Origin of the sequence: Tepidimicrobium xylanilyticum (genome assembly GCF_900106765.1) — a bacterium.
Lineage (GTDB): Bacteria > Bacillota > Clostridia > Tissierellales > Tepidimicrobiaceae > Tepidimicrobium > Tepidimicrobium xylanilyticum.
The window spans coordinates 1-57671 of the sequence record NZ_FNNG01000004.1 but is presented as its reverse complement, the minus strand read 5'-3'; the positions used below and the strand labels follow the sequence as shown (position 1 = coordinate 57671).

The 57671-nt window shown below is 35.0% G+C and carries 45 protein-coding genes (1 of these 45 running past the window's edge); 39 read left to right on the top strand and 6 right to left on the bottom strand.

Translation table 11 applies throughout. The features are described from left to right. Both BLV68_RS05895 and BLV68_RS05890 read right to left on the bottom strand, forming a co-directional pair. Window positions 1-294: the 5' portion of a dicarboxylate/amino acid:cation symporter gene (locus BLV68_RS05895; RefSeq protein ID WP_093751817.1), read on the bottom strand. It extends 876 nt beyond the left edge of the window; 294 of the gene's 1170 nt are visible here — the first part of the coding sequence; the start codon lies at window positions 292-294; the stop codon falls past the left edge of the window. Window positions 295-406: 112 nt separating this feature from the next. Continuing rightward, entirely contained in the window at window positions 407-913 is a 507-nt protein-coding gene (locus BLV68_RS05890; protein WP_093751815.1) for an ECF transporter S component, read from the bottom strand. Window positions 914-1379: 466 nt separating this feature from the next. On the opposite strand from BLV68_RS05890, the gene BLV68_RS05885 reads away from it, so the two are divergent. The 4 genes from BLV68_RS05885 (at window position 1380) to BLV68_RS05870 (ending at window position 6881) form a co-directional block, all read left to right on the top strand. After that, window positions 1380-3515: a sulfatase-like hydrolase/transferase gene (locus BLV68_RS05885; protein ID WP_159428628.1), complete on the top strand. Its 2136-nt coding sequence runs from the start codon at window positions 1380-1382 to the stop codon at window positions 3513-3515. 15 nt (window positions 3516-3530) lie between these two features. Then, window positions 3531-5327, top strand: a complete 1797-nt coding sequence (locus BLV68_RS05880) for an LTA synthase family protein (protein ID WP_093751811.1) — start codon at window positions 3531-3533, stop codon at window positions 5325-5327. A 368-nt stretch (window positions 5328-5695) separates the two neighbouring features. Beyond that, a complete protein-coding gene (locus tag BLV68_RS05875) occupies window positions 5696-6412 on the top strand; it encodes a radical SAM protein (RefSeq protein ID WP_407702346.1) in 717 nt (238 codons plus the stop codon). Continuing rightward, window positions 6402-6881, top strand: coding sequence for a QueT transporter family protein (locus tag BLV68_RS05870; protein WP_093751807.1), 480 nt, complete (start codon window positions 6402-6404; stop codon window positions 6879-6881). The genes BLV68_RS05875 and BLV68_RS05870 overlap by 11 nt, the downstream gene beginning before the upstream one ends. Before the next feature lie 35 nt (window positions 6882-6916). Here BLV68_RS05870 and BLV68_RS05865 read toward each other — a convergent pair whose 3' ends face one another. Both BLV68_RS05865 and BLV68_RS05860 read right to left on the bottom strand, forming a co-directional pair. Then, window positions 6917-7405 (bottom strand): S-layer homology domain-containing protein, encoded by a 489-nt coding sequence (locus BLV68_RS05865; RefSeq protein ID WP_093751805.1) that lies wholly within the window; start codon window positions 7403-7405, stop codon window positions 6917-6919. A 28-nt stretch (window positions 7406-7433) separates the two neighbouring features. After that, window positions 7434-9377: a chitobiase/beta-hexosaminidase C-terminal domain-containing protein gene (locus BLV68_RS05860; protein WP_159428627.1), complete on the bottom strand. Its 1944-nt coding sequence runs from the start codon at window positions 9375-9377 to the stop codon at window positions 7434-7436. Between the two features lie 253 nt (window positions 9378-9630). On the opposite strand from BLV68_RS05860, the gene BLV68_RS05855 reads away from it, so the two are divergent. The 5 genes from BLV68_RS05855 to BLV68_RS05835 all read left to right on the top strand — a co-directional run bounded on the left by BLV68_RS05855 (window position 9631) and on the right by BLV68_RS05835 (window position 24852). Further along, entirely contained in the window at window positions 9631-16023 is a 6393-nt protein-coding gene (locus BLV68_RS05855) for an IPT/TIG domain-containing protein (protein WP_093751801.1), read from the top strand. Between the two features lie 137 nt (window positions 16024-16160). Continuing rightward, window positions 16161-18644: an S-layer homology domain-containing protein gene (locus tag BLV68_RS05850; RefSeq protein WP_093751799.1), complete on the top strand. Its 2484-nt coding sequence runs from the start codon at window positions 16161-16163 to the stop codon at window positions 18642-18644. Between the two features lie 134 nt (window positions 18645-18778). Continuing rightward, window positions 18779-20248 (top strand): S-layer homology domain-containing protein, encoded by a 1470-nt coding sequence (locus tag BLV68_RS05845; protein ID WP_093751797.1) that lies wholly within the window; start codon window positions 18779-18781, stop codon window positions 20246-20248. A gap of 18 nt (window positions 20249-20266) precedes the next feature. Continuing rightward, window positions 20267-21379, top strand: coding sequence for a S41 family peptidase (locus tag BLV68_RS05840; protein ID WP_093751795.1), 1113 nt, complete (start codon window positions 20267-20269; stop codon window positions 21377-21379). A 380-nt stretch (window positions 21380-21759) separates the two neighbouring features. Beyond that, entirely contained in the window at window positions 21760-24852 is a 3093-nt protein-coding gene (locus BLV68_RS05835; protein WP_093751793.1) for an S-layer homology domain-containing protein, read from the top strand. An 801-nt stretch (window positions 24853-25653) separates the two neighbouring features. Here the strand turns inward: BLV68_RS05835 and BLV68_RS05830 are convergent. Further along, window positions 25654-25893, bottom strand: a complete 240-nt coding sequence (locus tag BLV68_RS05830; protein WP_093751791.1) for a hypothetical protein — start codon at window positions 25891-25893, stop codon at window positions 25654-25656. Between the two features lie 298 nt (window positions 25894-26191). Between BLV68_RS05830 and BLV68_RS05825 the strand changes: the two genes are divergently transcribed. From BLV68_RS05825 to BLV68_RS05770, 12 genes are all read left to right on the top strand, one after another. After that, window positions 26192-27268 (top strand): copper amine oxidase N-terminal domain-containing protein, encoded by a 1077-nt coding sequence (locus BLV68_RS05825; protein WP_093751789.1) that lies wholly within the window; start codon window positions 26192-26194, stop codon window positions 27266-27268. Window positions 27269-27471: 203 nt separating this feature from the next. Then, complete coding sequence (locus tag BLV68_RS05820; protein ID WP_093751787.1) at window positions 27472-27657, top strand: hypothetical protein; 186 nt, start codon at window positions 27472-27474, stop codon at window positions 27655-27657. A 201-nt stretch (window positions 27658-27858) separates the two neighbouring features. Further along, window positions 27859-30030, top strand: coding sequence for a BglG family transcription antiterminator (locus BLV68_RS05815; RefSeq protein ID WP_093751785.1), 2172 nt, complete (start codon window positions 27859-27861; stop codon window positions 30028-30030). A 21-nt stretch (window positions 30031-30051) separates the two neighbouring features. Then, entirely contained in the window at window positions 30052-30333 is a 282-nt protein-coding gene (locus BLV68_RS05810) for a PTS sugar transporter subunit IIB (protein ID WP_093751783.1), read from the top strand. Window positions 30334-30350: 17 nt separating this feature from the next. Next, window positions 30351-31724 (top strand): PTS ascorbate transporter subunit IIC, encoded by a 1374-nt coding sequence (locus BLV68_RS05805; protein WP_093751781.1) that lies wholly within the window; start codon window positions 30351-30353, stop codon window positions 31722-31724. Between the two features lie 59 nt (window positions 31725-31783). Continuing rightward, window positions 31784-32710 (top strand): carbohydrate kinase family protein, encoded by a 927-nt coding sequence (locus BLV68_RS05800; protein WP_093751779.1) that lies wholly within the window; start codon window positions 31784-31786, stop codon window positions 32708-32710. A 175-nt stretch (window positions 32711-32885) separates the two neighbouring features. After that, a complete protein-coding gene (locus tag BLV68_RS05795) occupies window positions 32886-34043 on the top strand; it encodes an ABC transporter substrate-binding protein (protein WP_093751777.1) in 1158 nt (385 codons plus the stop codon). A 38-nt stretch (window positions 34044-34081) separates the two neighbouring features. Further along, a complete protein-coding gene (locus tag BLV68_RS05790; RefSeq protein ID WP_234949846.1) occupies window positions 34082-34981 on the top strand; it encodes a branched-chain amino acid ABC transporter permease in 900 nt (299 codons plus the stop codon). Window positions 34982-34984: 3 nt separating this feature from the next. Then, window positions 34985-35998 (top strand): branched-chain amino acid ABC transporter permease, encoded by a 1014-nt coding sequence (locus tag BLV68_RS05785; RefSeq protein ID WP_093751775.1) that lies wholly within the window; start codon window positions 34985-34987, stop codon window positions 35996-35998. Window positions 35999-36016: 18 nt separating this feature from the next. Continuing rightward, window positions 36017-36784, top strand: a complete 768-nt coding sequence (locus tag BLV68_RS05780) for an ABC transporter ATP-binding protein (protein ID WP_093751773.1) — start codon at window positions 36017-36019, stop codon at window positions 36782-36784. After that, the gene (locus BLV68_RS05775; RefSeq protein WP_093751771.1) at window positions 36785-37495 is read left to right on the top strand and encodes an ABC transporter ATP-binding protein; all 711 of its coding nucleotides are present in this window, start codon (window positions 36785-36787) and stop codon (window positions 37493-37495) included. A gap of 374 nt (window positions 37496-37869) precedes the next feature. Beyond that, a complete protein-coding gene (locus tag BLV68_RS05770; protein WP_093751769.1) occupies window positions 37870-39063 on the top strand; it encodes a M20 metallopeptidase family protein in 1194 nt (397 codons plus the stop codon). A 67-nt stretch (window positions 39064-39130) separates the two neighbouring features. Here BLV68_RS05770 and BLV68_RS05765 read toward each other — a convergent pair whose 3' ends face one another. Then, window positions 39131-39790, bottom strand: coding sequence for a TetR/AcrR family transcriptional regulator (locus BLV68_RS05765; protein WP_159428626.1), 660 nt, complete (start codon window positions 39788-39790; stop codon window positions 39131-39133). Between the two features lie 229 nt (window positions 39791-40019). Here BLV68_RS05765 and grdA point away from each other — a divergent pair, with 229 nt between their 5' ends. The 18 genes from grdA to BLV68_RS05680 all read left to right on the top strand — a co-directional run. Beyond that, entirely contained in the window at window positions 40020-40499 is a 480-nt protein-coding gene (gene grdA, locus BLV68_RS05760) for a glycine/sarcosine/betaine reductase complex selenoprotein A (RefSeq protein ID WP_093751765.1), read from the top strand. A gap of 24 nt (window positions 40500-40523) precedes the next feature. Continuing rightward, window positions 40524-41849 carry a glycine/sarcosine/betaine reductase component B subunit gene (locus BLV68_RS05755; RefSeq protein WP_093751763.1) on the top strand — a complete coding sequence of 442 codons (1326 nt, stop codon included), beginning with the start codon at window positions 40524-40526 and terminating at the stop codon, window positions 41847-41849. A 12-nt stretch (window positions 41850-41861) separates the two neighbouring features. After that, entirely contained in the window at window positions 41862-43178 is a 1317-nt protein-coding gene (grdH, locus tag BLV68_RS05750) for a betaine reductase selenoprotein B (RefSeq protein WP_093751761.1), read from the top strand. Between the two features lie 93 nt (window positions 43179-43271). After that, entirely contained in the window at window positions 43272-44762 is a 1491-nt protein-coding gene (locus tag BLV68_RS05745; RefSeq protein ID WP_093751759.1) for a glycine betaine uptake BCCT transporter, read from the top strand. Window positions 44763-44966: 204 nt separating this feature from the next. Beyond that, the gene (locus tag BLV68_RS05740) at window positions 44967-45941 is read left to right on the top strand and encodes a dipeptidase (protein WP_093751757.1); all 975 of its coding nucleotides are present in this window, start codon (window positions 44967-44969) and stop codon (window positions 45939-45941) included. 38 nt (window positions 45942-45979) lie between these two features. Then, window positions 45980-47164, top strand: a complete 1185-nt coding sequence (iadA, locus tag BLV68_RS05735) for a beta-aspartyl-peptidase (protein ID WP_093752072.1) — start codon at window positions 45980-45982, stop codon at window positions 47162-47164. A gap of 183 nt (window positions 47165-47347) precedes the next feature. Further along, complete coding sequence (locus tag BLV68_RS05730) at window positions 47348-48523, top strand: iron-containing alcohol dehydrogenase (protein WP_093751755.1); 1176 nt, start codon at window positions 47348-47350, stop codon at window positions 48521-48523. A 247-nt stretch (window positions 48524-48770) separates the two neighbouring features. Beyond that, the gene (locus tag BLV68_RS05725) at window positions 48771-51437 is read left to right on the top strand and encodes a sigma 54-interacting transcriptional regulator (protein ID WP_093751753.1); all 2667 of its coding nucleotides are present in this window, start codon (window positions 48771-48773) and stop codon (window positions 51435-51437) included. A gap of 282 nt (window positions 51438-51719) precedes the next feature. Next, a complete protein-coding gene (locus tag BLV68_RS05720) occupies window positions 51720-52514 on the top strand; it encodes a class I fructose-bisphosphate aldolase (RefSeq protein WP_159428625.1) in 795 nt (264 codons plus the stop codon). Window positions 52515-52528: 14 nt separating this feature from the next. Then, entirely contained in the window at window positions 52529-53569 is a 1041-nt protein-coding gene (locus tag BLV68_RS05715; RefSeq protein WP_093751749.1) for a zinc-dependent dehydrogenase, read from the top strand. A gap of 69 nt (window positions 53570-53638) precedes the next feature. Beyond that, window positions 53639-54211: a PTS glucitol/sorbitol transporter subunit IIC gene (gene srlA, locus BLV68_RS05710; RefSeq protein ID WP_093751747.1), complete on the top strand. Its 573-nt coding sequence runs from the start codon at window positions 53639-53641 to the stop codon at window positions 54209-54211. Window positions 54212-54213: 2 nt separating this feature from the next. Beyond that, entirely contained in the window at window positions 54214-54585 is a 372-nt protein-coding gene (locus BLV68_RS15950; RefSeq protein ID WP_234949845.1) for a PTS sorbose transporter subunit IIB, read from the top strand. Window positions 54586-54610: 25 nt separating this feature from the next. Next, window positions 54611-55150, top strand: a complete 540-nt coding sequence (locus BLV68_RS15945) for a hypothetical protein (RefSeq protein WP_234949844.1) — start codon at window positions 54611-54613, stop codon at window positions 55148-55150. Window positions 55151-55176: 26 nt separating this feature from the next. Then, a complete protein-coding gene (locus tag BLV68_RS05700) occupies window positions 55177-55548 on the top strand; it encodes a PTS glucitol/sorbitol transporter subunit IIA (RefSeq protein ID WP_159428624.1) in 372 nt (123 codons plus the stop codon). Beyond that, on the top strand, window positions 55545-55943 hold the full coding sequence (locus tag BLV68_RS05695; protein WP_093751743.1) for a transcriptional regulator GutM: 399 nt from the start codon (window positions 55545-55547) through the stop codon (window positions 55941-55943). The genes BLV68_RS05700 and BLV68_RS05695 overlap by 4 nt, the downstream gene beginning before the upstream one ends. A 151-nt stretch (window positions 55944-56094) precedes the next feature. Next, window positions 56095-56475, top strand: coding sequence for a PTS glucitol/sorbitol transporter subunit IIA (locus tag BLV68_RS05690; protein WP_093751741.1), 381 nt, complete (start codon window positions 56095-56097; stop codon window positions 56473-56475). A gap of 74 nt (window positions 56476-56549) precedes the next feature. Next, on the top strand, window positions 56550-57302 hold the full coding sequence (gene nagB, locus BLV68_RS05685) for a glucosamine-6-phosphate deaminase (RefSeq protein WP_093751739.1): 753 nt from the start codon (window positions 56550-56552) through the stop codon (window positions 57300-57302). 16 nt (window positions 57303-57318) lie between these two features. After that, a partial coding sequence (locus tag BLV68_RS05680) for an aldehyde ferredoxin oxidoreductase N-terminal domain-containing protein (protein WP_327192042.1) occupies window positions 57319-57671 on the top strand: 353 nt, incomplete at its 3' end.

The window sequence follows — 57671 nt, the reverse complement described above, 5'->3', positions numbered from 1 at the left end:
CATAGGTAGTACTAGGGAGGATATGAAATAAGCAAAGGATCCAGAAAAAATGGTAGACCCATAAGCAAGAACTGTAGTTATTGCCAACAGTTTACCAGCTTCTGCTCCTAAATCACCAATACCAGGAGCTATAAAACCTATAATAATAAGGGGTATGGCAAATCCTAAGAAATTGCCAAATAGGCCATTAAAGGTAGCTAATATCCTAATAATCCAAGCAGGAGCAATATTCCCGATAATTATTCCCAATATGATGGCAATGATTAGCTTTGGCAATAACCCTATTTTTCTCATAAGTGGTTCCTCCTTTCATACCTATATTATATGTTAATTCTATAAAATAATACAAAAAAAATAAAATAAGTTCTTTTATCGGTGCCTGACACCAATAAAAGAACTTATTGGTTTATCGATTCCTTTCATAAGCCTTCACTATTGGCGGTATTAGTAGAATTTGGATTATAATACCGGGTAAAGCTGTAATAGTAATTCCTTTAATATATATATCTAAAGGAGGCATTGGAAGGGAAAAAGCACTTCCCAAAACTAAAACTGTTAGTGCTGCAGCAATTCGACCTAGAACCATGCTAGAGATTAAAGCAGGTAGTAAGGCCATTTTAATTCTCCTATAAAGATAGCCAGATATTAGGCCATAAACTGCTAGTTCTACCAACATAATCCAAAGAGTTGGAATTGGTGGCATACCAGTTAGAGTATGATTAAGTATAGGCGATATAATTCCTACAATAAGTCCTAATGAAGAACCTAATATTAGTCCGGATACTAATACTGGTATATGCATGGGGAGAAATACAGCTCCATTAATACCAGATATATGTATTACCATAGGAAGTATAATGCCAATTGCTAGTAGCACAGCAGCTGTCACTAAATCATTAGTTCTGAATCTCATAGTTCATCTCCTTTCCATAAAAGATATATAATTGTTTTATTTATACATTATACAATTTTTTTAGGCTTTTTCCAACAATTTATCCATATCCTACTTATAAACTTGCAAGTTATACCATATTGGTGTAAATTAGTATTGTATGAAAAATTAAGCCATTATAGGAGGAACAGAAATGATCTTTGCAATATTGCTCCTGTGGAAAATGCTGCCGTTTATGGATATAATCAAAGTTGAACACAATCAATCAATAATATTATTTATTAGTATGCTTATAATTTTTTTTATGTTTACTTTAGTCCATTTTAGTAACCTAAAAAGGAAAAGAAGCCTAGCATTTATCATATATAGCATAATATGCTCTGTTATGTTTATCGACGTGGTGTATTTCAGCTATTTTAATTCTTTCCCCTCAATCAGGATGATTAAACAGTTCCATCAATTAGGGGCTGTTAAGGATAGCATCAAAATGTTACTTGGCTTTAAAAACCTATTATTTATATTGGACCTGCCATTACATATAATATACCATAGAAAGAAACCAATTATGAATGAGAATAAATCCTATAGCAAATATATAAGATTTGGCATACCTGCTGGTATAGGTTTTATCCTTATATTAACCCTATCTATTGTAGATGCCAAAGGTTTGATGGTGCCCGTAATGAATCAAGAACCTTTTACTTACCATATTATGGATATTAAAGAGGTGTTTGCAGTAGAAAAAGGAAAAGATGAGGAAATCATCGAGGAAAGAGGAGGCCTATTTAGCCAAGAGGACTTGGAAGAACTTTTACAGCGGACTCAACTTGAGGAAGGGAAGCATACGGGAATTGGAAAGGGGAAAAATTTAATAGTAATACAGGTAGAGGCTTTACAAAACTTTGTTATAGACCTTTTTTATGATGGACAGGAGATAACTCCCAATCTAAACAGATTAATAAAGGAAAAGGGCAGCCTTTATTTTGACAACTATTATCAACAGTTGGGAAGAGGCAATACTTCTGATGCAGAATTCGTCACCAATAATTCCCTATACCCATCTATGGAAGACCCTACCTATGTTCAATATGAGCAAAATACTTTCTATGGGCTGCCGTGGATATTAAGGGATAATGGTTATACTGCTTGGGTATTTCATGGGTATGAAAAGGATTTTTGGAATAGGGATAAGGCCTATACAAATCAAGGATTCCAAAGATTCATTTCCCAAGACGATTTTAAACTGGTAGAGACTATAGGCTTTGGAATTACCGATAGGGAATTCTTTAAGCAATCTATAGAATATCTAAAGGAATTGGACAGCATAGATGACAAGCCCTTCTACGCATTTATGATTACATTAACTAGCCATACTCCTTTTAAGATGCCAGAAAAATATCATTATTTAAATATTAGAGAAGAACATGAAGGCACTATATTAGGGGATTATCTTCAATCCATCCATTATGTGGACAAGGCATTAGGAGAATTTTTGGAGGATTTAAAGAAAGCAGGATTATATGATAATTCAGTAATAGCAATTTATGGGGATCACTTTGCCATAACTGGATACAATCCCCAGGGAGTAGAATTGATGTCGGAATTTTTAAATATGGAATATGATATAAATGAAATGTTTAGAGTTCCATTGATTATCCACGTGCCAGATGTGGAAATTAACGAAACCATATCTAGAATAGGCAGCCAACTAGACTTTTTACCTACCATATTGAATATTATGGGTTATAAAAACGAAAAGGGAATAATGTTTGGTCGGGATTTGCTAAATTACCAAGGGAAGAATTTTGTAGCTGCTCAAATCTATGTATTTAAAGGTACCTTTATAGATGATGATACCTTATTCAATATGTCTAGCGATGGACTCTTTGAAAATAGCCAAGCTTATAATAGGAAAACAAGGGAACCCATAGAATTAGAGAAAGTTAAGGCAAGATATGAATACATAGTATCCGAAATAAACAAATCAAATTATGTATTAAAAAAGGATTTAATCAAACTATTGATGGAAAATCAAGGCTCAGTTGATCTAGAGGACTTAAAGGGGAAAAATATACCGGATGATAAGTACATAATTAGATGTTATAATAATCCTTTGGAAGAATTGAGCAAAAACTATGAAGAAGGCCACAGATTGATGGCTGTAAAACTTAAGTTTATAGTCGAGGAAGAAGTAGTATTGGAAGGTGGTTATGAAATAAAGGATTTGGCTCATTGGATGGAGAATCATGAAGACGCATATCTATTATTAAAAACTGATGAGTGGAATAAGGGTATATTTTTAAAAGTCAAGGATGAGTATCCTGATATAAAGGATAGGCTTATAGTAGAGCAGACCAAATTTGACCAGTACTATAGGCTCTCCAACAAAGCCTTTAAGAATATATTCTTCAATGCAACAAAGGGGAATTATACTAATGAAGAGATTTTAGACTTTCTAAAGAGGAATCCTTTAGCTGGAGTTATACTAAATGAGGAATATTTAGATAACTCTTTCGTAAAGGAATTAAAAGATCTGGAAATATCCATCTACTTAGATGGAGTAGATGAAAATGTAGACATAGACCAATATGAAAATCTAGATGGGTTTTTGCTGAAACAATAGATATGGAGGATATATATGTTATCGCTATTGTTAGCTCTGAAGATATTATTATTCATGAACATAACCAGGGTAAAACACAATAGAGCTTTAGTCTTCTTAATCAGCCTATTGGTAATTCTATTTTGTTATTCCTTCATCTATTTGAGGAACAACAGGAATAAATACAGATTAGGGTTCCTATTCTATACAATAGTATCCTTAATCATGTTTGTGGATGTGGTATACTATAGCTATTTCAATACTTTGCCCTCAATCAAGATGCTTAAGCAGGTAGGTCAGGTTCCAGCAGTAGGAGATAGCGTTAAAACCTTGTTATCCTTTAGGAACATACTTTTTTTATTAGATTTACCCCTAGTTTACTTCTATTCACGAAGGAAAAGGAATAGCAGAAGATTTAATAGATATATAAGCTGGGGAATTCCTGGAGGAATAGCTCTAGTTCTAATCCTTTTGCTAACCATATTAAGCAAGATAGGCCTATTCGGGCCTGTAACCAACCAAGAATTATTCACCTACCATGCTAAGGATATTAAGAAGACTATAATGAAGGAAGATATAACCAATATAGAGACTTTGACTATAACGGATATAGCTGAACTTAAAAAGCGATCGGAATTTGTGGAAGGAAAGTACACAGGTTTAGGGAAAGGGAAAAATTTAATAGTAATCCAAGTTGAATCCTTGCAGAATTTTGTAATAGACCATTTCCATGAAGGGCAGGAAGTAACCCCCAACCTAAATAGGCTTATTAGAGAAGAGGGAAGCCTCTACTTTAATAACTATTATCAGCAATTGGGAAGGGGGAATACTTCCGATGCAGAATTCGTAACCCATAATTCCCTATATCCATCTATGGAGGAACCTACCTATACCCAATATGTGGACAATACCTTTTATGGACTTCCCTGGATTCTAAGGGATAATGGATATATTGCTTGGGCATTTCATGGATATAAAAAGGATTTCTGGAATCGGGACAAGGCCTATCTAAATCAAGGTTTCCAAAGGTTCGTATCTGAAGAGGACTATGATTTAACGGAAACCATTGGCTTTGGACTCACTGATGTTGAGTTTTTTAAACAATCTATGGGTTATTTAAAGGAATTAGATGGATTAGATGATAAGCCCTTCTATGCTTTTATGATCACATTAACTAGCCACAATCCCTTTAAAATGCCTGAAAAGTATAAGTACCTGAATATCAAAGCTGAATATGAGGACACCTTACTAGGGAATTACCTTCAAGCTATCCACTATACCGATAAGGCCATAGGTCAGTTTATCGAGGATTTAAAAAGAGAAGGGCTGTATGATAATTCGATATTGGTCATATACGGAGATCATTTTGCTATAAATAGCCTTAACAAAGATGACCAAAAGCTGATGACCGATTATCTAGGTTACCCTTACGATTTGGATGAAATGTTAAAGATCCCTTTGATAATCCATATACCAAGTCTTGAAGCTAATGAAACCATAACTAGAATAGGCAGTGCATTAGACTTTCTGCCTACTATGTTAAATATTATGGGCTATAAAAACGAAAAAGGTCTAATGTTTGGTGTAGATTTAATCAATTATGAGGGGGAAAACTTTGTAGCTCCCCAAACCTATGCCTTAAAAGGCTCTATAATAACTGATGAAATATTGCTAGAGATGTCAAGAGACGGTATATTCGAAAACAGTCGAGTATATAACATAAAAACAAGAGAACTCCTTAACCCACTAGACTTCATAGAAAAGCATAAAATGGTAATAGAAGAAATAAACAAATCTGAGTATATACTAAAAGCAGATTTTTTTGCACAATAAAGGGATATGAGGACATTGGATGGTATCCTGTGTTCCAAACTTATTGAGTATTTGACATAACTTAATGCTCTATGTATAATAATACCAATAGAATGCTATCAAAAAAGAGAAGGTCCCATACCTTAAGTTGGGACTTGGAAAAGATGATGGGGGTGCAAGAATTACCCCATCTATTTTTATGAGAGAAAAGATGAAAGAAATAAAATTAGATAAAGTAAGATTTTATAGGATAGGCTTGGGTTATGTAAAATATCAAAAATTATTAAGAGTCAGTTTATTTTTTGGGTAAAATAAAAATTGCATTATGAATCAAGCACGTAATACATAGAACAAAGTGTTACCTTGATAACCACTATAAAAACAAGGGAGTGATAACATTGATTAGGTACAGTAAAATATTAGAGAAGAATCCAAGGGAGATTGTGCTTTTAAAATCACATCCTTGCCATTGGGGACGATGTTTGTTTTGCGACTATATTCACGACAATGAGAAAGATGATTATTATATAAATGAAATCAATAAAGAAGTATTGAAGAACATAACAGGGGAGTTTAAGCAATTAGAGGTCATAAATTCCGCTTCTGTATTTCAACTGCCAAAGGAAACCCTTGAAGAAATAAAAAACATTGTCAATTCGAAAGGAATAGAAAGGCTGTATTTTGAGAGCCATTACCACTATAGACATAGGCTTAATGAAATAAGGGATTACTTTAAAGGGATAGATATTGTATTTAAATGTGGAATTGAAACCTTTGATGATGTTTTTAGAAACAACTATCTAAACAAAGGAGTATATTTTAAAGATTATAAGGAAGTAGCAAAGTATTTTGAATCCATATGCTTATTGGTGGGAATAAAGGGACAAACCAAGGAGATGATTAAGAGGGATATAGACATATTAAAAGAACATTTTAAATATGGTTGTATAAATATTTATATTGAAAATACTACTCCTGTAAAAGGGGACCAAGAGTTAATTCAGTGGTTTAAAGAAAACTACTCATACCTAGAGGAATATGACAATATAGAAATTCTATGGAACAATACTGATTTTGGGGTAGGAGGCAATGAAGATGAAAAATAAAACGTACAAATTAGTAAAAGCAGGTATTATTGCAGCATTATATGTAATTCTAACCTATGCTTTGCCCTCTTTGGCTTATGGACCAATTCAATTTAGGATTTCTGAAATACTAACCCTATTAGCGTATATGGATCCATTTTACATAGGTCCCTTGACTTTAGGATGTGCCATAGCTAATATAGGAAGCCCTTTTGGACTAATAGATATTATATTTGGGACATTGGCTAGCTTTTTAGCCCTTAACTGTATGAGTAGAACAAAAAATATATTCCTAGCCAGTCTCTGGCCATCTATATTCAGCTTTATAGTAGGTTTAGAAATTTGGTTTTTATCAGATACTCCTGTAAACTTTTTTTTAGTTACAGGCCAGATAATGCTTTCTCAATTTATAGTAGTATCTGTAATAGGAGTACCAATATTTAAACTTATAGAAAGAAATCACTATCTTACCAATATGATAAAAGAATAGTATGAGGGACACGGAGGCAATTCCGTGTCCCAATTCTAATGTTTAGTAAGCAATTCAGTAATTATATCATAAGCAAATCCTCTGGTTATAGTTTGATCATATGGAATATACATATTTGCCAGTCCAAGCTCCAAAGCCTTATTATAATAATCCTCAGGGTATTTAACAAAGTCGATTCCATCTACATAGCCCATTACCCGCATTATTACGGTTAAAAATTCTATATAGGTTACATTGGCATCGGGTTCAAATTTATCATTAGTAGTGCCCTTCATAATATCGAAACTATATGCCAAATTAATGTAAGGAGTGGCCCAGCCTTTAACATCGGGGAAGATATTTTTATCCTCATAAAATTGAACTAAATTTTCCAAGTCCTTTAACCGCACTCCTATAGTGGCTAATTCCTTTCTTGTCATTTTCTCATTTAAATCCTTATTTTCCATTACATGCTGATTAGCAGCTATGCTGACATTCGGAAATATAATTAAACCAATTAATATGAAAACCAAAACTTTCTTCATGAAAACCTCCTATTATGGGCATATAATTTTATTTTTCCACTACCTTATAGTTAAAGGTGGAAATAGGGCTATCGTTCATGCCTTCTTTTGTAGCATAGGCTCGGATTATGGTATCCTCATTTATCACAATAGGATCAATATAGAGAATCCTATTCGATGGAGATGGTGCAGAACCATCTAAGGTATAGTATATATTAGCTCCTAGGGTATTGGTAGACAATCTTACGGTAGAACCTTTTACAACTTCTCCAGGAAAGGGGTCTGCATTAACCATTTGGACCACATCTTGAGATATTACTATTTCCTTTACAATATACTGATTCTTGTCATAAGCTTGAAGAAATACATTTGCATCCCATAGGGCAATCACTTCAGCTATGACATCATGTAAAAATATGTCCAATGCCCTGTCTACAGATTCGTTCCATCTTTCATCATTTATATTAAAGTCCATATATACTAGCAGTTTATAATCATTTAAGTTAGTTTGGTGTAACTTATATTCCATTGGGATTCTGAAACTTCCAGATGTAAATGATCCATATCTTTTTTTCAAAAATTCCTCAGTTTTCCTTTCTAAATATGGAGAACGGATCTTACCTTCATGGATTAAAAACTCAATGCTATCTCTACCAGGATATTCAATAACTCCATTTATCCTTAATTGTGGATAGTATTCCCTTATGATACTATCTATCCTTTCTAAGAAACTAACTTTACTATTAAGACTCCAATTATGCATAAAGCTTCTAGTATCAGGATAGACTATAAGTTCTAAATCATAGCCAGATATTCTAGCAGAATAATCGAAGTATACTCGATTATATCTATCCAATCTTTTTGCTAATAAATCTTCTATAAATTGAGGGTCTACCTTTTCCGTCATATCTAACCTGCTATCTATAAACTTAAATACTATGTTTTTCATCTGGGTATTAAATTCCACATAATTATATCTAGAACTGTAAGGGTTCTCTATGTGACCTTGAATCTTTGCTTCCTCATCATATAAACTGGTAATGGCAACGAATATATCCCATATATAGGCTTCTACATCCCGCCTTGTTAATTCTCGCCATCTGAAATTATACCCAGTTTCAAACTCTATGTCTACATAGTACCAAGAATCGCTTTCTTTTCTAAGGTGAATTTTTACAGGGAGCTCTCCTATATATCCTAAATGTCTATTCAGATATATTTCCATATCATCTAAGCGATCTATTTTTTCATAAGGTATTTTTACATCCATGATTATTTTTCTCTTTTTCTCTAATTCTGTTAATTCCTTCTCTAGCTTTAAGCTAAGGGAATTTCTGCCATTGATCAACTTTTCAATACTGCCATATTCCGGTTTGTTAACCAAAATCCCATTACCGTCTATATTTACTACATTATCAACAAACTCTGGGGTAATGTAGAGTACTGGAGAAAGAGATACTAATGAAACATATATATCATCCTTATATAATAAGGGTTTCCTATCCAAGTATATTTTCTTACCATCTAGGAATATATTTATATCAGAAAATCCCACCTTAATGTTTCGGATTTCTCCTTCCCATTTACTGGAACTATCAGTTTTTCTGCCTTGAAACTCCCTTATCTTCTTATTCAAATCCTCTATTCTTCTGTACATGGCTTGAATTTCATATCCTTTTTGATAAACACTAGGTTTTATAGAAGTGGCATTTATATTAAGCTTTCCATGGGAATCTAGTTTTAAAGTCCTATTTCTAGAATTATAACTATACCCCATACCCAAGGCTTGGGCCACTTCCTTCATAGGTACCCAAAGCTCTCCATCATATATGAATATTTCCTTATGGGGGAAATACCAGCCTTCAACCTGAAGTTTAAAATCCCCAAATAAAGCATCAATCTCCATCACCTGACCTTTTCCATAGCTAGGCTTAGGAAGGCATGGAAGTAAAATCAGTATAATCATTATAGAAATAATAGCTCTATTTTTCAAAACCATTCCCCCTTGTTCTTTACTACTATAGTAACTCTCTCCCATATTATCGGCATTCAGGTGAAAAAATTTAGCTTATAATATATAATAAACTTAAGAACTTGCTATGTTTGCCGATAATATACTTAGATTATTGTCAATTGGGAAACTGTTATTCCGAGGCACATCCGAGGAATTTCAGACCTAAAAGCTAGACTTAAATAATTGTGCATTGTGGATAGTGCATTGAATAAGGGGAAAGGAGATTGGGGCAATGGTTAAGGTAAAATCGAAAATAGGAAAAAAGCTATTATCCATATTATTAATAATATCCTTCATAATACCAGTAATAGGACCGGTAGGTGTATTCGCTCAATCTAAGAATAAGATTGTGTACACGTACAAGTCGGGCATTGGAAATGAAAATCAATTAGAATCAATTTACATAAGTGTTGAAGCCATTATAAATAAATCAGGTACCCATAATGTTACTATTTTTAAAGAAGAGGGGGATCCACAAGTTATAGATCAGATAAATGTAGGCGAAAACGAATTAGGCAAACCCATAACGGTAGAATCTTGGATCACCAATCCTCAGGGCAATATTAGGATAACTGAAATTAGAGTAGGTGGTTTTATATTAAAAATAGACCCTGCTCCTATAATAAACAAAATGGAAACCTATGATGTAAACGTAGGCCAGAAGGTAAGCTTTACAGGAGCAAGATTGAATGCAGCAAATGTTAAAATTCAGATAACCGGCGAACAAGGAGTTTTCGTTGCTGACCAATACGACCGCTTTAGCGAAGTTATGAAAGGGACTACAGGATTTAAAAATATTACGTTAAGATTGGATGATGGAGAAGTAGAACAATCAGCCATTTATCGTAACGCATTTAAACTATTAGGTAATATGCCTCAACTTGGAGCTAAATTGGAGATTATCCCACAATCGGGAACGAGAGAAAGCATTGCATACATCAAAGCCGATGGAAACTTTACTATAAAAGATGGAGAGGCACAACATTCAGTATTTTTTCTAGAAGATGCTACGGATAGATATAGCGCCGATAATATGGCTGAAATATTGTCAGCCACCAACAAGGTATTAAAAATAAAAATACCCAAGGGAATAACGGATGCTAAATATTATGATGTAATAGTTACCAATAAAATTACCAATCCTAGAGGGAATATATATGAACAGATTACTGATACCAGAAAGGTAGAAGGAAGGTTTTTCGTAATTGGAGCCGATAAAGGGCCAGTACTAAGCAGGATTGAACCCGAAAGAGGGCCAGATACAGGAGAAACAGTAGAAGTAACAGGTATAAGATTTGATGAATTGGGCTTTATAAATGGTATTGACGAAAAATCCCTTAGTGTAGATGAAGTAAAAGTAAGCACTATAACCATTGGCGATACCCTAAAAGGGATAATAGATTCAGAATTTGGAAGCGATGAAGAAAATCAGGACAGGGTATTCCACATAACCTATAAAAATGCAGATCAAAATAATAAAGCAACTTATAATGGACAAAATATAACAGAGGTAAACAGATATATAGCCACCTATATAGGAGATAAAACTACGCCAGTTGAAACAAATGGAAACCCAGTTTATAAATTTACTGAGATTTTTGATGATATAACCGTTAAATTACCTCAAACTACCGTAAATAAAGAGACTGAAGTAAATGTAATAATAATCATGCAAACTGAAATTAAAACTGAATCTGGGGAAACGCATACCATTACCAACATTATTTCCAACGACAATGTAAAATACACTATAGTCCCAAGTCATACACCTCCAAGCATTAACAAGATATCGCCAGAAAAAATCCAAGTAGTAAAGGATAAATCCTCGGAAGATTACGTTTTAAAAGAAGATATAGTGATAGGAATAGAAGGAGAAAACTTTAAAGTAATAAGAAGCAGAGATCCAGAAAGCAATGAGGAAATAACCAATTATCCAGTGGTAGGACTAGGCGCCCAAATGAACGATGCCGATCAAGGCATTGTTTTGAGAATTAATCCCAAAGAAGAAGGACAAGTACAGAGATATCATAACGGAGCATGGGAGGATTTACCAGGGGCCGACATGGTGGTATTGGATTCTAAGGGGAATATCATAGATGGAACCGTAGGAAGGGATACAGGAAGTAAAATAATAATCACCCTGCCTAGAACAGAGGAAGTAAAAATTCCAGCAAATTCTGTTACTACCGATTTAAAAAATCCTAGGCCTAAGCTTGTATATGTAATGAATCCAATACTTGGAAGTAACGAACCCGGTTATCCCGGTTTTAACTACAATGTATCCTTAATGTTCATAGACCTTAAGGATGGTTTACCTCCAAGCATAGACCGAATTACCCCTAATGTAGTGGCCATAGATTCAGGGGAAGAGATTACAGTTACAGGCTCCAACTTCCAACAGGGAGTTAGAGTATTTGTGGGAGGAGTAGAAGTACAAGGAGTAAAACAGGAATTAGACCCATCAGGTCTTAATACCATACTTAAATTTAATGCACCAAAGTATCCTCAGATAATAGAAGGACCCACAAAGCTTATTGTAATGAATCCCGATGGAGGCCAGGCAAGTAGAGATTTTACCTATGTAAAATCCTTGGAACGAGATCCTCAATTTATGGACTTTTCACCTAAATCGGGAACTAAGGATACTGTAGTAATAGTAGATGGGGAAAATTTCCTAGCCCCAAACCCATCGGTAGGTACCACTGCTGGAATGGGAATCTATAGATTAATAGGAAGCAGAATCCTCATGGATGGAGTTGACATAAACGAGTACAATATCGTCAATGGAAAGATTGTATTGGAAGAATATGAAAATGAGAATCAAGAGCTCATAAAATATGATGGACATAGCTTAAACCTTGCAGACTACCATCATAGCGTAATATTGGAGGACAAAGATAGACCTAACAACTTCTATACCATATATCAGGATATTAGAGGGAATATAATCCTATCTGATGGAGGCTCTGGTAGTGATCAAAGCAGCATAATAAATGAATATTATATTGTGGAGATAAATGGAAATATAGTAGCTGAAAAGGATGGACAAGTTTATGATATTAATGTAAATAAAAATGGAATAGAACTATCGAAAGATGGAGAAACTCTAACACTTATAATGAAAACCCCCTATAAATTTAATGAAGCAGGGGAAATATACGGTTCAAGGGTTAAAGTGATAGATAAAAACCGAATAGAATTTAAGGTGCCACAGTTAAATTCCAAACTGCCTGATGGATATACCATTACTGTGGAAAATCCAGATACGAAGAAATCTACAGCCAGAGATAAATTCTACTACTATGAGGCCGTATCCTTAAAGCCTGAAATTCATGCTATAAAGCCAAGTATTGGTTCTATAGAGGGAGGATATCAAATCCTCATAGAAGGAATCAACTTTGAAGATGATTCTAAAGTTTATGTAGATGGGGTTCTAGTACCAGCTAACGATGTAAGAAGGGAGACCATATCAGGCAAAGATACTTTAATTATAACCAATATGCCACCATATAGGAGAAATATGGCTCAAGAAGGAACGGATAGAAAGGTAGTTCCTGTAGCGGTAGAAAATGGAAATGGCGGTACAGCCATAGGAAGGTTTACTTATGTAATTCCACCTTCAGCAAGACCTATTATAGATGGAATAGAGTTCCAAAAAGATACTCAAGTAGGCTCTGCAGCTGGAGGAGAGATACTCACTATAACTGGTAGATACTTCAAATATGAAGAACCTTGGAGTTTAACAAAGAAGTATAGGGATTGGAAAGAAGGAACGAGACAAGGAGTTACAGTATATTACGAAGACTTAGATGACAGTGAAAGTTTCACCTCGTACTCCAATTGGATAGACTATATTGAAAATAAAGAACTTGGAAAGACAGAACCCCTTCCTGTTCCTGTAGATACTTACGATAAATATCTGACATCTGAAGTACTTCCAAAGGTAAGGATAGGGGGGCTAGAAGCCAAGATAGTTGAATTTGGTACCAACTATATTAAGGTAATAACTCCTCAGATTACCCCAGGGCGTCATGAACTTTATGTAGTAAATAACGATTTTGGAACATCTAATAGGGTATTTATCAATTTTGAAGGCTCTAGAATCACAATAGACAGAATAGTAGGGGATACAGGAAAGAAACAAGGGAAAGATGCAGTAGAAATAATAGGTTCTGGATTCCAAAACACCCTAATGTCCATATTGGAAGGTGGAAATATTAGAGAGGAATATATGCCTAGAGTCCGCTTTGGTACCATAGGTGGAATTAAGGATTTGAACAACAATATAGCCCAGGTTACCTTGGAAAATGGGGATTTCACCATAGAATATGATGGTTCTCAAATTCAGAGAACTAACATTACCATGACAGCTAAATATAATAAAGAGATATACAAAAAGACCTTTACCATTGAAGGATATAGCGGAAAGCCCATATACCTTCCTACTTGGGAATTAGAAAGTACCGATGGAAAGGCCTATCCTGGGTATGAACTGGTAATGATTAAGACTGAAAATAGGAAGTTAATCGTAGAAAAGGGATATTCCCCAGAAACCAAATTGGTGAATACTGGGCAAATTGAGTTGAAAACTCCATCCTATTACACAGTAGGGGATGTGCAGGTAGAGGTAACCAATCCAGATGGAGGAAGGGCTACTACAAGGTATAAATATACCAACCCTGCAAGTAAACCTAGAATTTTAAACATCACAAGGGATGGAATGGATCCAAGCATAGGGGACGATGGAAAGACTAGAATATTAAGGTTAGACTACAGGGGAGGCCAACATATTACCGTATTGGGAGAGGATTTTAGAGAAGGAGCACGAATCCAGATAGGAGATATATTGGATATAGATAACAAGGATATAACGGAAACCTTAAATGCCAGCCCAAATAAATTAGCCTTCATCATGCCTCCAGTCAATGAAAACGCAATAGGAAAGCTATATAGGGTAACTGTAATTAACGGAGATGGTTCTCAGGTATCCTCCGATAACCCAAACAATATCTGGAATGCACCAATTTATATTCAATTTGTCAAGGGGGAATCGGGTCCAGAGTTAGGCAGTATAGAGCCAGATAGAGGACCAGCTACAGGAGGAACGAAGGCTACCATTAAAGGTAAGGACTTTAGAAAGAGCATGGAAGGCTATGAAGGGGAAGAGTTAAAGGTATTCTTTGGAGACAACCAAGTATCCAGAGAGGATATAAAGATAATTGACCATAGTACAATAGAGGTAATTGCTCCGCCATCGGATACCATAGGACCTGTAAGGGTGAAGGTGGAAAACCCAGACAACAGCCCAACCCAAGAAAACTTAATATTTACTTATATATCAAAACCAAGAATAGACGATATCAACCCTAAAAAACTATTTACAAACGACACAAAAACAGAAGTAACCATAACAGGAAATCAATTCATGCCCGGTGCTAAGGTAATAATAGGTGGGGAAATAATCCCAATTAGAGAATTAAAATCTGGAATGGATGTAAAGGGACAAGGAATAACTGGAGTAGATCCACAAGGGAATAATAGGGAAGTGGCAGTAATAGGTGGAATGGAAGCAGCAAGTGTTAATGTGGTAAATACTAACGAAATCAAGATAAGGTTTAACGAAGCCACCAACCTAGAGAATAGTAGCATCATAATAATCAACCCAGATGGGGGGGTATCCGACCCTTATAACGACTTCAAATACGAAAAACCATTGCCACTAAAACCAATGGTATTAGAAGCCATTCCAGGCTATGAATCAACGGTAATGTTAATCTGGAACGAGTCGGATCCAGATTTGTTGAACAGGGCTACTAAATATGAGATATACGGAAGGAAAGCTAGCGAAAACGCCAGCACTTTCATAGCCAGCACAACTGATGCAGAATATCTAATAAAGGGATTAGAACCCAATACTAGATATGTATTCATGGTAAGAGCCCTAAACGAATATGGAGCAGCCATAGATTTTGCAGAAGTTGAGGTAAGGACTTTAAGTCTACAGGAAGACTACAAACAAAGGGAGAAGGAAGAAAGGCTTAAAGAAGAACAGAAGAAATTAATAGAAAAAGGTAAGGAAGAAATAATAGGAAGCAAGATAATAAGAACATTAGGTACAGAGGATATTAAAAACAATGTGGGTAGCTTAGACTTTAACCACTCCAAATATAAAAACACTAATGAATTAATAATAAACATACCAATAGCCCTAGCAAGAACTGACTCTACATTAAATATAAAATATGGAGAACTGCAGATGACTATTAATCCAAAGGATATGTACACCTTTAGAGTCTCCATGTTGGATGAAGGGGATAAGGATTCTAACCTTCAAATTAACATAAAAAGACAGGGAGAATCCCATATCCCAAGAGGAAAGAGAATAGCATCAAGAGCTTACGATTTCCACTTTAGATTCCAGAGAGGGAAGGATTACATGGATATTGACCAATTGCTAAGAAATGGCAAGCTAACCTTAAACCTAGATGATATAACCTATTCAAATGCAAAGAATGTAACTCTATACAAATTTGACACCTCCACTGGAAATTATGTTAAAATATCCGATAACAGGATAACTTCCTTTAATGGAAGAGGGAAATATATACTGCTATCAGATAGATAAAAACAGAGGGGCTACAATTTCCCCTCTGTAATTCTGAATTTTAGAGATCATTCTAAAGCGTGGCTGAAAAATCTCTAGACCCAAAAGCTAGACTCAAATAATTGTGCATCGTGAATTGAAAAAAGGGGAGAAAATCTATGAAGAAAAAAACTCTACTAATAATATCATTCATGCTTATATTGAATTTTATGATTCCCAACAACTTAATAAAAGCCCAAAGCATTAATTATACCGACATAGATAAACATTGGGCTAAGAGAGAAATACTTGAAGTTTCTGCCTTAGGCTATATGACGGGAAGCGGAGGCAAATTCTATCCAAACCGCAAATTAACTTATGGTGAACTACTTACAGTAGCTATTAGAGCTCTAGGCCTTGAAGGGGAGGCTCAAACATTAGAGCCTACTAACCATTTAAAGGGTATATACCAAATAGCCTACGATTTAGCATTAGTAGAAGGGGATATTGAGAAATTAACTCCCAATCCAAGCACAAGAGTAACCAGAGAAGAGGCAGCCAATGTACTAGGTAGAGCCTTGGGAGTAGAGCCACCTTTAGGCCATAACATAATAGAAGCTAAAAAGTTTAAAGATTATAATAAAATAGCTCAACACAGACTACCCTATGTGGAATTAGTCCTACAAAAGGGCTATATGAAGGGTAAAAATGCCACTACTTTAGATCCAAAAGGCTATATTACCAGAGCTGAATTTGCAAAAATACTATCCAATGCTATCGATGATTTAATCCATTATAGAGGAATTACTAAAAAGATAGGGCAAATATCCAATATTGAATTAGGAAATATAACCATCTACAACACTGATGGTACCAGCAATATAATAGGGTATGAGGGGAAAAATCAATTTCCAGTCCAAAAGGACAAAAAAATATATCCACCTAGCATATTGAAAACGAGAGATTTTATTACCTATTATATAGATTCAAATGGAAGATGTATATATGCTGAACTAAACACCAAGAAAGAAACTGTAATTGAAGGAACCATCCGAGAGATCAACTTAACGGATAGGGAGATTGTAGTATGGGATTACAACGATAAACGCCATAGATTAAAACTAGACCCTTACATAAACATGGACCAACTATATTTTGAGCAGGAGGTTGCCATTACCCTTAAAGGCGATCTTGTAACTAAGATTACTACCTTTGATTATGTAGATCCGGAAAGGGATGGCTATATAATCCCTGGAACTAGATTTAGGGTAGGAACTGTACTCTTCATATCCAACGATGAAGTTGAAATATCAACTAACAGTGGCAGAGAAAAATTTAAAATAGATCCTATTTATACCACCATATACAAAAAGAATCAAAGAGTTGAGCTGTTCCAAGTTAAGGAAGGAGATAGGGTTTTATTAACCTTTGACGATATATATTCACCTCAAGTATCGGAAATAAAGGTGGAGGACGAAGAAAAGCATATTGCGGGAGTAATGAAGGGGAAAATCCAATTAGTAGATGAAAGGAATAAGGAAATCCTCATATCCCAACCTGAAAGGTTATATCAAGGCAAGTGGATACCATTATCCAAATCCAACGAGAGGATTAAACTAGGTACTGGCAGCATATACGAAGGAGGACGGAAGATAAGCCTCCAAGACCTTAATAAGAGGAAGGGAACAGAAGCCTATATTGCCTATGAAAACTCTTATGGAAATACGAGTATCTCTAAAATGCTACTTAAATCTGGTTCAGCAATGGAATACAAGGATAAGGTCCAAAACATAGACTATGGCGTTGGCCAACTGGTAGTAGATACCAATTCCTTCAATATTCATGAGGGTACCATAGTAATAAAAGATAATAGGTTAGTAGATCCACTAAACTTAAACTTGAATCAAAATGTATATCTAGTTTCCGATTTAAGATACGGTAGTCGTGGAGCAAGTGTTATTTCCATAGAAGATACGGGTATAATAGATGACAGGATAGATGGTACAAGACTATTGGTCTACAAAGGGAAGATAGAGGATATATCTGATTATAGATTAACCATAGGCAGATATAATTATAAAACGGATAAGGAGATTTTAACTTCCTCTGGATTTAGGTCCAACTCAGGTTCTGAAGAATTTACATTAACATTAAATACATTAGTTTATGATAGTCAATTAGAGCAATTAATCCCAACAAAGGCCTTCTTAGATTCCAGATATATAGACTTAATTGATATAAAGGATAAGAGTTTAAGAAATAGGATAGAAAAAGGATATTACAAAAACAAACCAGCTTATATGATAGTTAAAGAAACCCCTTATGGAAAGGAAGCATTAGCCATCAATTTAATACCTCAGGATCAAAACAGCTACAATCAAACCATAACATTAGACCACAGCACATTAGGGGAAATAGGAGATATTAATATTGATGAAAAAACTTTAACCTTAACAAAAGTAAGAACCTATAACAATCTAACCAGCCGCTGGGACTACAACCAAGACCAAACCCTAAACTTGAAAAAAGCAGTAATCCTAGTAAACGATCAACCATTATCCTTAGAAGAACTTTACAAGCTAAGAAAAGGTGCCCAAGCCTATATAATAAAACACAACGATTCTGCTAAAGACATACCATATATACTATTGATAGAAGACTAAAAGACATTAAGGTCCTGTCACTAAGACAGGACCCCTAAGTTAAACCATAATGAAAAGCCCCAAGGGCTAAAGCGCAGAATAATCGTGAATTATGAACTGGTTATCCTGAATTGATAAAACTGGAGGTTAACAAAATGAAAATAAAAACAACAGTATTAACCTTAATTCTAATATTAGTATTAGCATCATCTTCTTTTGCCGTAGAAATTCCAGGCTATGAAGGCGGAATAAATAATGAAAACAATTATAAGGAAGTAATATTTATTACAGGAGAGCCTATAGAGTTGGAAGGCACTTTGAATATAAGCATAAAAGAAAGGAGTAAAAAAGGGGTTCAAACAAAAACATACACCTATAAATACGACCTTTACAATTTAAAATTAGGAGCATCATTAAAGCGAAACATTACATTAACGGAAACCTTTGAAACCAATGGGAAGCAAACCACATCCCAAAAAACGCTGGATAAGTATTCAGAAACCTTTAAAATAAATGGAAAAACTTATAAGGTAGATACAGAGGATTACCAATGGAATCAAGGCCAAATCCTTCATGAAACGGGCCTTTTAGAATACTATGCAGGCGATTGGGCAGCTAGAAAGACCTATAAAGTTGGTAATAGAAGAACTCCTACAGAAGAGGTTACAGTCCAAACCATAGGAAACCTAGTAGGCTATGATAGCCCTTGGTCTGCTACTCAAACGCAAACCCTACATTATATAATAGAGTATAACAACAAAATGAATGCAAATGACTTTTGGGAAGGTACTGCTACGGTAGAAGCTTCTTATAATAAGACTAAGGATTACAATTTTGTAGAAAATATACCTAATCAGATATCCTTCCATGGGGGGTTCATATTAACGGAAAAACATGAGAATGTCCTTAAATACTCTTATGACCTACCAAGACTTAAAGGCTCAGGAAGGAATTTGGGACAAGCTTCCACAAGCATTGACACTAACCCAATAATTAGAAGGCTAAACATACCAGCTTTAAGAGATGTGAGGGGCCTAGCATCTGAAAAGGACATATTGTTAATAGCTAGTATGAATGGCTTTTCAATAACTGCCACCAATTTAGGCCCTCAAACAGCAGTAAGTAGGGGGGATTTTGCTAGAGCCTTAGCCAATACTATGGATATAGAGTTGCCGGTAGAAGAAACCAGCAGCAGGAGGAGTAGGAAAAAAGCCGAAGAAGAAAAACTAAGGTATATAGACGTGCCTAAAACCCATAGAAACTATCCTTATATAGAAGGGGTATCCAATAGAGGCATTATGATAGGCGTAGGAAAGGACAGGTTTGAACCCGATAGGGAATTAACCAAAGCAGAAGCTACCACCATTTTAATTAGACTTTTAGGCTTCCAAAACCTAGCCCCTATTGGCAATTACTCAACTGGATTTATAGATGATTCCAGCATCCCATCCTGGGCTAAGGATCACGTATATATGGCAAAAGAGTTGAATATAATTCCAAGGGATGAATATTTCTATCCGAATAAGCCTATTACGAAGGAAGAAACGGCCACCTTATTGGTGAACTTTATAAACTATCTACAAAATCAATTAAAATATGATTATAGAGAGAATATATTAAACTAATAACTGGGAGTGATTTTAATGAATATTAAAGGGTATAGGGGAAGAAAAATTTTATCATTAATATTAGTAGCTTTCATACTTCAATTGTCTTTCCCAGTTACTGTAGGAGCAGCAAATAATGCTAACTTAGATCTAAATTATCTATTATATGTAAAAAACCTTCTAGAAACTCATTACTTTTATGAAACTACAGAATCAGAATTGATAGAAGGTGCTATTAGAGGAATATTCCAAGCATTAGATGAAAACAGCCAATACTATACTAGAGAAGAATTCCAACGCTTAACGGAAGAGCTTTCAGGTGAATTTATAGGTATTGGAGTATATATTAAAGAAGATAAAGGGTCTATAATAATATCCGAGCCTATAAAAGGAAGTCCTGCTGAGAGAGTAGGACTTCAGGCTGGAGATGAGATAATATCTGTAAATGGAGAGAATGTAAAAGGAAAATCACTAGAAGAGGTAACCCAACTGATTAAAGGCGAAGCTGGAACTACTGTAAAATTGGGTATTAGCAGAAACAATAACAGGATATATAAGAATATTAAAAGGGCAGAAATCATCATAAATCCTGTAGAATTTAAAATATTGAATGATAGAATTGGCTATATAAAGATAACTCAATTTAATCCGCATACTTATGAAAATGTAGTTTCAGCATTAAGGGAATTTGATAAGAAAAGTATTACTAACATTATAATAGACCTAAGAAACAACCCAGGTGGATTATTAAGTGAGGTTGTAAACATACTAAATCTATTCATTCCAGAAGGTCCTATAGTGCATGTAAAATATAAGGATAATGTAGAACAAACCTATTATTCAAATTTAAAGAAGCCCAAATATAAACTAGCTGTACTGGTAAATGAAAATTCAGCCTCTGCTTCAGAAATATTCGCAGGGGCAGTAAAGGACACAAAAGTTGGGACAATTATAGGGGTTAAGACCTATGGCAAGGGAACAGTCCAAAATATAATTCCACTACCCTATGGAGACGGTATAAAACTAACCATAGCTGAATACCAAACCCCTAATAAATCAACTATAAACAAAGAAGGCATACAACCAGATATAATAATAAAAAGCCAAGACCAACAACTAAAAAAAGCAATTGAAGTACTGGCACAGTAATGTAATCATAAAATGGCTTCCACCCCGAGCGGCGGAAGCCATTGTTATTCCCAACCATAGTTAAAGTCCTCCTCTTTCAATTCTTAGGCACAGCCAAAGAGTCTCATACATAAACCACTTGATAATTGACCATTGGTTGAAAATTGTGCATCGAATGAAATTTGTAACACAATTGTAATAGTATTCTAGCCTTTTTTAGTGTATAATGATAACAGGTCAAGGGGTTATCCCTTAGCCAATATTACAATTAGATTACATTAGCATTCAACCTGTTGACCTAAAAGCGGGTTGATGCTATAATACTTTATAGATTGCAAATTCATACATATTTGCAACTGTAAAGACAAAATTTTAAATAATTTAAAGGAGGTCTTTGAAAAATGAAGAGAAAACTGTCACTACTACTTGCAGTAGTAATGATCCTAAGCAGCTTCTCATTTGTATTTGCAGATGAAGAAGTAAACGTACCAGCTTTCTTAGAAAAGAATGGTATCTTAAAAGGTGACAAGTCAGGTAACTTAATGCTTGACAAGGCACTTGAAAGACGTGACGCAGTAGTATTATTAAGCAGGCTTCTTAAAGCAGAAGAAGAAGCTAAGAACTATGAACCAGCTGAAGATGAAATATACCCAGACAATAACGACCCATATTATGCAGGGTTCTTAGGATGGGCAACAGCCAATGGATACTTTGAAGGATATCCAAATGGAAACTTCAAACCAAGAGAATCCATATTAGTACAAGAATTCGCACTAGTTCTTTTAAGAGCACTAGAGTATGGCGATACTGAATGGAAGTCTGTAATGGATAAAGCTAAAGAATTAGGAATACTAGAAGGCGTTAAAGAAGCTGATGCTAACGCAGCAATCGTAAGAGAAGATGTAGCAACAATGATATTTAACGCTCTTGGCGTTAAAATGAAAAAAGAAGGTAAAACATTAGCAGAATTCTTAGGAATTGAAATGCCAGCACCAAAAGAATTAAAAGCTACAGTTAACGATACTGAAAACTTAAAAGAAATAAAAGTTGAATTATCAAATGCTAAATTAGCAAACGAAGAAAAACTATTAAATACTAGCAATTACAGACTAGAAGGCAATGTAATTGAAAGAGCAGAATTAAAAGGTAATGATCTTTTACTAGAAGTAAGAGATACTTTAAGAAGTGGTAAAGAATATCAATTAGAAATTAAAAATGTAGACAAAGCTATAAATGGAAAATATAAATTTGTAGCTAGAGACAACACTATACCATCAGTAGAAAAAGTAGAAGTTCTTGGAGAATATGGTATAAAAGTTATAACTAGCGAACCAATAGAAGATGTAAGAGGTAAAAACTTCTTAGTAGATGGAAAATACATCGTTATGAACGTTGAAAGATATGGAAGAAACTTAATTTTAACTCCATACAGCGGAAGTTTCCCAAGCGGTGCTAAGACTTTAACTATTGAAGGATTAGTAGACTTTGCAGGGTATAAATCTGCAAAAGAAGATTTCGATATTGAAATAGTAAAAGATAATGAAGCTCCAAAAGTAGTAGACGCTATATTAAAAGGAAATAAAGTAGAAGTAGTATTTGATAAAGACATCTACAAACCTTCAGTAGCAGAATATTACAGCAAATCTGATACAGGAAATATCTCTTATGAACTAGGAAGACATACTATATACGCAGATAGTGCTACAAAAGTAGATACAAATAAAGTTGTTTATGAATTCAAAGATAATGAAGCACCTTCAAGAAGAGATGAAGTAACTATAGTAGACATTGAAAACCACTCAAGAGTTAAAATGGAAAAAACAACTATAGCACTTAGAGAAGTATTAGATGACATTGAACCAGAAATAATAAAGAAAGAAATAGTAAGTAAAACTTTTGATTCCAAGACTGGAACAGCTACAATAAGACTACACTTCAATAAAGAAGTAAAAGGTAGCTTTGTAAATGATAAGAGTGAAAAAACACAAGAAGAAGAAGGTTTTATAGTAAAAGATCACTTTGCTCTATATGAAGATGAAGTATCTAAGAGAACTAAGTTAGATGGTGAGAACGATCCTAAGATAACTTCAGCTAAATATTACTATAACGTAAAAGAAAAGAGATATGAAAAAGATGTAATAGATGTAGTAATAGAAGGCTTGAAGATATGGGATAATAAGGATAACGACATCGAATACATCTTAGAAATTGAAGGCTTCACAGATATGTCATCTTCAAGAAACAAAATGTACAGAGATTACTATTCATTTGAATTTACTAAATCAAGTGATTTCATAGTTAAAAGTGTTAAGGTATATGAAGGAACAAGAACAAGAGATACAGAAATAGAAATTGAATTTAATAAGAAACTAGACAGAAGCATGGCAGAAGATGGAACAAACTATATCTTCTATACTCAAGGAGATAAAAATGACATTAAGACTAGAGTTCTAAGAAAAGATGTAGATGATTTAAACGGTGAAGCTATATTAAAGAGTAATGGTTATGTAGTACTTCTAGAAATTCCTCTAGATTGGGACGATTTAACTGTAGTTAATAAGTATTTTGGATTAAAGATTGAAAACACATTAAAAACTACAAGCGGACAAAGATTAGATGCATCATACTATTATGAATTTGAATCAAAAGAACTTCTAAAAGAAGGTCAAACAGTAGCAGAGAAAGAAAGTGAAAAACAAGCAAAGGATGCAGCTGAAAATGTAGTAGAATTAATTAACAAGCTACCAAAAGTAGAAGAAATAACATTAGCTAATAAAGATGCAGTAAAAGAAGCAGAAACAGCATATAATAACTTAAGCGATGAAGCTAAGAAATTTGTAAGTGATGAAGCAAAAGACAAATTAGATAAGGCAGTAGAAAAAATAAAAGAATTAGAAGGAAAAGATGAAGCAGAAAAAGTAAAAGCAATAAATGAAGCACAAACTCTAGAAGAACTATGGGATGCTTTAAGAGCAGCTGGATTGGAAAATCTAAGATTCGGTTTAATAGCTGAATATGATGCAGCATTAGCTGGCACAGAAGAAACACTTGCAGAAATTCAAGAAGTAATTGATAGAGTTAATTCAGAAGCAGATTTAGAAGCAGCGAAGGAAGCAGCAAAAGATGAGTTAGATGAATATAAAGATGCTGCAGATTATACAGTAAATGCTGCAGATTTAGCAACAGCAATAGCAACTGGTAAAGCAGCTATAGATGCAGCTACAACAACTGAAGAAGTAGACACAGCACTTGCAGATGCAAAGGCAGCAATTGATGAAATAGAATCAGATACAGAGATGGTGGCAAGAGTAAAAAAACAAGTAGAAGAATTAAATCTTACTTGGAATACTGATGCAGATACAACGCTAAACAATGTTAATGCAGCAATTGCGGGTATGGATGGTGTATCAGCTGCAAAATCTGATGATGATTCTAAAGTAATTATAACAATACAATTCGGTTCAGCATCTGATACAATTGAAATTACTGCATAATTAGAGGCTAGGACATAATGTAATTGGATGATAAACTAAAAGTTAAACACCTCACAGGTAGCAATACTTGTGAGGTGTTTTTTAGCTTTTTGTCAATAGTTGGGCTGGGGTTGTTTTCATAATGTAATACTTCCCAGTTTCTACATTACCCTTAAATTCATTAATATAAAGAACTTTAGGCGGTATAGGAATATGAGAAACGTTACTTTAACCCATTCTAAATTTAACAATTGTGTGACAAAGTTAGATTGTACTTGTGAATAAATTTCCTTCCTATGTTATTTTAGCCAATTAACATTTTAGCAGGTTTATTTCGCAAATGTATTTTGTTATGGAAAAAATGCTAGATTATATTTTTCCACACTTTGTCAAGATAGTTAAACCGTGAGTGCTGGATATATTTTTCTAAGAATAAAATCTACGACCATTTTGAGTAATAAGACATATAATTAATTAACAATAACGCTAATATTGTAGCAGTACAAAACCCATTAGGGCATAATGACCTAAAGACAGCCAGTATATATTTACGTCAATCTACAAATGAATTATATAATGCTGTAAATTTGCTATGGGGAGAATGAGTTAAGTATTATGGTATATAGTAAAATATCAAATAACATAGCGAAAAATAGCATAAGACCATTTATAGAAGGAAAAAAAGAACTGGCTATTTGCTGGAAGTCTAAAAGGAGCTATAGCCAGTGCCATAGTTGATATTAAGTTAGCGCTCCAAAATGGTCGTTTTTACTTATACAAGTCTAACATGTGATTATTAATCACTATTTTTTGACTGTAATCCTAATAAATTATTTCATTGAGTTTTTCCATTTCCATTTCGAGTTCTTTGATGCGTATTACGAATTTTTCCAGTTCTTCGTCTTTTAGATTCTTATATATTACCTTATCATATGTTGCATATCCTAAATCAGTCATTGCTTTTTTGTACTCATTTAATAATTTATTGTATTTTAGTTTTAAATGTAATAGTTCCCTTGGAGCTAATAACGAATTGCTTTTTTTATTTTCTTCATAATACATACTATCACTCCTTTAGCTTATTTTACCATAAAAAGACCGAATATGACATATTTTGCAATAAAATAGGAATAAATCCCTATCCATATTAATTCCTCAATCAATATCTGAGAGCCTAATGGGTAAGGTTAAAAAATTAGTAACAGGAGGGTTTAGAGGTCTTAAAATAAGAAAAAACAGGGAGGAATATTTATAAAATATACATGAGAAAGATGGTACTAAAGAAGTAGTAAAAATAATTGAAAGCACTTCCCTTATGATGATACAATAGTATATAATAAAAGAGTATGGGAGGGATTTTATGTTCAAAGGTATTAGATTTAAAAAAGTACTAATTATTTCAATAGTATTGGTTTTAGCATTGGGTACCATTGCTACAGCAGCCAATCAAGTATATCAAAAGAAGCTTACGGCTACTTACGGAAGAATTAAATTTAAAGTAGGTGGTAAGGATGTGACGAAGGAAATAGAAAAGAAGTATAATACACCTGCTTTTATTGTAGATGGGCGTTCTTATGTACCAGTAAGGGCTATTGCTGAACTATTAGACATGGAGATAAAATGGGACGAAGAAACCTATACGGCAGAGATTATAGACGTTAAATCGAAAGCCTATGAGGAGGAGTTGAAGAAGAGGGATAATGAAATTGCTGAACTAAAAAAGGAAATTGAAAAGTTAAAAGAAAAAGCTGAAGAGGAGAAAGCTAAAAAAGAGAAAGACATTAAGGATATTGAAAAAGAGTTAAATAGCAAATTTGGTACTTATGAAGGGGTAGACTTTGACATAGTTTTAAAGGAAAGCAGTAATAGGATTGATGTAAACATTACAATGGATTTAAGAGATGTTAGACAGGAAAACTATTGGAATAGAATAAAGCATAGCGACAGAAAAGCTCTGATAGAAGATATTGTAGATATAATATTATCAGAAATTAGCAATGTAGATATTTATGGTTCAATATATGATGAATACTATAGAAAGGATGTATTAACATTTAATAAAAAGAAGAATAGCAGTTTAAGTATTTCCTATGGAAGTAGCAGCAGTAGTAGTAGAGGGTATTATGATAGGGATATAGAAGATATAGTATATAATGAGTTTGATAAAGAAAAAATTAAAGTCTATATAGATGACATTGATACTAGAAACTATGAAGTTTATTTATCCATAGACCTAGATATTTCTCGCAGTGAATATGTGGATATAAAAAATTATGAACTGCTTGATACTTTAGATAGAATAGCAGATAAAATATTCTACTATTATGACTATGATCATGATGATGATAGAGTGATAATTGATATTTACGTAGATGGCAAGTATGAAACTGAATATAGGATATATGGAGATGAAAAGTACGGAAAGTATTATAAATAATAAAATGATTATAATTAGTAAAATGGGACGGTTTAGCCGTCCCATTTGATAATGCTCTATTATTATGCTTATATTTACATATTAAATTATTTCTTAATAAAAAATGCAATATTATTTTCCTATGGAGGATATTATAGTAAATTTTTACCCAGTTATGCTATAATTTATATTAAGAGTAAAATAACTGGATAAAGGAGAATGTTATGATATTTGGGTGTTTGATTTCAATTATTGCCATTGTTTTCTCCATAGTTCTAACCCTTTTAATTTTAGTTTTTACAGGAGTCACCGTTACTTTTGGCATTTTTTTTGGATTATTAGTCAAAATATTAATTCCCATCATATTAATTGGACTTGGCATTAATTTTATTATTAAGAATAGGGGATAAATGGCTTAGTCGTCATTTAAGGAAAAAACCTTATAATGGCGGCTTTTTATTTTATTAAATTATTCGGAAAGCAGATCATGATGTAGTAATAGTAGTTGTATTTGTCAAGGGAATCTTATGCTAGAATTAGTACGGAGCTTTTATTTGTAAAATTGCCACATTTATAAGGGACATTTTATGTAGGTTTATTGCAAATTATAGATGGTATACTTAAAAATAAAGGGAAGTGTTAATTTCCTTTTACGAAAGGAAGTGAGTATTATTTTCCTATATGATAGAGCAGCTCAAATATTATTGTATTTACTAAATAGTAATGTGCCGAGAACCATTTCTCAAATTCAAAAGTTGCTGATGGTAAGTAATAGGACTGTAAGGTATGATCTAGACAATATAGATAACTTCCTAGTAGCCAATGGCATGAATAAACTTCAAAGAAAACCTAGAGTAGGCGTATCCTTCATGGGAGAGGCTGAAGATAGAAAAAAGTTAAAAGAAGTCTTAGTTGGGGCTGAAAAGTACGATTTCGTATTTTCGCCAGATGAGAGAATTATAATGATTATCTTAGCCTTTATAGACGCAGATGATTATATCACAACAGAGGAATTATCACAAAAGCTAGGGGTAAGCCAAAGTACAATAAATAATGACTTGAAAAAGGCTAGAAGGGCTTTAGAAGAGTATGGCCTTAATATAGTATTCCGCCAAAGACACGGCTTAAAACTGGTGGGAGAGGAAAGGCATATAAGAAAGCTGTTAGTAGAACTTTGGACAGAATATGTCTATGACTATTCAGATGTTAAATCCAAAAGCCATAAGCATGGTAAAAGTAATTCATTTGGAATAAGAAAATATATGGATAGGTTGATAGATGACATCGACATACCCTTTATAGAAAATATAGTAAATATCATGGAAAAAAAGATTGGGGTCGATTACTCCGATGTAGCCTATGCAAATATTGTAGCCCATATATGTGTATCTTTAATGAGGATTAACAAGGGTAGATATATTGACTTAAACCTAGAAGATAAAAACATGGTTCAGACTAGAGAATATACTGTAGCCAAGGATTTAATAGAAATAGTTGAGGGATATTATAATATTAAGATCATAGAAGATGAAATCATCTATATAACCGCTTGTCTATTAGGAGGTAATCTCTCTTCTATCTATGAAAATTCCAAGGGCGAATGGATTCATATTCAGTTATTGGTAAAGGAAGTTATAGAGTTGGTAAATTCCAAAATCATTTCAGATATTGGACAGGACTGGAAACTATACAATAGTTTATTGGAGCATATAAAACCGATGATAAACCGCTTAAAATATGGGATAAAACTGGAGAATCCAATTCTAAAGAGTATAAAGGAGGACTATGAGGAACTTTTCCAAATAGTTAAAGAAAGCGTTTATCCCATAGAGGAGTTCATAGGAAAGAAAATAAATGATGATGAAATAGGATATCTAACTATCCATTTTGGGGCTGCTATAGAAAGGGAAAGATTTAGTGGAATTGTTTTACCTAGGGTAGTAATCGTGTGTAATACTGGCATTGGTACATCGGAACTTTTATCGGTACAGATCCAATCCATGTTTGAAGTGAGTATTGTAGCAGTAGTTTCTAAGAGAAAATTAGAGGAAATCTTGGATAGGGAGGATATAGATGTAATCATATCTACAGTTCCTATTGAGAATGTAAAAGGCATTAAGGTTATATACGTTAGTCCAATATTAAGTGAAGACAATATTAAGGAATTAAATGGGATCTTCCTTAAATCTAGTGGGAAGAGAGTAGAAATTGATGGGCTTATAAGCGTTATTGAAAGGAGCTGCACTATTAATGACCGCCATCAATTGGAAAAGGATTTATATAATATATTCAATTTAAAAATGCTCAAAAATGAAGATGGAGATGATAAGCCAGTGCTAAAGGATATAATTTCAAAGGAAACAATAAAACTTAATGTGGAAGCAAAAAATTGGGAAGAAGCAGTAAGAATTGGTGGAGAACTCTTAGTAAAGGTAGGGGCAGCAGAAGAAAGGTATGTAGATTCCATGATTGAAGCTGTAAAGGAGATTGGTCCATATATAGTAATTTTAGAGGGGGTAGCAATGCCCCATGCAAGACCAGAAGAAGGTGCATTGGAAATTGGAATGAGTATTATCACGTTAAAAGAACCAATAGAATTTGGCAATAAGGAAAATGACCCAGTGAAATTGGTAATATCCTTCTGTGCAGTAGATTCGGAAAGCCATTTAAAGGCCTTGTCTCAGTTGATGGTCTTATTGGAGGATGAAGAAGCTATCGATAGGATAGTAAATTCAATTGATGTAGATGAAATCCTTGAAATAATAGACAAGTTTAGTAAATAAAATAGAAAGGAGGGAGATGTTTTGAAGGTATTTACTGTATGCGGTAATGGAATTGGTAGCAGCATAATGCTTAAGATGAAATTGGATGAAATATGTGAAGAACATGGGATCAAAGCTGATATAGAATCTACAGATTTTAATTCAGCTCAAGGCAAGGAATGTGACCTTATTGTTACTGTGGAAGAGCTTGCAAATCAGTTTGAAAACAAAAGGGTTGCAGTAGTAAGAAGCTATATCAATAAGAAGAAGATAAAGGAAGATGTGTTGGATATTTTATTGGAACTGTCTCAAAAAAATGATTAAATGGGGGAGGTATTAGAATGGGTATTTTAAGAGTTATTTCTCAAGATATCTTAACACAACCGGCCTTATTATTAGGACTAATTTCCTTGATAGGTCTTATTGCTTTGAGGAGGCCCTTTACTAGAGTAATGACTGGAACATTAAAGCCAATACTTGGATACCTTATGTTAGGCGCTGGAGCAGACTTTATCGTAGCAAATTTAGATCCATTGGGACAGATGATAGAACATGGATTTAACATTACAGGGGTTGTTCCAAATAACGAGGCAATCGTTGCCATTGCCCAAAATGTTTTGGGAAGAGAAACTATGCTTATATTATTATTTGGTCTTGTTTTTAACCTTATTATTGCCAGATTTACAAAGTATAAGTATATATTCTTAACAGGACATCATTCCTTCTTTATGGCATGTCTTCTTTCTGCAGTATTGAGTACTGCTGGACTATCAGGGACTCCATTAGTTGGAGTCGGTGGATTTATACTGGGGGCTTGGTCAGCCATTTCACCTGCCATTGGGCAAAAATATACCCTACAGGTTACCGAAGGGGATAATATAGCCATGGGCCATTTTGGTAGTCTAGGCTATTACCTATCGGCTTGGGTTGGTAAAATAGTAGGAAATGTGGAAGACAGTACTGAGGATATTAAAATTCCTGAAAAATATGGTTTCCTAAGGGACACCACCATTTCAACGGCTATTGCAATGTGTATATTCTACTTAATTGCAGCCATTGCTGCAGGAGCTGAGTTTGTATCTGGTATATCAGGTGGAACCAATTTCATAGTATTTGCTATAATGAGTGCTTTAAAATTTGCAGTAGGGGTTACCATCGTTTATAACGGGGTCAGGATGATATTAGGAGATTTAATCCCTGCCTTTGAAGGTATTTCCAAAAAGATTATACCAAATGCAGTTCCAGCGGTAGATTGTGCTGTTTTCTTTACCTATGCACCAACTGCAGTGGTAATAGGATTCATATCTAGCTTTATTGGTGGTATAATAGGGATGTTTATACTAGGAGCTTTAGGAGGGGTATTGATAATACCAGGTTTAGTTCCACATTTCTTCTGTGGTGCAACAGCAGGAATATACGGAAACGCTACTGGTGGGAAAAGGGGAGCTGTAATTGGGTCGTTTGTTAATGGTCTAGGAATAACCTTCTTACCTGCATTATTGCTTCCGGTTCTTGGAGAACTTGGCTTCCAAAATACCACCTTTGGAGATTTTGATTTTGGAGTAATAGGGATATTATTTGGAAAAGTAGCAAATATAATGGAAGGTATGGGAACATATATACTTGCTGGGCTATTCCTAATAGCTCTTATAGTACCGAATTTCATAAAAACTAAATCTCCTACTTTGAATAATGATGTAGAGGCTTATGAATGATTGTAAATGCTCCTTTATAGGAGCATTTGTTTTTAATAAATTTAGAAGGAGGAAAAAAGATGTTTGATGTACTATGTATAGGCCATGCAGCTTATGATGTAACATTGCCTCTTGAAGGCTATCCTATTGAGAATCAAAAGTATTCAGTTAATACAAAAATCGAATGCGGTGGAGGGCCTGCAGCAAATGCAGCCTATCTGTTATCAAAATGGGGAATACCTACAGCTTATATAGGGGTTTTAGGCCATGATATCTATGGCAAAAAGATAATTGAGGAATTTAAAGAAGTAGGAACGGATATATCCTTAGTGAAGATAGATAAAAATTATTCTACTCCTTATTCCACTATATTGGTCAATGTGGAAAATGGTAGTAGGACTATTATAAACTGTTCTGAGAAGCATGAAGGTTTTAAGGTACCTTTCTCCAAATTAAAGGGATTAAATCCAAAAGTAATTCTCTTTGATGGGCATGAATTGGAAACATCAATAGAGGCTGTTAAAACCTTCCCACATGCAATTACTATACTAGATGCTGGTTCAGTTAGAGAGGGAACTATTGCTTTAGCGAAAAAGGTGGATTATCTTATAACTTCAGAAAGATTTGCCCTATCCTACTGTAATATGGATGTCATAGATAATGAAAAGGATTACGAAAAGGCTATTTATCAATTAAAAGAGCTAACTAAAGGGAAGGTGGTAGTCACATTAGGGGAAAGAGGGCTTATCTATGAGGAGGATGGAGAGGTAAAAAGATTGCCTGCTTATAAAGTAAAGGCAGTGGATACTACGGGGGCTGGAGATATATTCCATGGGGCTTTTGCCTATGGGCTTGTTAAAGGATTTTCATTTTCGTCCAATTTAAAATTTTCATCCTTAGTTTCAGCCATTTCCGTTAAAACTTTAGGTGGAAGAAAGTCCATACCTAGTATTGAAAGGGTTTTGGAAGAATATAAAAGAATGGGAGAAGATTTTATGTTAACTTAGTGCCAAAAATGAAGAATATTGACAAAAAAACAGATGAATTATATACTAAAGGTAAAATATAAAATATTCGCACTAGTTAAACTTTTCACAAAATGCTTCTTCATACATACCAGTACATCCGATCTATCCAGCAACAATGCTTATGCATTGTAAAATGAAAAAGGGGGGTTTTAAAATGTTCAAAAAATTTGGGATTTTGGTGCTAGTGGTTGTGTTAACTGCTTTTCTATTAGCAGGATGCGGAGGTACTCAGGAAACGGCAAGCGATACAGGACCAATTAAGATAGGTGTATTTGAGCCTATGACTGGAGCCAGTGCGGCTGGTGGCCAAATGACAGTGGAAGGAATAGAACTTGCTAACGAATTAAAGTCAGAGATTCTTGGCAGACCAGTAGAATTGGTAATTGTTGACAACAAGTCGGACAAGGTAGAAGCTGCAAATGCAGTATCAAGTTTGATAGATAAGGATAATGTAGTTGCAATAATAGGCAGCTATGGAAGTTCTTTATCTATGGCGGCTGGAGATATAGTAAAGGAAAAGAAAATTCCAGCAGTAGGATGTTCACCAACTAATCCATTAGTTACCCTGAATAACGATTTTTATTTCAGAGTATGTTTCATCGACCCATTTCAGGGAACTGTAATGGCAAACTATGCAGTGAAGGAATTAGGGGCAAAGACTGCTGCTATTATTCAGGACGTAACCCAGGACTATTCAGTAGGGCTAAGCAAGTACTTTGAAGATTCTTTTAAGGAATTGACTGGAGATGAAAATTCCATTGTTGCTAAAGCTGCCTATAATACTGGAGACCAAGACTTTACTGCACAGCTTACCAATGTATCTAGTGCAAATCCTGATGTAATATTTGCACCAGGAAACTATGGTGAAAGTGCCCTATTAATCAAACAAGCCAGAGACCAAGGAATTACTATACCAATTCTTGGTGGAGATACTTGGGAATCACCAGAATTCCTATCCATTGGTGGGGATGCGGTGGAAGGTGCTGTATTTAGTACCCACTTTACGGCTGAAGCTCCTGTAACAGCAGTTTCGGAGGAGTTCTTAGCAAAGTATGAAGAAAAATTTAATAAGCCTGCCAATGCTTTTGCAGCTTTAGGATATGATGCCTATATGGTTATATTAGATGCCATTGAAAGGGCAGGGTCTGCTGATTCACAAGCAATAAGGGATGCATTAAGTGAAACAAAAGATTTCACAGGTGCAACTGGCCATATAACTCTTGACCAAAATGGGGATGCTGTTAAGAGTGCTATCATAAAGAAAGTGGAAAATGGAGAATTTGTATATTTAACCACAATAGAACCTGAATAAGAATCTAGGAAAGCTAAAGATTATAAGGGGGACTAAATATGAGTATGAGCTTCATGGAATTTATGCAGCACTTGGCCAATGGAGTTTCGCTAGGCAGTTTATATGCACTAATTGCCATAGGATATACTATGGTATATGGGATATTAAGGCTTATTAACTTTGCCCATGGAGATATATTTATGCTTGGAGCTTATCTAACCTACTATGCCATAGTATATACACCCATGCCATGGTATATTGCGTTTATATTAGCTGCGGTTATAACAGGTATGATTGGTTTCCTCCTTGAAAAAATAGCATATAAACCATTGAGGGATGCACAGAGAATTACTGTTTTAATATCTGCTATAGGAGCTTCATTCTTCCTTCAGAACTTTGCAACAGTAGTTTTTGGCGGAAGGCCAAAGGCCTTCCCTATCCCTTCAATACTGAACAAAATAATCAATATAGGAGGAGTATCAATAAACTTAGTAACTTTTATAATTCCCGCCATAACCATAGGTTTATTAATTGGATTAACCTATATTATAAATAAGACAAAAACCGGTATGGCCATGAGAGCCCTTTCTAAGGATTATGATGCTGCCAGATTAATGGGAATAGATGTTAACAAGATAATATCCACTACTTTTTTTATTGGTTCTTTTTTAGCTGCAGTAGGGGGTATTATGTGGGGTATCAAGTATCCTCAGCTAATGCCATTAATGGGTTCTATGCCGGGAATTAAGTGTTTTATAGCGGCTGTAATAGGTGGAATCGGGAATATTGCAGGAGCAGTTCTAGGTGGCTTCATACTTGGGCTAGGAGAAATAATGTTGGTTGCATTTCTTCCCGGACTAACTGGATATAGGGATGCTTTTGCTTTTATTCTTCTGATTATAATACTCCTTGCTAAACCAACAGGCTTGCTGGGAGAAAAAACTACGGAGAAGGTGTAAGCTATGGCTGAAAAAAGATTGATAGTTGAAGATAGAAAGGTATTGGATAAGAAGACTTTGATCTTAATTGGGGTTTTATTTATATTGTGCCTTATAGTAAACTTTTTTGCAAATGACCATATTAGGACCATTGCTAATCTCTGTGGCGTCTATGTAACATTAGGACTTAGTATGCAGCTTATAAATGGATTTACAGGTCTTTTCTCATTGGGACATGCTGGCTTTATGGCTGTTGGTGCATATACAGTTGCCATTTTAACCATAACTCCAGAGAATAAGGCTATGAATTTCTTTTTAGAGCCAATAGTACCCTTTTTAGCAGATGTTCAGTGGAGTTTTTTACCTGCTCTGTTAATGGGAGGCATAATTGCAGCTTTATTTGGTTTTCTAATTGGAGCACCAGTTTTAAGGCTTACCGATGACTATTTGGCTATTGCTACTCTGGGATTTGCTGAAATCATAAGGGTAGTGTTCACTAATACCCAATCTTTAACTAATGGAGCCTTGGGATTAAAAGCTATTCCAAAATACAGCAGTATATTATGGAGCTGGATTATAGCCTTTTTAACACTGCTATTTATGGTATATTTAACGGAAGGAAGCTATGGTAAAGCTTTCAAAGCCATAAAGGAAGATGAAATAGCAGCTAGGTCCATGGGGATAAATTTGTTTAAGCATAAGGTCATGAGCTTTACATTTAGCTCCTTTTTAGCAGGGATTGGAGGCGGCCTTATGGCAGTCCATTTGGGGACCATAGACCCTAATATGTTTAGGATTACCTTAACCTTTAATATAATCCTAATAATGGTATTAGGTGGATTAGGGAATATTAACGGTACTGTGATTTCAGCAATAGTTGTTACTGCTGCTATGGAATTGCTGAGATTCTTGGACAGCTCCATTAATTTAGGCTTTATTAGATTACCAGGGATCCCAGGTATGAGAATGGTTATCTTTGCAATAATCCTTATGCTGGTGGTAATATTTAGGAAGGACAGATTATTGAAGGAAAACTAAGAAGGATGTGAATAGCCTATGCTTAAAATAGAAGATATGACCATGAGGTTCGGCGGAGTTATAGCTGCAAATAAATTTAACGCCCATATTAAAAAGGGGCAGATAGTTGGTCTAATTGGTCCAAATGGGGCAGGAAAGACTACCATATTTAATGTAATTACTGGTGTATATAAACCAACAGAAGGGCAGATTAAGTTCAATGCAAATGGGAAAGAACATGATATAACTGGAATTAGGCCTGATGAAATTGCAAAGCTTGGAATATGTAGGACATTCCAAAATATAAGGCTTTTTAAGGATATGTCTGTATTGGACAATGTATTCATTGCTAACCATTTGAGAATTAAATCCAATGTCTTTTCATCGATCTTTAGAATTCCAAGCTATAAAAAAGAGGAAAAGGAAATGCTGGAAAAATCCCTCTATCTATTGGATAGGGTAGGACTTTTGGAGGAAAAGGATGAGAAAGCTCATTCCCTTCCCTATGGTAAACAGAGAAGGTTGGAAATTGCCAGAGCCTTGGCTACTGAACCAAAGTTACTATTGTTAGATGAACCAGCAGCAGGAATGAACCCTCAAGAGAGCAATGAGCTAATGGAATTTATATTGAATATCAAAGAGGAGTTTGATTTGACCGTATTTCTAATCGAACATCATATGGATGTTGTGATGGGAACATGCGAAGAAATATTGGTATTAGACCATGGGGTACTCATTGCTCAAGGAGACCCAGAGGCCATTCAAAGCAACCAAAGGGTTATAGAAGCTTATTTGGGGGTGGAATAGATGCTTAAGATTAACAACCTACACATTAATTATGGTGGTATAAAGGCTGTAAGGGGAATAAACTTAACCATTGAGGATAATAAGATAGTAACTTTAATTGGAGCCAATGGTGCTGGGAAATCTTCAACCTTAAGAGCCATAATGGGCCTTGTAAAGAAGGGGGAAGGAACTGTGAAGTATAACGATGAGAATATAACTGACCTTTCTACCGTTGATATAGTTAAAAAGGGAATCGTTCTAGTGCCGGAGGGAAGGCATGTATTTCCCAATCTAACAGTGGAAGAAAATCTAATATTAGGGGCATATACCATTAACGATAAGGAAGCCATTAAGAATAATATGGCACAGGTATATGAGATATTTCCTAGGCTAAAGGAAAGGCATTGGCAGAAGGCTGGAACCCTATCGGGAGGGGAACAGCAGATGCTGGCCGTTGGGAGGGCCTTGATGATTAAACCAAAGGTCCTTATGATGGACGAACCCTCTTTAGGATTAGCCCCTATTTTAGTAAAAGAGATATTCGATATTATAAAGACTATAAACGAACAAGGAAATACCATACTGTTAGTTGAGCAAAATGCTAAAAAAGCCTTAGAAATTGCTCATTATGGATATGTACTGGAAACAGGAGAACTAAAACTAGAAGGAACTGGACAAGAGCTTCTTAACGATAGCCGGGTACAGGAAGCATATTTAGGAGAAGCTAGATAAGATCACTATGTAGAGGTAGCAACATGCTACCTTTTTTTTATGGAAATTTAGCACATATAATTAGAACTTAAATTATTTATACCTGTTTAGATGTTTTGTATGATATAATATAAAGACACGAGTTGAGATTATAATATATAAACTTTTACAAACAAGAACCTAACGATAAACCATTCCTATTCTACCTTTAAGTTTATAACGGTTGTAGCCCAAGGAATTAATCAGTAGCCTAGGCTACTGTTTTTTTGGTAAAATATCCCAATGTTTAGGTATATATTTTTGTGGATATCATGATAAAGATTATTGCTACGACCATAATACTGATGAGGAAAAGGTTTTATAAATCAGTAAAAGAAGTAAAAGGAGGGCCTTATATGTTTGAACTAGAAAAAATAAAGGAATTATACGAAGAAGAATTAATAAATTTTAGAAGGGATCTTCATATGTATCCAGAGTTAAGTTTAAAGGAGTATAGGACTACTGAAAAAATTAAGGAGAAGCTAACTTCTCTAGGCATAGAAATAATCGATATAGGAATGGAAACGGGAGTAATAGGTTTATTGAGGGGAGCTGAAAGTGGCCCCACCATTGCACTCAGAGGAGATATTGATGCTCTTCCAATTCAGGAATTAAGCGATGTGCCCTATAAGTCTAGAATAGATGGAGTAATGCATGCTTGTGGTCACGATATACATGCAACTACTTTAATAGGCGCTGCTCTAATCTTATCTAGCATAAGGGACAAATTGAAGGGAAATGTAATGTTTGTTTTTCAACCAGCAGAGGAAGTAAACAAGGGTGCAAAATTAATGTTGGAAAAGGGGCTTTTTACGGATATAAAAGCAGATTTAATTTTTGGTTTACATAATAACCCTGAGATACCCTGGGGGAAAATTGCCATTAAAAAAGGAGGTTTAATGGCCGCTGTTGATACTATAAAGATAAGGGTTAAAGGGAGAGGGGGGCATGGTGCACTACCTCATGCTACAAGCGATCCTATTGTAGCTGCTTCAGCCATTATAATGAATTTGCAAACTATAGTGAGTAGAAATGTTAGTCCTTTAGATTCGGCAGTCATATCCTTAGGAACGATTAATTCAGGAACAACAAATAATGTTATTCCTGAAATTGTGGAAATGACAGGTACTGTCAGAAGTTTCCTTCCAGAAACGAGACAAATGCTCCCAGAACGAATAAAGGAAGTACTAGAGAATACTGCCAGAGCTTATAAGGTAGATGTGGAATTGGATTATATATTTGAATTACCAGCTATTTTCAATAGCGAAGAGCTGACCAAATTAGCTTATGATGCTGCTAAGGAAATAGTAGGAGAAGAAGGGATAGTAGAACCGATACCTTCTATGGGTGGAGAAGATTTTGCTCTTTTCACTGAGAAGATTCCAGGATTCTTTTTCTGGTTAGGGGTAGGCAATGAAGAAAGGGATATGAATTATGTTTGGCATAGCCCTAGATTTGATGGAGATGAAAGGGCACTTATTATTGGCTCAACAGTTATGAGCAATATGGTTTTAAAAGGTATAGATTATGTAAATAACAATAGAGGCTAAGGGGAAAGATAATTAGCACATTAATGGAGCAGGGTGGTTGTAAAGCACCCTGCTTGATTTATATTTACTATCTTTTATCTTCTATAAGAAAGGAGTTGGTAATACGTTTTATATACTTGATGCATTTTGCATTGGCATCATCATATTCCATTTTATTTCTTATAACTTTTAATAATATGCTTTCATAGATGAACATGGTCATTTCATTTAAATCTTCAGCATCTTCTTCTCTAATAAAGCCTTCTTTAACACATTCTTTTACAGTAGTCATTCCCCTTTCAAATATATTGTGTTTTAAAAGCATGGTTGAAATGCCATGGTTTTCAACTATTAATTCTTCGGGAAATAGCTTATAATATTCGGCTACATAATCTTCCAGATCCTTGTCTAAATCTGCAAAAAAGATAGCGTGGTATATTTCTGGATCCTTGAAGGAGAAGTGGCAAAAGCATTCCCATACTCTTAAAAACCTATCCAAGGCATTGTTAGCATCCTTTAAGTATTCAGGTAAGGCGGCAGCATAATCCTTTATGTAACGCATGGCAGCGAATAATATTAAATGATCCAGATTTTCAAAATAATTATATAGGGTAGCGCTATTAAAGCCGGCTATATCGGCTACTTTTCTTATTGTAACCTTATCGATGCCCTCTTCCCTTATTATTTGGGCAGCAGCATCAATAAAATATGTCATCATCCTTTTTTTTCTCAATAACTTTTTTTCCATACACAGATCCCTTTCAATCACTATATTGCAATCCAATTTTTTCTTTATGATATCACAATTTTTAAAATTAAACAATAAAAATGACATAATCATGATTGTAATATAACCACGATTATGATATGATGAAATTAATAAATCTTATAGATATAGATATTATTTTCCATAAATAATATCTATAAGATAGGCTATACTAGTTATAACAATTAACTAAATGAAAGGAAGTGAAAATATGTCATTATTTGATGCCAGTAAAAAGGTTATCATCATAGGCGATAGAGATGGCATCCCAGGGCCAGCCATCGAAGAGTGTGTAAAGACTACAGAAGCTGAAGTAGTGTTCTCATCTACCGAGTGCTTTGTCTGAACGGCTGCAGGAGCCATGGACTTGGAAAATCAAAAGAGGGTTAAAGATTTAACTGAAAAATACGGTGCAGAAAACATAATCGTAATAATCGGTGGAGCTGAAGCTGAAGCAGCTGGTTTAGCAGCTGAAACGGTTACAGCAGGAGACCCAACTTTTGCAGGTCCATTGGCAGGAGTCCAGTTAGGACTTAGAGTTTATCATCCAGTAGAACCAGAGTTTAAGGAAGCAGTAGATCCAGATGTTTATGATGAGCAAGTTGGCATGATGGAAATGGTACTAAATGTTGATGAAATAATAGAGGAAGTAAAAGCTATTAGGGAAGAATACTGCAAGTTTAAAGACTAAAATCACTTGAGAGGAGTGGAAGGGATGAAACTGGAATTAGGTAACTTTTACGTCAAGGATATAGTTTTTGGGGACAAGACCTCCTATTCTAATGGGATATTAACCATTAATAAAGAGGAGGCCCTGGAAGTAGTTAGACAGGATGAACATATTACCGAAGCAGACCTGTATATAGTAAAACCAGGTGATAAGGTTAGGTTGGTACCAGTGAAGGAAGCAATAGAGCCGAGATTTAGGGTTGGCGGAGGCCCAGTATTCCCTGGTGTAACAGGAGAATTGATGCAAGCAGGTAATGGCAGAACCTTAGCCCTTAAGGATTGCAGCGTATTAGTTGTAGGAAAACATTGGGGCGGCTTCCAGGATGGCCTTATAGATATGAGTGGTGAAGGAGCAAAATACACCTACTTTTCCCAGCTAAAGAATATTGTACTAGTAGCTGATACAGATGAAGAATTTGAAAAAAGGGAGCAGCAAAAGAAGAATAGGGCTTTAAGATGGGCTGGAATGAGATTGGCAGAGTATATTGGCTCCTGTGTAAAGGATTTAGAGCCAGAGGAAGTGGAAAGCTTTGAATTAGAGCCCATTACAAAGCGTACAGCTAAGATAAACGATTTGCCATCTGTAGTGTTAGTTTTACAGCCTCAATCCCAGATGGAGGAACTAGGCTATAATGATTTGATTTATGGCTGGGATGCCAATAGGATGTTGCCAACCTTTATGCATCCAAACGAAATATTAGATGGAGCAGTAATTTCGGGTAGTTTCATGCCTTGTTCATCTAAATGGTCAACCTATGATTTTCAAAACTTCCCAATGATAAGAAGGCTTTATGAGGAGCACGGGAAAACCTTAAACTTCCTAGGTATTATAATGTCCAACTTAAATGTAGCCCTAGACCAAAAAGAAAGGGCAGCCCTATTTGTAGCTCAAATGGCTAAGTCTTTAGGGGCTGATAGCGCCATAGTTGCAGAAGAAGGATACGGGAATCCAGATGCAGACTTTATAGCATGTATCGTTGCTTTAGAGGATGCAGGAATAAAAACTGTAGGGCTAACCAATGAGTGTACAGGTAGGGATGGGAAATCACAACCATTGGTAACCCTAGATCCTAAGGCGGATGCCATCGTATCCTGTGGCGATGTGTCTCAATTGATAGAGCTTCCTCCTATGGAGACGGTTTTAGGCGAACTAGAATCCTTAGCAAGGGATGGATTAGCCGGAGGTTGGGCAGGAGACGAGATTCTTGGGCCATCGGTAAGGGAAGACGGTTCCATAATAATGGAAAACAACTCCATGTTCTGTGGAGATCAGGTTGTTGGATGGTCAACTAAGACGGTAAAAGAATTTTAAGGAGGTGTAAGGATGAAGAAAGCAATACTCTATATTAATCAATTCTTTGGTCAGATAGGGGGAGAAGAAAAGGCTGATTTTCCTCCAGAGATAAGAGAAGGCTTAGTAGGGCCAGCTATGGAACTACAAAGGCAATTAGGAGATGATGTAAAGGTTACCCACACCATTATCTGCGGTGATAACTATATGGGTTCTAATACGGAAGAGGCTATAGAAACCATATTAGGCTTCTTGGAAGATAAGGAATTCCATATATTCTTTGCAGGCCCAGCCTTTAGAGCAGGTAGATATGGTACCGCCTGTGGGCACATTGGAAAGGCTGTGAAGGAAAAGTTTAACGTGCCAGTAATAACTTCCATGAACGAAGAGAATCCGGGAGTTGAGATGTTCCGAGAGCACATGTATATATTTAAGGGCGGAGCTAGCGCTGCTGCCATGAGGAAAGATATTAAGAAGATGGCTGACTTTGGCAAGAGGATATTAAATGGAGACGAACTTCTTTCTGCTGATGAAGAAGGCTATTTTGGTAGAGGAATCAGACGCCAGGTTTGGTTAAAAGAACCCGTTCCTGCAGCAGATAGGGTTATAGATATGCTGCTGAAAAAGATCCATGGGGAGCCCTTCCAAACGGAACTTCCTATACCAGAGCTGGATACGGTGCCTATAGCAGAACCAATAAAAGATCTATCAAAAGCCAAAATAGCTATGGTAACTTCAGGTGGTATAGTACCTGTAGACAATCCAGATAGAATTCAATCTGCTTCTGCCACAAGATGGGGTAAATATGACGTATCCAATTTAGAAAGATTGGAAGCTGGAGTATTTAAAACCATCCATGCTGGATTCGACCCAGCAGCGGCAAATGATGATCCAAACGTTATAGTTCCACTAGATGTTATGAGAGCTTTTGAAAAGGAAGGGAAGATAGGTAAGGTCCATGACTACTTCTATTCCACAGTTGGAACGGGTACTACTCAAGGAGAAGCGGCAAGAATGGGTAAAGAAATAGTAGAGGATTTAAAAGCAGCAGGTGTTGATGGGGTAATATTGACATCCACCTGAGGTACTTGTACACGTTGCGGTGCAACGATAGTAAAAGAAATAGAAAAAGCAGGCATACCTGTAGTTCAAATGGCCAATTTAATCCCCGTTGCTAAATCTGTTGGGTCAAATAAAATAGTTCCAACTATATCCATACCCTATCCACTAGGGGATCCAAACACACCAAAGGAAGAACAGTGGAAGCTAAGATACCATAGGGTTGGGGTTGCTTTAGAAGCCTTGACTGCAGATGTTAAAGAACAAACTGTATTTAGTGTGAAAATTTAAGCTATATTCTGAAAGGGTGACAAGCTAAATCACCCTTTCAGAAACTGTAGTTAAATAGCTACCACTAAAATTATAGTTAATTGGAGGAAAAATATGAATAATATGAAACAAAATGATAATAGAGTATTTCATATATCTCTTATTATATCTATTTTAATAGTTTTATGGGGTATAATTGGTCAGAGTAGTTTTGCTAACTTTGCTAATTCACTACTGGTTTTCTTGACAAATAACTTTGGTTGGGCCTATTTAATATCCATGCTAATATTCGTCGTTTTCGCCATAATTTTAGCTTTTAGTAAATATGGTAATTTAAAATTAGGACCAGATGATTCCGAACCTGAATACAGCAATGCATCCTGGTTTGCTATGCTATTTGGAGCAGGCATGGGTATAGGCCTTGTATTCTGGGGAGTGGCTGAACCCCTATCCCATTTTGTAGCTCCTCCTGGAATGGAAGCTGGAAGTGTGGAGGCTGCAGATTTTGCAATGAAATCATCCTTTATGCACTGGGGATTCCACCCTTGGGCAAATTATAGTATTATAGGTCTTGCTCTTGCTTATTTCCAATTTAGAAAGGATAAGCCAGGACTAATAAGCAGCATATTTATCCCACTATTTGGAGAAGAGAGAGTGAATGGACCAATTGGTAAATTAATAGATATTCTTGCAGTCTTTGCTACAGTTGCAGGGGTAGCCACTTCTTTGGGATTAGGTACTCTGCAGATCAATAGCGGATTAAATTACCTATTCAACATACCAGAAACTGCATTGATTCAAATAATAATCATATTAATTATAACGGTTATAACTATTTGGACTGCTGTAAGTGGCATAGATAAAGGCATAAAAATTTTAGGAGATATCAATTTATATATTGCAAGTGGATTATTGATACTAGTAATAATATTGGGACCAACTTTAGCTATAATAAACAATTTTACCAACGGTTTGGGTTTATATATTAGCGATTTCATTAAGGATAGCTTAAGCATAAGTGCCTTTGGAGACAATAGCTGGGTTAACAATTGGAGAATATTCTATTGGGCCTGGTGGATAGCTTGGGCTCCATTTGTAGGCAGCTTTATTGCAAGAATTTCAAAAGGAAGGACCATAAAGGAGTTTGTTGGAGGGGTCATATTAGCACCAGCTTTAGTATCCATCATTTGGTTTGCCGCATTTGGCAGTTTAGGATTAAATCTATCTGATACAGTGGGATTGGATACCTTATCACAAGCAGCTCAGTTTCCAGAAACGGCTTTATTTAAGGTGTTTGAATACTATCCATTAACCAATATATTATCTTTTATTACGGTAATCTTATTGACTACATTCTTTATAACGTCATCCAATTCAGCTACTTTCGTACTTGGAATGTTTACTTCTAATGGGGACTTAAATCCGACCAATAGCAAGAAGTTTCTTTGGGGTGTGGTGCAAGCCTTATTAGCAACAGCCTTGTTATTATCAGGTGGATTAGAAGCTTTACAAACTGCCTCCGTTGCAGCAGCCTTTCCATTTATATTCGTAATGTTGTTAGCAATGGTATCCTTAATGAAGGCATTTAGAAAAGAGAATATATAGATATATGAAAGTAAAGCACCCTTCTAATCAAAATATTTTGATTAGAAGGGTGTGTTTTTTATCGTCAGTTTCTACTATAATAGTAGGTGTAGCCTTTAATCAATTTAGGATATATTATTGGTTATTGTAATATATTAATGGGTAATTTTAAGTGATAAATATAAAGAGGTTGCAGATTTACCCTCTTATTTTGGGAGGTGTACTATGTTAATTGACATACATGGTGATATATGGACGGATGTAACGGTAAAAAGGAGCTTAGGGGAAAGGGATATAATAAAAAGATACCACCTAGATAGGTTTAAAAAAGGGGATATGGCAGGAGGTGCCTTTATAGTATGGATTGACCCTCCTCATGTTGAAAGGCCAAAGGAGAGGTTTTTGGAAAGCATAAAATATATGTGTCAGGAGATATGGGAAAATCAGGATATCCTAAGGGTAATATTTAATTCTAAAGGTTTTTATGCTGCTGTAGCTGAAGGAAAGCTGGCGGTGATTCTTGGAATGGAAGGTTTAAGTCCTTTAGGTGATGATCCAGAAGGGATATATGTTCTATATCAGTTGGGTTTCAGACAGATAAGTCTTACCTGGAATGAACAAAATGCTTTTGGAACAGGGGCTAGGGGCGATACGAATAGAGGTCTTACAGAGTTAGGTAAAAGAGCTGTAAAGATAATGGAGAATCTAGGGATTATTCTTGATGTATCCCATGCAAATGACAGAACCTTCTGGGATATATATAAGGTTGCAACTAAGCCTATTATTGCCTCTCACTCCAATGCAAGGGTTCTTTGTCCAGTGAAAAGAAATTTAACGGATGAGCAGATAAAGGCCATAGGAGAAAGGGGTGGTCTTATAGGGATTAATGCCTTCAACGAGTTCATACATGCGGACAGGGATAAGAGGAATGTGGACTACCTCATAAACCATATGGAGCACATAGCTGAACTGATTGGAATAGACCATCTAGCCTTTGGATTCGACTTCTTTGAATATCTAGAGGAGGACACATCCCAATCCTTCATAGAAGACCCCTACAGAGGAACTTCTGGAATAGAGGATATATCCAAAGCTCCAAATCTCATAAGTAAATTGCAGGAAAGGGGATTTTCACAAGAAGATATTGAAAGGATAAGCTATAAAAATTATCTGAGGATAATGGATATAGTTTGTGGATAATTGGTGAATTCTAATTTTCAATAAGAGGGATGATGGCTATGATTACAATTATTAGAAATATTAATGTCTACAAACCGGAACCTATAGGAATAAAGGATATATTGTTGATGGGAGATAAAATTGCAGCAATAGAAGATAAAATTCATATAAATTTAAATGGCTTAGTAGAAGTAAAGGAGATAGATGGTACTGGTAAGATTTTAGTACCAGGATTTATAGACTGTCATGTCCACATTTTAGGTGGAGGCGGAGAAGGGGGTTTTTCCACTAGGACTCCTGAAGCTACCCTATCTAGTTTTACAACTGCAGGGGTTACGACTGTAGTTGGAACCCTTGGCACTGACGGTGTTGCTAGGGACATGAATGCTTTATTGGCTAAGGCAAGGGGGTTGGAGGAAGAAGGCATTACTACCTATGTTTATACTGGTTCCTATAGATTACCCCTAAATACTCTTACTGGAGAGATAATGAAGGACATAATGTTTATAGACAAGGTAATAGGTATTGGTGAGGTTGCTATTTCAGATCATAGGTCATCTCAGCCTACATTTGAGGAATTCATAAGGGCTGCAGCGGATGCACGTGTTGCAGGTATGTTATCGGGAAAGGCTGGAATTGTAAACGTTCATGTAGGTGATGGACCAAGAAAGCTTGAATTCCTATTTAGAACTATTGAGGAAACTGAAATTCCTATTACTCAATTTTTACCTACTCATATTAACAGAAACTCGGAGCTATTTGAAGATGCTATAAAATATGCTAAGATGGGAGGGTATATAGATTTTACCGCCAGTGAGGATCCCGAACTTTGGGAGGAGCAGGATGGGGAGGTAAGCTTTAGCAAGGGCTTAAAAAGGATTTTAGAGGAAGGAATACACTTAGATAATTTCACCCTAAGCTCTGATGGTCAGGGAAGCCTACCCATATTCAATGAAAAGAAGGAGTTTGTTGGAATAGGGGTAGGGAAGTCCATCAGCTTATTGGTAGGGATAAAGGATTGTGTATTCAATGAAAATATCCCGTTAGAAATAGCAATTAGGGCAGTAACATGCAATCCTGCTAAAATTCTTAAGCTTAATGGGAAAGGTAGAATAGAAAGATATTTTGATGCTGACCTTTGCATTCTCGATGAGAAATCGTTAGATATTGACATGGTCATAGCGAAGGGCAAGATTATGGTAGAGAATAGAAAAGCAGTTGTATTTGGAACTTTCGAGGAATAGTGCTAATGGGGATACTGGGGTCAGATCTCAGTGCCCCACTTTATTTAACACGCTAATTTGGCATGATTATTACTTTTATGTATAACAGATAAAAGCAATATGGTTATAATATATTCTATTTAAAATGTTAAAATATAAGTATATACAGTTAAATTAAAATTAACATATTTGGAGGTGTTTTGCATGCTTAACTTTTCATACCACAGTCCTACCAAGATATTATTTGGTAAGGATATGGAATTTGAGGTAGGTAAGGAAGTTGCTAATTATGGGAAAAAAATCCTACTACACTATGGTGGAGGGAGTATCAAACGAATAGGACTCTATGATAGGGTAATAGATTCCCTTAAAAAAGAGGGTATTGAATATATAGAGTTGCCGGGAGTACAACCTAATCCTAGACTTAAGCTAGTAAGAAAAGGGATAGAAATATGTAAAGAGGAAGATATAGACCTAATCCTTGCTGTTGGTGGGGGAAGCGTTGTGGATTCAGCTAAAGCCATAGGAATAGGGGCTAAGTATGATGGCGATGTTTGGGAACTATTTGAAAAGAAGGCAGTACCAAAAGATACCATACCCGTTGGAGTAATCTTAACCTTACCCGCCACAGGCAGTGAAACTAGCAATAGTACTGTAGTTACTAATGAAGAGACAAAGGTTAAAGTAAGCGTAAGATCAGAAATAGTTAGACCTGCCTTTGCTATATTAAATCCTGAGACCACCTACTCTCTACCAAAGGAACAGACCTCTGCAGGAGTTTCAGATATAATGGCTCATATATTTGAGAGATATTTTACAAATACTAGGAATGTAGATTTAACGGATAGGCTTTGTGAAGGCACCCTAAGAACTTTAATAAAATATGCTCCTATAGTATTAAAAGAGCCTAATAACTATGCTGCTAGGGCAGAAATCATGTGGACAGGCACCATTGCTCATAATGGAATCCTTGGCTTAGGAAGGGAAGAAGATTGGGCATCTCATAAGATAGGCCATGAGATATCGGCCATGTACGATACAACCCACGGGGTTACACTATCCATAATATTCCCTGCATGGATGAAATATGTCTACAAAAACAATGTTGAAAGGTTTGCCCAATTTGCAGTGAGAGTATTTGATGTGGAAGCAGATTTCAACAATCCAGAAGTTGTAGCCTTAGAAGGTATAAGGAGATTAGAGGAATTCTTTAGAAGCATTGGTCTTCCAACCACATTTAAGGAAGCAGGAATTCCTACTGATAAGATTGATGAGATGGCAAGAAGGTGTATATCCAACAGTGGCGGCGATAGTGTTGGATTTTTTGTTAAACTATATGAAAAAGATGTTTTAGAAATATATAAATTAGCTCTTGAATAGGTATCTGAGAAGAGGAATTGGTCTAAGGACTGGTTCCTTTTTTGCAAGGTAAATCTTTATAGCATTATTCTTGCTAATTTTTCGACATTTTTATACAATATATGCAGGGGTTATTTCTAACATTTCCCTTTCGCTAGGATAAATAGAAAGGACCTTTGTTAGTTTTCAGAATTTACACAATAATTAGTATTTAATAACTCGTATTTATATTTCCCGAGTACTCAAATATTAGAAAGGGGGATGGAATATGAATGAGATAAACAAGAAAGATCAAGTTTTAAACTACGTTAAAAGAAATAGCTTTTCTAATTTTAGAGGCAAAGTCTTTGTTACTGCCTATCAGATTTCACATATATTTAATATTTCCCGTAGTGAATCTAGTAGAATACTTAATCAACTTGAAAAGGAAGGAAAACTAAAAAAGGAAAAAGGGAGACCAGTAAAGTACTATTTGTCTAATATTTTCTATTCAGATTTAGAACATAAAAAGGATGTTTTTTGTAGATTAATTGGCTATCAATTCAGTCTCAGAAAAACCATTAACTTGTGCAAAGCTGCAGTTTCCTATCCACCCAATGGATTAAATATACTTATAACCGGAGAGACTGGCGTAGGTAAAAGTTTTTTTGCAGAAATTTTAGGTGAATATGCAAATAGTTTACGGCAGGTAAACAAGGAAGTAATTACTTTTAATTGTTCTAGCTACGCAAATAATCCTGAACTATTGCTATCTATCATTTTTGGACACTGTAAAGGAGCATATACAGGCGCATATTCTGATAATCCTGGATTAGTTGAAATTGCAGATGGAGGAGTACTTTTTTTGGATGAAGTTCATTCCCTTCCACCAGAGGGGCAGGAAATGCTTTTTACTCTTATAGATAAAGGTGTATATAAGCGATTGGGAGAAACACGAAACAATCGAAAGGCTAATGTGCTATTGATTATGGCTACTACAGAAAGTCCAGAAGATAATTTCCTAAAAACTTTTTTACGAAGAATACCGGTGTGTGTCAATTTGCCTAGTTTTCGAGATAGGAATATCATGGAAAAGTATTCCTTAATAATTGCTTTTTTTATAAAGGAGTTAAGAAAACTTAATATATGTAAAACAGTTAGAATTTCAAAGGAGGTAGTAAATGCTTTAATTTGGTATGATTGGCCTGGTAATGTAGGAGAATTGGAAAATGAGATTAAAATAATCTGCTCTAAATTATACGCTAAAAGGAATGAAGAACTAGGTTACATCGATATAGGTTTGAGAAAATTGTCAAAGGAGTTGGTAAACAATTACAAAAGAATTAAGCAATATCAATTGAGAAATGACAATTTGCCCATTGAAATAAATATGTATAATTATGATGATTTAATGGATATGGATGTTTTCCAAATGATTTTTCTAGCAAGTATTCGTGTAGATGACCAAAAAAACATTACATATGAAGAATTGATAAATAAGGTTTCTAACAATATTAATAATTTCATAAGCAAATGGAAGGATATGAAGCTTAAAGAGGTATTGCGCAAGGCCTATAGAGATTATAGCTATTTAATTGATCAAATTGAAAAGCATTTAGATATTAATAAGGTGTATTATGAAGAGTATATTCTTTTATTATTACATGTAGTTCTTCAAAAAGGAATAGGCAATCAAGTATGGAATATTTTTGATGATAGTGATGGATTATATCAATATGTTAAAGATGGGATGAATTTAGATTATAAATTGGTTAATGAAATAATTGAAATTTTTGAGTATCAGTATGGATTAGAGCTAGACGATGAGGGAAGAATACTTTTCTTAATAATCCTGAACCAAATTGGAAATATAAAAATGGAGAAATATATGATTTTTGCTGTTAGCGATAGCGAAGATTCTACTGAAAGCAAAATTATTCCATTGGTAAAGAGGCTTACTAGGGCTAGGAATATACAGAATTTAAATATTTTGGACTGTGATGGATTGATTCATATTGCTAATAAAGTAAATGAAAAGGTTTCATACCCATATATTGGAAGTATCATATATTTATCGCCTCATATGGCTATTAAAATAATACAAGAGGAGTTGGAGAAGGTTATTGATAAACCTTTTAGAATAATTGATTCCAATTTAACAACTAGTAAAGCAATTCTTGCAATTAATAAAACAAATCAAATTTCAGAGAATAATAGTTTGGAGAAAATAGCTAATGAGCTCAAAAATGTGGATAGCGTTATTATAAAACAAGGTAACATTTCTAAATCAATAAATGTTTTTATAGCTAGTTTTTATGAGACTGAACCGGTCTTGTCTAGAATTATAAATAATTTTGAAAATATCAAATCAATTATTGGAATTACCAATGATATAGAAGTGAATATTATGGTACTTACTATTTATAGAATGAGCATATTGGAACTGTATAAAAAACTGAATAATAATGTATTGGTGTTCGATTTGATTGGCATAAAGGAACCCATAGAAGGTATTAAGTATTTTAAGTTCTATGAGATGTTTTTAATAGATGGTAATTTACTAAAAAGAGATAAAGAGTTTGACAGCTTAAGCATGCCTCTCATTGATAAGGTATTAGGGAATGTTGATGAGGTGTTATTGGATAGTTTTTTGACCTTAGTTAGTGTAGATAAAGGGAAGGAGATTTTTGTTGAATTTATAAAATATCTTGAAAAAAGCAATTTTCAGATCAACCTATCAAACAAGGTTGAAAAGTTGTATATTAGTTTTTTATTAATGCTAGAAAGGTGTTATGCTGGCATACCAATTGACAAACATCCTTATGAAGATAAGTTAGAATTAAACAAAGACACCATGACCATTGTCAATAATGCGTTAAAACATACAACTAATAAATATCCTTTTAAATATTCTAATGGGGAGATTATTCAGCTAACAAGCATAATCTTAAGTTGACTTGCCATTAACACAAAGTGCAAAAACTAGGATTTAACCCCACACTTGAAAAGAATCTAGCTCAGTTTCTTCACACAAATTCGATAACCACATCATTTCATGAAATTTTATTTTCCGAATTAATGTATATGATAATTTTTCACAATCCGTAATGTGTTATTTAAGCCATTTTTGAATGTTTTTATTAAAAGCATTCTTTTTTATATAAGATGGCATTATATTTGCATTACATATATGGCAAAAGTTCTTTTAATTAAAAAATATAAAATAGGGGTTGATGAAATGGAAAGCGGTAAGAAAATACGTTTAAAGAGATTGATAGGTGACAATGGGAAAACCATTGCTTTACCTATGGATCATGGTGTTTACACCAATGAATTAAAGGGGTTAGAAGATCCTTTAAAAATGGTAAAGCTGTCCATGGATAGTGGCTTTGTTGATGCTGTACTATTACAAAAGGGCGTATTAAATATGGCTGCTGATTTATTGAAAAAGGATACGGGTGTGATAATGAGATTATCAGGTACAACGGATTTAGGACCTGAACCCAATGTAGAAGTTTTAGTCGGAACAGTTCAAGAAGCAGTTTCTAGGGGTAGTGATGCAGTTATATATACCGCATATTTAGGTGCTCATAAGGAACTACAGATGATGAAAGAATATTCTATGCTTGCAGAAGAATGTAGGAAACTTGGGGTTGTATTTATTGGAGAGCCCTTTGTTGGACATCCTGACGTAGATCCATTTGATGAGGATTACAACGCTTTTTGTGCAAGAGTAGGTGTTGAACTTGGAGCAGACATACTTAAAGTAGCTTATACAGGTTCAGAGAAGTCCTTTAGGAAGGTAGTGCAAATGGCATTAGGAATACCTGTATGGATTGCAGGTGGGCCTGCTAATAAGAGCACGTTGGAAATATTAGAAATGGTAGATGGAGCTATGTCTGCTGGTGCTTCTGGCATAATATTGGGAAGGAACATATTTGCTAATGACAGGCCTGATGTAATGTTGGCAGCCTTAGATCAAATAGTGAAAAAAGGAAGGACTGCATCGGAAGCCTATAAACTGTTTGAATAAGGAGGGACTTATAAATGAAAGCAGCAGTTTTAGAAGAATTAAAAACTATTGTTGTAAAAGATGTACCAGATCCTATTTGTGAGGATGGGGATGTCATAGTTAAAGTGCACGCTTGTGCAATTTGCGGTACTGATCTGAGGACTTTTAACTTTGGTCACAGAAACATTGTTTTGCCTCATATACTTGGCCATGAGATATCCGGCGAGATAGTTGAAGTTGGGAAAAACGTTAACAATTTTAAAGTTGGAGATACCGTTAGCGTATATCCTGCTATAGCATGTAATGAATGTGATTGGTGTAGGAGAGGATATCAAGTTAGGTGTGAAAACACTTTACAAATTGGCGATGAATTGCCTGGAGGATTTGCTCAGTATGTTAGGATACCTGAAAAGGGGGTAAAAAATGGTTCTTTAATTGCTATACCAAAAAATATGGATCATAAACAGGCTGCATTAGCTGAACCACTAGGATGCGTATTAAATGGACAAGAATTATCTGATATAGGTTTAGGCGATACAGTTGTAATAATAGGGGCTGGTCCAATTGGTTGCATGCATGCTATGTTGGCTAAAGCACAAGGGGCAAATAAGGTTATAATGGCAGATATAAAGGATGAACGATTAGAGTTAGCTAAAAGGGTAAATGCAGACTACTATGTAAATAGCAGTAAAGAAAACCTATTAGAAAAGATACTGGAATTTAATGATGGTAGAAAAGCAGATGTGGTAATAGTGGCTTGTAACGTAACAAAAGTAGTAGAAGATTCCTTGGAGTTATTGGACTGGGAGGGAAGATTATCAATTTTTGCTGGTATGCCAAAGGATAATAGCATGGTAACAGTCGATGCAAATATTGTCCATTATAAAGACATTAAACTGGTGGGTTCTTACGGCTCTACTTATTGGCAACATGTTACAGCTTTGAATTTGATAAAAGATGGAGTCCTAGATATTAAAAATATTATTACCCATGAACTTCCATTAGAAGACATAGATAAAGGGCTTGAATTGGTAAGAAAGGGAGAATCTTTAAAGGTTGTTGTAATTCCTTGGTAAATAAAATTGATAATTTATTTAATATTATCAATAACTAAAAAAATAATTAATAAGAAGGAGGTTTGAGCAATGTCTTTTCTTACTAATTTTGCTCAGGGTTTTATCGATTTATTAAATGAGGGTGCTTCTACATTTGTAGGCATGGTTTCTGGCATATTACCCGCTGCTTTAGTAGCTTTAGTTTTCATGAATACCATTGTCGCTTTAATTGGTCCTGAGAGAGTGGAGAACTTCTTTAAAAAGACTGCTGGCAGAAGTGTAATAATCAGATACCTAGTAATGCCTTTTCTAAGCAACTTCTTCTTCTCTAATCCTACAGCATTCATGATGGGGAAATATTTGCCAGAAAAATACAAACCAGGCTATTTTGAAGCTGTAAATAGCCTAAATATGGCACCAATGATGTCTCTATTTCCGCATGTGAATCCCGCTGAGTTATATGTATGGTTGGGTGTAGCTAGCGGAATAACAAAACTTGGTTTACCCATAGGGCCTTTAGCTATCAGAGTATTTTTTATAGGTTTAGCAACAACTACTTTGAAAGCGTTTGTCATAGAGAAAATCTCTAATCGATTGGCTAAATCTAAAGGAATTGACTGGGATGTTCTCGAAGAAGAAAAAGTAAACTACGCGGAGGTATAATTATGGAAACTAGTGCTAAAGTGAGAGTTTTGCCTGGCAAAAGAGGTTGGGGAAAACCTGTAATAATTGAAAGCACAGAAGTCAGAAATAAGGTTGTTTCAATTGTAGGAGGAGGAATACATCCAGTAGCACAAAAAATAGCTGACTTAATAGGCGGGATAGCAGTAGACGGCTTTAAAACAATAGTTCCAGACGAAGAAGTTGCATGTGTAGTAGTAAATTGCGGTGGCACTTTGAGACTGGGGATTTTCCCTAAGAAAGGATTAATAACAATAAACGTAAATCCAATTAGTCCATCTGGACCATTTGCTAGCTATATCAAACCAGGTTTATATGTTTCTGGCGTAACTTTGGATTGTATAGAAAAGATTTGAATGCTATTAATAAGGAGGTTCTGCCATGAAAGGAATGAATGGATTTATTTCAAAGGTATCGAGTGGTATTGGCTATATAGTTTCGGTGTTTATTCAGTCTGGTCGCGATGCAATTAATATGGCCATAAGTACTATATTACCTTTTATGATCTTTGTTAGTGCAATAGTCGGTGTTGTATTGTCTACTGGACTAGGTGATATTATAGCCAACGGATTGAGTTTTATGGCAAATTCTTATATAGGATTGCTGTTTTTAGGTATAATTTGTGCTTTCCCATTGTTTTCTCCCATATTGGGGCCTGGTGCGGTTATAGCCCAAACAATTGGTGTGTTGATTGGTGCTTTAATTGCTGAAGGGAAAATAGCTCCATCTTTAGCGTTGCCTGCAATATTTGCTATACATCAGCCGGCAGGTGGAGATTTTGTTCCTGTAGGTTTAGGTCTGGCAGAGGCTAGGCCTGAAACAGCAGAAGTTGGGGTTCCTGCAGTTTTATATGGTAAATGGTTGGTTTCTCCTATTGAGATGTTAATAGCTATTGTCCTAAGTTTCGGGCTTTATAGTTAAGAATATTTTGAGCGCAGGTGGTTAGAGTGGATGTGTATACATCTGAAGTTGTAAATATAGGGATCAATGCCCTAGATTTCTTAGGAGAAAAAATGATTATATTGTTTGGAGAAGATGCTCCTTTAGATTTAGCTAAATTTTCTATACTTATAAAATATAGCAATTTATTACTTCCTTTAGAAAAAGATGATTTTGTTATTATAGGAGATAGTAAATATACTATAACATCAATAGGGGAAGAGGTAAATGTTAATCTCTCCGAATTGGGGCATGTAGTATTAAAATTTGATGCTTCTATAGAACCAATGCTACCCGGAAATATCCATGTTAGCCCTACTGATTTGCCTAATGTGGTTAGTGGAACTCAAATCATATTTAAAAAGAGGTGGCTAACATGAGGGAAAATTTGAGTGGAGTGTTTTTTTTAGTATTTATTGCCATATGGTTACAGAGTGTATTGGTTATATTTCAAAAAAGATCGCTTGCGTCACATATAATGAAATACAAGGATCTTGGGGTTGTGAAATGCGGAATCGCCTCTAATAGGTTTGGAATAAAGAAATATTATTTACTAGTTGCAGATGGGGATGGAAAGATACTTAAAGCTGAAAAGCTTACGGGACTTACTGTGTTTTCTAGATTTAAATCTGATGATAGTAATAAGGAAAGAACGGTATTTGAAATAATTAATAAACACCACAATGTAAAAGAAGATAGATTGAAATTAATAGAAAAAGCTAAGCTTGATGCAGCACAGCAAATGAACTTAGAGTTGGAATACTTAAAAGACTAAATTTATATTGAAAATGGCATTGAGCTTGATAACCTTCTTATATCAAGAAATTTTTTCAAAGGATAATGGCAGTAGTTATCAAGCTCGATGCAATTTTTCAGTAAATTGATTGAGAACGGCAATAAATATGTTGTTATAATAGGAGGTTTCGATGGAATACTGTATTTATGAATTAACAATTACTCGTATTGGGGAAGAAGCAAAAAGTTTATTACAGGATCATAATATGATGGTAATATTTGGGCCGGATATTCCTGACTCCTTGATAGATGTATGTTATGTCCATGATAGTAAGGAGATGAAAGAAGAAATTGAAATAGGGGATAAGGTTTATTTTGATAACCAAGAGTATGAGGTTGTTGAGATTGGGAATGTAGCAAATGAAAATTTAGCAACTATGGGACACTGTACTTTCAAATTTAATGTGGATGTTGATGAAGAAAAAATACTCGGTGGGACAATTTACTTGAAGGGAGAAAATGTTCCTGCAGTCAATTTAGGGAGTACTATAAAGATCTTTAAAAATGCTTGATATATCCCAGCAAAAGGACAATATTTTAATTAGACTTAGATTCATATTTTAAGTATTAGCTTAGGAGTGATGATATGGAAGTTTACATTGCCAACGATTACACAGAATTATGTAAAATAGCATCTAAAAATATATTAAATGTTATAAAATCAAAACCCAATGCCATATTAGGTCTTCCAACAGGTGGTACTTCGATAGGAATGTATAAAGAACTTGTAAAGATGTACAAAGAAGGGATTTTATCTTTTTCAAAGGTGACTACATTTAATTTAGATGAATATGAAGGGTTAGGCAAAGAAGATGCTAACAGCTATTACAAATTTATGTATGATAATTTTTTTAAGCATGTTGACATAAAATATGACAATATAAATATACCTGATGGTCTTGCTAGTGATAGTAACAAAGAATGCGAGGAATATGAAATGAAAATAAGAAAGGCAGGAGGAATGGATTTAGTTGTATTAGGAATAGGAGAAAATGGTCATATAGGTTTTAATGAGCCATCAGATTTTTTTTCAGGATTTTCATACCGAGTTAAACTCCACGAAGACACTATAAGGGCAAACTCAAGGTTTTTTAATAGTGCAGATGAGGTTCCTAAATATGCGCTGACTATGGGAATTAGAACCATAATGTTATCTAAAAAAATAATGCTATTAGCCAGTGGAGAGAACAAGGCAAAAGCGATAAAAAGTGCTATTGAAGGAGTCATAACACCAAGTATACCAGCATCAATTCTACAGCTTCATAGGGATGTTACTGTGGTATTGGATAAAAAAAGTGCATCATTGCTTAGTTGGTCAGATAGTTATAAGATAGTGTAAACTACGGGGTGATAAAATGAGATTTCCAGATGGGAAACTGCTAGATATAGACTTGACTAATGGAGAAATAAAGAAAAAAGTTATACCAGGAGAAGTATATAGATTGTACCCTGGAGGTTCAGCATTAGGATTATATATTTTACTCAATGATATGGACCCAAAGGTAGACCCTTTATCTCCTGATAATATTTTAGTCCTTTCCGTGTCCCCTTTGGTAGGCTTTCCTATTAGCGGAGCCAATAGGATGACAGCTACTACTAAGAGCCCTCTAACCAATACCATAGGAGATAGCCAAGCAGGAGGCTTTTTTCCAGCTTATCTAAAAGGAAATGGTTGGGACGGAATAATAATTAGAGGCAAAGCTCAAAA

Excerpts from the sequence above, each read along its gene's own strand:
- BLV68_RS05765 (WP_159428626.1), bottom strand. The coding sequence starts at position 39,790 with ATGGAAAAAAAGTTATTGAGAAAAAAAAGGATGATGACATATTTTATT.
- BLV68_RS05780 (WP_093751773.1), top strand. The coding sequence starts at position 36,017 with ATGCTTAAAATAGAAGATATGACCATGAGGTTCGGCGGAGTTATAGCT.
- BLV68_RS05845 (WP_093751797.1), top strand. The coding sequence starts at position 18,779 with ATGAAAATAAAAACAACAGTATTAACCTTAATTCTAATATTAGTATTA.
- BLV68_RS05720 (WP_159428625.1), top strand. The coding sequence starts at position 51,720 with ATGGAAAGCGGTAAGAAAATACGTTTAAAGAGATTGATAGGTGACAAT.
- BLV68_RS05890 (WP_093751815.1), bottom strand. The coding sequence starts at position 913 with ATGAGATTCAGAACTAATGATTTAGTGACAGCTGCTGTGCTACTAGCA.
- BLV68_RS05790 (WP_234949846.1), top strand. The coding sequence starts at position 34,082 with ATGAGTATGAGCTTCATGGAATTTATGCAGCACTTGGCCAATGGAGTT.
- BLV68_RS15950 (WP_234949845.1), top strand. The coding sequence starts at position 54,214 with ATGGAAACTAGTGCTAAAGTGAGAGTTTTGCCTGGCAAAAGAGGTTGG.
- BLV68_RS05885 (WP_159428628.1), top strand. The coding sequence starts at position 1,380 with ATGTTACTTGGCTTTAAAAACCTATTATTTATATTGGACCTGCCATTA.
- BLV68_RS05840 (WP_093751795.1), top strand. The coding sequence starts at position 20,267 with ATGAATATTAAAGGGTATAGGGGAAGAAAAATTTTATCATTAATATTA.
- BLV68_RS05785 (WP_093751775.1), top strand. The coding sequence starts at position 34,985 with ATGGCTGAAAAAAGATTGATAGTTGAAGATAGAAAGGTATTGGATAAG.
- BLV68_RS05745 (WP_093751759.1), top strand. The coding sequence starts at position 43,272 with ATGAATAATATGAAACAAAATGATAATAGAGTATTTCATATATCTCTT.
- BLV68_RS05740 (WP_093751757.1), top strand. The coding sequence starts at position 44,967 with ATGTTAATTGACATACATGGTGATATATGGACGGATGTAACGGTAAAA.
- BLV68_RS05695 (WP_093751743.1), top strand. The coding sequence starts at position 55,545 with ATGAGGGAAAATTTGAGTGGAGTGTTTTTTTTAGTATTTATTGCCATA.
- BLV68_RS05755 (WP_093751763.1), top strand. The coding sequence starts at position 40,524 with ATGAAACTGGAATTAGGTAACTTTTACGTCAAGGATATAGTTTTTGGG.
- BLV68_RS05795 (WP_093751777.1), top strand. The coding sequence starts at position 32,886 with ATGTTCAAAAAATTTGGGATTTTGGTGCTAGTGGTTGTGTTAACTGCT.
- BLV68_RS15945 (WP_234949844.1), top strand. The coding sequence starts at position 54,611 with ATGAAAGGAATGAATGGATTTATTTCAAAGGTATCGAGTGGTATTGGC.
- srlA (WP_093751747.1), top strand. The coding sequence starts at position 53,639 with ATGTCTTTTCTTACTAATTTTGCTCAGGGTTTTATCGATTTATTAAAT.
- BLV68_RS05835 (WP_093751793.1), top strand. The coding sequence starts at position 21,760 with ATGAAGAGAAAACTGTCACTACTACTTGCAGTAGTAATGATCCTAAGC.
- BLV68_RS05815 (WP_093751785.1), top strand. The coding sequence starts at position 27,859 with ATGGTATACTTAAAAATAAAGGGAAGTGTTAATTTCCTTTTACGAAAG.
- BLV68_RS05825 (WP_093751789.1), top strand. The coding sequence starts at position 26,192 with ATGTTCAAAGGTATTAGATTTAAAAAAGTACTAATTATTTCAATAGTA.
- BLV68_RS05880 (WP_093751811.1), top strand. The coding sequence starts at position 3,531 with ATGTTATCGCTATTGTTAGCTCTGAAGATATTATTATTCATGAACATA.
- BLV68_RS05690 (WP_093751741.1), top strand. The coding sequence starts at position 56,095 with ATGGAATACTGTATTTATGAATTAACAATTACTCGTATTGGGGAAGAA.
- BLV68_RS05715 (WP_093751749.1), top strand. The coding sequence starts at position 52,529 with ATGAAAGCAGCAGTTTTAGAAGAATTAAAAACTATTGTTGTAAAAGAT.
- BLV68_RS05820 (WP_093751787.1), top strand. The coding sequence starts at position 27,472 with ATGATATTTGGGTGTTTGATTTCAATTATTGCCATTGTTTTCTCCATA.
- BLV68_RS05855 (WP_093751801.1), top strand. The coding sequence starts at position 9,631 with ATGGTTAAGGTAAAATCGAAAATAGGAAAAAAGCTATTATCCATATTA.
- BLV68_RS05775 (WP_093751771.1), top strand. The coding sequence starts at position 36,785 with ATGCTTAAGATTAACAACCTACACATTAATTATGGTGGTATAAAGGCT.
- nagB (WP_093751739.1), top strand. The coding sequence starts at position 56,550 with ATGGAAGTTTACATTGCCAACGATTACACAGAATTATGTAAAATAGCA.
- BLV68_RS05725 (WP_093751753.1), top strand. The coding sequence starts at position 48,771 with ATGAATGAGATAAACAAGAAAGATCAAGTTTTAAACTACGTTAAAAGA.
- BLV68_RS05830 (WP_093751791.1), bottom strand. The coding sequence starts at position 25,893 with ATGTATTATGAAGAAAATAAAAAAAGCAATTCGTTATTAGCTCCAAGG.
- BLV68_RS05730 (WP_093751755.1), top strand. The coding sequence starts at position 47,348 with ATGCTTAACTTTTCATACCACAGTCCTACCAAGATATTATTTGGTAAG.
- BLV68_RS05770 (WP_093751769.1), top strand. The coding sequence starts at position 37,870 with ATGTTTGAACTAGAAAAAATAAAGGAATTATACGAAGAAGAATTAATA.
- BLV68_RS05870 (WP_093751807.1), top strand. The coding sequence starts at position 6,402 with ATGAAAAATAAAACGTACAAATTAGTAAAAGCAGGTATTATTGCAGCA.
- iadA (WP_093752072.1), top strand. The coding sequence starts at position 45,980 with ATGATTACAATTATTAGAAATATTAATGTCTACAAACCGGAACCTATA.
- BLV68_RS05805 (WP_093751781.1), top strand. The coding sequence starts at position 30,351 with ATGGGTATTTTAAGAGTTATTTCTCAAGATATCTTAACACAACCGGCC.
- BLV68_RS05850 (WP_093751799.1), top strand. The coding sequence starts at position 16,161 with ATGAAGAAAAAAACTCTACTAATAATATCATTCATGCTTATATTGAAT.
- BLV68_RS05800 (WP_093751779.1), top strand. The coding sequence starts at position 31,784 with ATGTTTGATGTACTATGTATAGGCCATGCAGCTTATGATGTAACATTG.
- BLV68_RS05865 (WP_093751805.1), bottom strand. The coding sequence starts at position 7,405 with ATGAAGAAAGTTTTGGTTTTCATATTAATTGGTTTAATTATATTTCCG.